A 54,618-nucleotide genomic window follows, 5' to 3' on the forward strand; every position below is an offset into this window, starting at 1 on the left:
CCGGTGCTGACGGTGCCTTCCCAGAGCACCTGGTCCCGCAGGTCGGTCAGGCGCACGCGCAGGGTGCCGGTCTCGTCGCGCAGGCGGTGGATGGCCAGGTAGGGGCCGAGCGCCTGTGGCGGCGGCACGTCGACCTTGAATTCCAGCGGCGCGTCGCGCAGGGCCAGCCAGTAGTAGACGCGCAGTTGCGCGGCGCCGGCCTCGCGGTAGCCGCGCTGCTCCAGGCCCTGGCGCAGCCAGGCGTTGATCAGCGGGTAGCGGCTGGCATAGGGCAGGGCGTCGACGGCGTTTTCCGGGGGCATCAGCCGGAAGGCCTGCAGCCCCGCCAGGCGGCCATCCGCCGCCTGGGTCACGCGGGCCTGGGGTATCTGCGTGGTGCAGGTCGCGAGAGCGAGGCAGAGCAGGAGGATGGCGAAAAGACGCATGGCGACCTCGGCTGGGCTTGGTGCCATGCTCGGTCCTGCCCCGGGGAGGGTCAACCGATCAAATGGGCGGGATGATCAGGTCCAGCCGCGGGTAGCCGTCCTCGTTCTCGCGTTCACCCTTTGGGGGCATGTGGTGGGTCTGCACGACCTGCTCGCCGTTGAGGGTTTCCAGGTGGATGTCGAAGCCCCACAGGCGGTGCAGGTGCTTCATCACGTCCTCGGTGGATTCGCCCAGCGGCTGGCGGTCGTGCTGCTGGTGGCGCAGGGTCAGGGAGCGGTCGCCGCGGCGGTCGACGTTCCAGATCTGCACGTTGGGCTCGCGGTTGCCCAGGTTGTACTGCGCGGCGAGGGTCTCGCGGATCTTGCGGTAGCCGTCGTCGTCGTGGATGGCGTCGACCAGCAGGTCGTCCTTCTGGTCGTCGTCGAGGATGCTGAACAGCTTGAACTCGCGGATCACCTTGGGCGAGAGGAACTGCAGCACGAAGCTCTCGTCCTTGAAGCTCTTCATGGCGAACTTGAGGGTGGCCAGCCAGTCGCTGCCGGCGTAGTCGGGGAACCAGCGGCGGTCTTCCTCGGTGGGCTCCTCGCAGATGCGGCGGATGTCGCGGTACATGGCGAAGCCCAGGGCGTAGGGGTTGATGCCGCTGTAGTAGGGGCTGTCGAAGCCGGGCTGGTAGACCACGCTGGTGTGGTACTGGAGGAACTCCATCATGAAGCCGTCGGTGACCAGGCCCTCGTCGTAGAGGTCGTTGATCAGGGTGTAGTGCCAGAAGGTCGCCCAGCCTTCGTTCATCACCTGGGTCTGGCGCTGCGGGTAGAAGTACTGCGCCACCTTGCGCACGATGCGCACCACTTCGCGCTGCCAGGGTTCCAGCAGCGGGGCGTTCTTCTCGATGAAGTAGAGGATGTTCTCCTGCGGCTCGCTGGGGTAGCGCGCCAGTTCCTGTTCCTTGTCCTTGCCGGCAGCGCGCGGGATGGTCCGCCACAGGTCGTTGACCTGGCGCTGGATGAGTTCCTCGCGTTCCTTCTGGCGCTGCCGTTCTTCCTCGGCGGAGATGGGGTAGGGCCGCTTGTAGCGGTCGACGCCGTAGTTCATCAGGGCGTGGCAGGAGTCCAGCAGGTCTTCCACCGCGTCGATGCCGTAGCGTTCCTCGCACTGCATGATGTACTGCTTGGCGAACACCAGGTAGTCGATGATCGAGCTGGCGTCGGTCCAGGTGCGGAACAGGTAGTTGCCCTTGAAGAAGCTGTTGTGCCCGTAGCAGGCGTGGGCGATCACCAGCGCCTGCATGCACTGGGTGTTTTCCTCCATCAGGTAGGCGATGCAGGGGTCGGAGTTGATGACGATCTCGTAGGCCAGGCCCATCTGCCCGCGCTTGTAGTTCTTTTCCGTGCTGAGGAAATGCTTGCCGTAGGACCAGTGGTTATAACCGATGGGCATGCCGACCGAGGCGTAGGCGTCCATCATCTGCTCGGCGGTGATGACCTCGATCTGGTTCGGGTAGGTGTCCAGCGCGTAGCGCTCGGCGATACGGCTGATCTCCCGGTCGTACTGGCGGATCAGCTCGAAGGTCCATTCCGACCCGGTGGCGATGGGCTGGCGCTTGCTCATGCGACTAGCCTCCTCTGGAACAGTTCGCGGAACACCGGGTAGATGTCCGCGGCGGAGACGATCTGCTGCTGGGCGAAGCTGTCTTCGAAGGCTTCGCGCACCCGTTCGTACTCGAACCACAGCGCCTGGTGCTCGCGCGGGGTGATCTCGACGTAGGTGTAGTACTGCACGAACGGCATGATCTGTTTCATCAGGATATCGCGGCAGACGGGCGAATCGTCATTCCAGTTGTCGCCGTCGGAGGCCTGGGCCGCGTAGATGTTCCACTCGTGGGTGGGGTAACGCTCGGCCATGATCTCCTGCATCATCTTCAGCGCGCTGGAGACGATGGTGCCGCCGGTTTCCCGGGAATAGAAGAACTCTTCCTCGTCCACCTCGCGGGCGCTGGTGTGGTGGCGGATGAACACCACTTCGATCTTCTCGTAGTTCCGCTTGAGGAACAGGTACAGGAGGATGAAGAAGCGCTTGGCGATGTCCTTGGTCGCCTGGGTCATGGAGCCGGAGACGTCCATCAGGCAGAACATCACCGCCTGGGAGGTGGGGTTGGGCTGCTTGATCAGCAGGTTGTACTTGAGGTCGAAGGTGTCCAGGAAGGGCACGCGGTCTATGCGCGCGCGCATGCGGGTGATTTCCTGCTCCAGCGCCTGGATGTCGCCGAGGTTGTCCGGCTCCTCGCGCTTGAGCCGTTCCAGTTCGGCCACGGCGGCGCGCAGCTTGCCGCGGGTGGAGCCGGTCAGGGCGATGCGCCGGGCGTGGGCCGAGCGCAGGGTGCGGACGATGTTGATGCGCGAGGGGTTGCCGTCGTTGCTGATGCCGGCGCGCACGGTCTTGAAGGTGTCGCTGCCGGTGATGTGGCGCTTGACCAGGTTGGGCAGTTCCAGGTCCTCGAACATGAAGTCGAGGAATTCCTCCTGGGTGATCTGGAAGACGAAGTCGTCCATCCCCTCGCCCTGGTTGCTGGCCTTGCCGCCGCCACGGCCACCGCCGCCGCCCTGGGGCCGGGCGATGTGCTCGCCGGTGGTGAATTCCTTGTTGCCCGGGTGGACGATGGTCTGCCGCCCGCCACGGCCGTGGTGAAGGATGGGTTCGTCGATGTCGCGGCCGGGGATGCTGATCTGCTCGCCGTGCTCCATGTCGGTGATCGAGCGCCGGCTGACGGCCTCCTCGACCGCCTTCTTGATGTGCTCACGGTAACGCCGCAGGAAGCGCTGGCGGTTCACCGTGCTTTTGTTCTTGCCGTTCAGACGGCGGTCGATCACGTAGCTCATACGAGCCCTCCGGGCTGAGGCTGGAGGCTGGAGGCTGGACGGGGTGCGGCTTTGCGTCCAGCTTTCAGCTTTCCACCTTGAGCGGCTTTGGGTTGCTGCGATTTACGTACCCGCCAGCACCACTTCTACGAGCCCTCCGCGCCGAGGCTGAAGGGGCGGCTTTTTCGTCCAGCCTTCAGCCTCCAGCCTTGAGCGGCTTTGAAGTTACTGCGACTTACGTACGCGCAGATACCATTCCGACAGCAGGCGCACCTGCTTCTCGGTGTAGCCGCGCTCGACCATGCGCCGGACGAAGTCGTTGTGTTTCTGCTGGTCCTCCTTGCTGGCCTTGGCGTTGAAGCTGATGACCGGCAGCAGGTCCTCGGTGTTGGAGAACATTTTCTTCTCGATCACCACGCGCAGTTTCTCGTAGGACAGCCAGCTGGGGTTCTTGCCGTTGTTGCCGGCGCGGGCGCGCAGCACGAAGTTGACGATTTCGTTGCGGAAATCCTTCGGGTTGCTGATGCCGGCCGGTTTCTCGATCTTCTCCAGCTCCTCGTTGAGGGCGGCGCGGTTGAGGATTTCGCCGGTTTCCGGGTCGCGGTATTCCTGGTCCTGGATCCAGAAGTCGGCGTAGAGCACGTAGCGGTCGAAGATGTTCTGGCCGTATTCGCTGTAGGACTCAAGGTAGGCGGTCTGGATTTCCTTGCCGATGAACTCCACGTAGCGCGGCGCCAGGTATTCCTTGATGAAGCGCAGGTAGCGCTCGCGGGTTTCCGGCGGGAACTGCTCCTGCTCGATCTGCTGCTCCAGCACGTAGAGCAGGTGCACCGGGTTGGCCGCCACTTCGTGCGGGTCGAAGTTGAACACCTTGGAGAGGATCTTGAAGGCGAAGCGGGTGGAAAGCCCGGCCATGCCCTCGTCGACCCCGGCGGCATCGCGGTATTCCTGGATCGACTTGGCCTTGGGATCGGTGTCCTTGAGGTTTTCGCCGTCGTAGACGCGCATCTTCGAGTAGATGTTGGAGTTGTCCGGCTCCTTCAGGCGCGACAGCACGGAGAACTGCGAGAGCATCTTCAGGGTGTCCGGGGCGCAGTGCGCGTGGGCCAGCGAGCTGTTGATCAAAAGCTTGTCGTAGATCTTGATCTCGTCGGTGACGCGCAGGCAGTACGGGACCTTGACGATGTAGATACGGTCGATGAAGGCCTCGTTGTTCTTGTTGTTGCGGAAGCTGTGCCACTCGGACTCGTTGGAGTGGGCGAGGATGATGCCGCTGTAGGGCAGCCCGCCCAGGCCCTCGGTGCTGTTGTAGTTGCCCTCCTGGGTGGCGGTCAGCAGCGGGTGCAGGACCTTGATCGGCGCCTTGAACATCTCGACGAATTCCATCAGGCCCTGGTTGGCCCGGCACAGCGCGCCCGAGTAGCTGTAGGCGTCGGCGTCGTTCTGCGGGAATTCCTCCAGTTTGCGGATATCCACCTTGCCGACCAGGGCGGAGATGTCCTGGTTGTTCTCGTCCCCCGGCTCGGTCTTGGCGATGGCGATCTGGTTGAGGATCGAGGGGTGCAGCTTGACCACGCGGAACTGGCTGATGTCGCCGCCGAACTCGTTGAGCCGCTTGGTCGCCCACGGCGACATGATCGAGCGCAGGTAGCGCCGCGGGATGCCGTAGTCTTCCTCGAGGATGGCGCCGTCCTCATCCGGGTTGAACAGCCCCAGGGGCGATTCGAACACCGGCGAGCCCTTGATGGCGTAGAAGGGCACCTTCTCCATCAGTTGCTTGAGCTTTTCCGCCAGGGACGACTTGCCGCCGCCCACCGGGCCGAGCAGGTAGATGATCTGTTTCTTTTCTTCCAGGCCCTGGGCCGCGTGGCGGAAGAAGGCGACGATCTGGTCGATGCATTCTTCCATGCCGTGGAAGTCGGCGAACGCCGGGTAGCGGCGGATCACCTTGTTGGAAAAGATTCGCGACAGCCGTGGGTCGGTGGAGGTATCCAGCAGTTCCGGCTCGCCGATGGCCATCAGCATGCGCTCGGCCGCGGTGGCGTAGGCGGTCTTGTCCTGCTTGCAGATATCCAGGTACTCCTGCAGGGAGTATTCCTCCTGGCGGGTCGCTTCGAAGCGTTCCTGGAAGTGACTGAAAATACTCATGACGTCTCCTCGCTCGATGCATGGAGCCGGCACGGGATCGGTGTGAGTGGGTGCGGACGGGCTGCCAGCGTGGCCGGCGAATTTCCCCCAGAACTCCAACGGTACCTGGCTTGCGCCCTGAACCGCCCCAAATGGTCACTGCCGATTCCCGGAAGCCGGTGGGCCGGCTCTCCCCTTTTGGATGGCCTGAGGAAAAGGATAGTTCGTTATCCGGCCTGTAAAGGGGAATCGGGTGAGAAGTTACAGATTTATTTGTGGAACCTCGGCCGGGCCCCTCAGTCCGCCTGGCCGCTGCTGGTATCCGCGGGATAGACGCTGCGCCACAGTTCGAAGCCGCCGTCGACGCTGTACACGTCGGTGAAGCCCTGCTGGACGAAGTAGGCGGCTGCGCTCTGGCTGGAATTGCCGTGGTAGCAGAACACCAGCAGCGGGGCGTCGAGGTCGGCCTGGCGGATGAAATCGGCCACCGAGTAGTTGTCGATGTGGCGGGAACCGGTGACGTGGCCCATCGCGTAGCTCTGCGGGTCGCGGATGTCCACCACCTGGGCGCCGGCCTGGCGCAGCTGGTGGGCCTGTTCGGGGGCGATGCGCTTGAATTCGCTCATGTTCTCTGCTCTGTGGGTGGGCTCAGCCGGCGTTGCCGGCGCAGCTGCAGGCGATGCGTTCGCCGCTGTCGACGTTCAGCAGGGTCATGCTACCGCCCCACACGCAGCCGGTGTCCAGTGCGTAGAGGCCAGGCACGTCGCACTGGCCTTCCAGCGCCGCCCAGTGGCCGAAAATGATCTTGCGCCCGGCGGCCTTGCGCTCGGGGTAGCTGAACCAGGGGGCATAGCCTTCCGGCGCTGTGTCCAGGCCTTCCTTGCTCTTGAGGTCGAGCTTGCCGTCGGGGGTGCAGAAGCGCATGCGGGTGAAGTAGTTGGTGATCACCCGCAGGCGGTCGATGCCGTGCAGCTTCTTGTCCCACTTGGCCGGCTCGTTGCCGTACATGCCTTCGAGGAACAGCGGCAGGCGCTGGTCGTCGCGCAGGGCTTCCTCCACCTCGGCGGCGCGCTGCAGGGACTTCTCGATGCTCCACTGCGGCGGGATGCCGGCATGCACCAGGGTGACGTCGCGCTGGGCGTCGTGGTGCACCAGGGGCATGTTGCGCAGCCAGTCGAGCAGGTCGTCGCGCTCCGGCGCCTCGAGGATTTCGCGCAGGGTGTCGGCCTTCTTCAGGCGCTCGGCGTTGTAGGCCACGGCCAGCAGGTGGAGGTCGTGGTTGCCCAGCACGCAGACCACCGAATCGCGCATGGCGTAGAGGTAGCGCAGGGTTTCCAGCGACTGCGGGCCGCGGTTGACCAGGTCGCCGACCAGCCACAGCTTGTCGCGGGCGGGGTCGAAGGCTACCCGCTGCAGCAGTTGCTTGAGCGGCTCCAGGCAACCCTGCAGGTCGCCCACGGCGTAGGTGGCCATCAGTGCAGCGCTCCGGGAACGGCGAGGCGGAACACCGGGATCTCGGCGTCGAAATGGTGGCCATCGGCGGCGACCATCTGGTAACTGCCGGACATGCTGCCGACCTTGGTGGCCAGCACGGTGCCGCTGGTGTAGGTATGGCTGGCGCCCGGCTCGATCAGCGGCTTCTCGCCCACCACGCCGGCGCCGCGCACTTCCTGCACGTGGCCGTCGCCGTCGGTGATGATCCAGTGGCGGCTGAGCAGCTTGGCCGCCTGCTCGCCCTGGTTGTGGATGGTCACCGTGTAGGCGAAGACGTAGCGCTGCTGCTCCGGCTGCGATTGCTCGGGCAGGTGGCGGGTGGTGACACTGACGGAAATCTGGTATCGGGGATCGCTCATGCTCGGCTCGGGCGTCTCGTCGAGGGTTTCACTGCTCGGGGGCCAGTTCCGCCAGGCGGTTGGCCAGGCGCACGAAGTCGGCCACGTCCAGCTGTTCCGGGCGCAGGCTGGGGTCGACGCCGGCGGCTTCGATGTCTTCGATGGACATCAGGCTGCGCAGGGTGTTGCGCAGGGTCTTGCGGCGCTGGTTGAAGGCTTCGCGGACGATGCGTTCGAGCAGGCGGTGGTCCTTGGCCGGGTGCGGCGGCTCGGCGTAGGGCGCCAGGCGGACGATGGCCGACTCCACCTTGGGCGGCGGGTTGAAGGCGCCGGGGCCGACGGTGAACAGGTAGTCCACCTTGCAGAAGTACTGGACCATGATCGACAGCCGGCCCCAGTCGCCGCCGCCGGGCTCGGCGGCCAGGCGCTCGACCACTTCCTTCTGCAGCATGAAGTGCATGTCCTGGATGATCCCGGCGTGCTCCAGCAGGTGGAAGATCAGCGGTGTGGAGATGTTGTAGGGCAGGTTGCCGACCACCCGCAGCTTCTCGCCGGCCTGGGGCAGGGTGGCGAAGTCGAACTTCAGGGCGTCGCCCTGGTGCAGGCGGAAGTTCGGCTTGAGGCCGAAGCGCCACTTCAGCTGCGGGATCAGGTCGAGGTCGAGCTCGATCACGTCCAGCTGCGCGTCGCTGTCCACCAGGCCTTCGGTCAGGGCGCCCTGGCCCGGGCCGATCTCCAGCAGGTGCTGGCCTTCCTTGGGGGCGATGGCGCGCAGGATGCGGTGGATCACCCCGGCGTCGTGCAGGAAGTTCTGGCCGAAGCGCTTGCGCGCGCGATGTTGGAAAAGCTCGGACATAAAGGCGGCTCCAGGCTGCAAGCGACAAGCAAGAGCCAAAGCGGTGTTCAAAAGGAGAAAAGTTTACCAGCTAGCTCCGCTTGCCGCTTGCCACTACTGGCTGCCGGCGCGAGCGGCCGCCATCTGGTAGGCCGTCTCCAGCGCCACCTGCAGGCTGCCGCCGTCGATGCGGCCAGTGCCGGCCAGGTCCAGGGCGGTGCCGTGGTCCACCGAGGTGCGGATGATCGGCAGGCCCAGGGTGACGTTCACCGCCGCGCCGAAGCCCTTGTACTTGAGTACCGGCAGGCCCTGGTCGTGGTACATGGCCAGCACCGCGTCGCAGTGCTCCAGGTGCTTGGGAGTGAAGAGGGTATCGGCCGGCAGCGGGCCGATCAGTTGCATGCCTTCGCCGCGCAGGCGCTCCAGGGTGGGCTCGATGACGTCGATTTCCTCGTGGCCCAGGTGGCCGCCCTCGCCGGCGTGGGGGTTGAGGCCGCAGACCAGGATGCGCGGCTCGGCCAGGCCGAACTTGTCGCGCAGGTCGGCATGCAGGATGCGGGTGACGCGCGCCAGGCGCTCGGGCGTGATGGCGTCGGCCACCTCGCGCAGCGGCAGGTGGGTGGTCACCAGCGCCACGCGCAGGCCGCGGGTGGCGAGCATCATCACCACCTGCGGGGTGCGGGTCAGCTCGGCGAGGAATTCGGTGTGCCCGGAGAAGGCCACGCCGCCTTCGTTGATCACGCCCTTGTGCACCGGCGCGGTGATCATCCCGGCGAAGCTGCCGTCCAGGCAGCCCTGGCCGGCGCGGGTCAGTGTCTGCAGCACGTAGCCGGCATTGGCCGGGTCGAGCTGGCCGGCTTTTACCGGCGCGCCCAGAGGGGTGTCCCAGACATAGAGCGAGCCTGCCGGGGCGGGCGCCTGCGGCCACTGGCCGGGGCCGGTTTCCAGCAACTGGATGTCCAGGCCTAGCAGGGCGGCGCGCTCGGCCAGCATCTGCCGGCTGGCGATGGCCACCAGCGGCTGGGGCTGGGCCTCGCGGGACAGCAGCAGGCACAGGTCCGGGCCGATGCCGGCCGGCTCTCCGGGGGTGAGGGCGAATGGCTTGGAGGCTTGCATGGCGGGTGTCTCTAAGGCATCGGCCGCGCCGGCGGCCGGGGTTGTTCGGGATGGGCCCACTCTACGCCCAAGTGGGGCGCGGATAAAAAGAAACCCGGCCGCGGGGCCGGGTTCCTGTGTCGCGCGGGGCGCTTACAGCTTGATCTCGACGTAGGCTTCGTCGCGGATCTGCCGCAGCCAGGCCTGCAGTTCCTCGTCGTACTTGCGGTTGCGCAGGACCTGGGCGGCCTGCTGCTCGCGGAACTTGTCGCTGCTGTCGGTGGCGCGGCGGCCGAGGACTTCCAGGATGTGCCAGCCGAACGGCGAGCGGAACGGCTTGGACAACTGGTTCTGCGGGATGCTGTTCATCACGTCGCGGAATTCCGGCACCAGGGATTCCGGATCGACCCAGTTGAGGTCGCCGCCGTGCAGCGCCGAGCCCGGGTCTTCGGAGAACTGCTTGGCCAGCTTGCCGAAGTCCTCGCCGCTCTGGATGCGCTCGTAGAGCTTCTGCGCCAGCTTCTGGGTTTCCTCGTCGCTGCGGATTTCGCTGGGCTTGAGCAGGATGTGGCGGACATGCACCTCGTCACGCACCATCTTGCTGCCGCCGCGCTTCTCTTCCAGCTTGAGGATGATGAAGCCGCCGGGAGTGCGCACCGGCTCGGTGACATCGCCCACGGCCAGGCTGCCGATCATGCCGTCGAACGGCGAAGGCAGCTGGGCGGCCTTGCGCCAGCCGATCTCGCCGCCTTCCAGGGCGTTGTCGCCGGCCGAGCGGGAAATCGCCAACTGGTTGAAGTCGGCGCCCTGCTTGAGCTGCTGGTAGATCTCCTGGGCCTGCCTGCCGGCGGCCTGGAGGGTTTCCGGCGAAGCGCCGTCCGGCACCGGGATGAGGATGTTGGCCAGGCGGTACTCTTCGGAGAGCTGGATCTTGCCCAGGTCCGAAGCCAGGAAGTTCTGCACTTCCTGGTCGCTGACCTGGATGCGCTCGGCCACGCGGCGCTGGCGCACGCGGCTGATGATCATCTCGCGGCGCACCTGCTCGCGGGCGTCGTCGTAGGACAGGCCGTCGCGGGAGAGGGCTGCGCGGAACTGGTCCAGGCTCAGGTTGTTGCGCTGGGCGATGGTGCCCATGGCCTGGTTCAGTTCCTCGTCGGTGATGCGGATGCCGGAGCGCTCGCCGATCTGCAGCTGGATGTCCTCGATGATGAGGCGCTCCAGTACCTGCTGGGTCAGCACGTGCTCGGGCGGCAGCGGCGCGCCGCGCTTCTCGATGGTCTGGCGGACTTCGCGCAGGCGTTGGTCGAGCTGGCTCTGCATGACCACGTCGTTGTCGACGATGGCCACCACACGGTCCAGCGGGGTGACTTCGGCGTGGGCTGCGGAACAGACCAGCAGGGCGCCCAGCATCAGCGGGCGCAGGGCATTACATAGAGCTGTCTTCACGTTGACGATAACCTTGGATGCCTTGGTCGAGGAAGCCTTCGACTTGGTTGCCTACAACGCCGCCAAGGCCCTTGAGGATGATTTGCAGGAAGATGCCGCGGTCGGCTTTCGAGTCGGACGTGTAGAAGTTGTCGTCGTCGTACTTCAGCCAGTAGCGGTTGACCAGTCGCAGTTTCCAGCAGCAGCTGTCGTATTCGAAGCCGCCGAGGGCCTCGAGGGTACGGTTCTGGTTGTAGTCGTACTGCCAGCGGGCGATCGCGCTCCACTGCGGGACGATCGGCCAGATGACAGAGAAGTCGTGCTGCTCGATCTTGTACTCGTCGCTGTTGTAGCTGAAGCGGCCGAGGTTCGGGTCGAACGACTTGCTGTCCGCGCGGTAGCGGTAGCCGGCGTTGAACACCTTCTGCGGCTCGGCTTCGGGCTGGTAGTGGAACATCACGCTGCCGCTGTCGGTGTGGTGCGTGTTGGGGTTCCAGTTGTAGTCCGAGCTCAGGCGCCAGTCGTGGTTGAAGCGATAGACGCCCTGCAGGGCGTAGGGCGAGCGCCAGGTGTCCGCGTCGGGGTTGTCGATCGGGTTGTTCGGGTTCGCCAGGTTGTAGTTGCGGATGTACTTCTCGGTCAGGCCCGGCAGCTGCACGCGGCGGTCGGAGAAGTAGTAGATCTGGCCGGCGCTGACGGAGGCGCGCTCGAAGCCGTTGTCCTCGATGAAGCGCGAGGTGGCGCCCAGGGATAGCTGGTTGGCGTCGCCGATGCGGTCCTTGCCGGTGAAGCGGTTCTCGCGCCACAGCGAGTCGTAGCTGAAGTTGAACTCGCCGGTGTCGAAGCTCGGCAGGTTGTCCTGGTTGCGGTACGGCACGTACAGGTACATGGCGCGCGGCTCCAGGGTCTGACGGAACTTGGTGCCGCCGAACGTGGTGTCGCGGTCGAAGTACAGGCCGCCATCGAGCTTGGCCAGCGGCAGCGAGCGGTCCGGGCTGCTGTCGTAGCTGACTTCGCCATAGTTGGTGGCGCTGTTCAGCTGTGCCTTGCCCTGGCCGTCCAGGTCCAGGTCGTACTTGGTGTACATCGCCTTCAGCGTCGGCGTCAGGAAGCCCCAACTGCTGGCCAGCGGCAGACTGATGCCGGGCTCGAAGTGCGCGCGGTCGCCGGTGGCGCGGGCCAGGCCGGAGATGTTCACGTCCGGGCGCTGGCCGAGCACGTTGCCGTCGGCGTCGAAGTAGACGTCCTCGTCCAGGTTGCGGTCGAAGCGCACCAGTTCGCTGCCGTAGGTGAACTCCAGGCCGCCCGGGTGATAGGGCAGGCGGCCGTCGAGGGTCAGCTGCGGCAGGCGGTCGTAGGGGGTCACGTCGGTCACGGTGGCCAGCTGGTAGGCCTGGGCGTTTAGGCGCGCGGTGAAGTCGTCGCCACGGTAGGTCAGGGCGCCCTGCTGGTTCACGTAGGTCGGCGAGCCCAGGCCCAGGGAGGTGTCCAGGTCCTGGAAGTAGTACGGGTCGCTGATGCGGGTGTAGTCGACCTGCGCCAGCCAGCGCGAATCCAGGCCGCTGGTGTTCTTCCAGCCGTACATCCAGCGCTGGTCGGTGAAGTGCGGCTGGCCCTCGCGGCCGTCGTCCCTGTCGTTCAGGTAGGCGGCGTTGACCTGGCCCTCGCTGCTGTGGGTCAGGTAGCGGAACTCGCCTTCCATCATCAGCCCGCGCTTGGCCATGTAGCGCGGGAACAGCGTGGCGTCGTAGTTCGGCGCCAGGTTGAAGTAGTACGGGGTGACCACGAACATGCCGGTGTCGCTGGTGCTGCCCAGGGTGGGGGGCAGGAAGCCGGACTGGCGGCGATCGTCGATCGGGAAATAGATGTAGGGGGTGTAGAACACCGGAATGTCCTTCACCCGCAGGGTCGCGTTGGTCGCGGTGCCGAAGCCGGTGGCCGGGTTCAGCTTGATGTTGTTGCCCTTGACGTACCAGGAATTGCTGCCCGGCTCGCAACGGGTATAGGTGCCGTCCTTGAGCTGGATGATCGCGTCTTCCTGGCGCTTGGCGTAGAGAGCGCTGCCGCGGACCTGGGCCTGGTGCATGACGTACTCGGCGTTGTCGATCTTCGCCTCGCCGTTGTCCAGCTGCAGGTCGGCGTGGTCGCCGACGATCAGCGCGCCGTTGTCGCGCAGGCGCACGTTGCCGGCCAGCTCGCCGCGGTTTTCCGCCTGGTGCAGGTTGGCCTCGTCGGCTTCCACCTGCATGCTGCCCTGGCGCAGGACCACGTTACCGGCCAGGGTCGCGACCTGCGACTCCTGCTCGTAGCGCGAGACCTTCGCCGAGACGTAGGTCGGTGCCTCGTCGCGCGGGGTCTTGTCGTTCATGCCCGGGCGGGTCGGTTCGATGTAGGCGCCGCTGCAGTACGGGCCGACTTCCGCCAACTGGGCGGCGGTGAGTTTCTCCCGCGGGACCCAGTCGAGGTGGCTGTAGTCGGCGCTGCGCGACTTGAGGCCTTTGCCGCCGCTCTCGGTGACCAGCTTCTGCCTGGGCTCTTCGGCTCCGGCTGCCGCACCGCCGGCGACGGTTTCGCCGCTGGCGCGGGTGCTGACCGAGCTTTCGGTATGCTCCGGACGCGGCGGCAGCGCGCTGGCCGGCTGCTGCGAGGAGCAGTCCCAGCTGCCGCCGGAGGGGGTGCAGTTGAACTGTTCGGCCGCCGTGGCGGTCGAGGAAGCGAGCGGCTGCATAGCCAGCAGGCCACCGGTCACCAGTAAGGGGAACTTTCTACGGAACACGGGGAGAATCACTGCCATCTTGTTAATCCGGGCTTCCTGCGAGCCATCGGCCAGATTCGGCCATAGCCACTCGATGGGCTCAAAAAGATGCTGGATAATAAAGCATGACCCGCGCAACGGCTAGGGCCGTGGAGAACCCCCAAAGATGTCTGAGGATGCCCGTTACCAGCTCCTGAATCGCTGGTTGGACTCTTGTTTACCCGTAGTGTTCAGTGCCGAGGGATGGGGGCCGGTGCCACCCGCCGAGCTCACCCCAGCCAGCAGCGACGCCAGCTTCCGCCGCTATTTCCGCTGGCAGGGCGAGGGCCGCACGCTGATCGTCATGGACGCGCCGCCGCCCCAGGAGGACTGCCGCCCCTTCGTCAAGGTGGCCGGCATGCTCGCCGAGGCCGGCGTGCACGTGCCGCGCATTCTCGCCCAGGACCTGGAGCAGGGCTTGCTGCTGCTCGACGACCTGGGCCGCCAGACCTACCTGGACGTGCTCAGCCCGCAGAACGCCGAGGAACTCTTCGAGGATGCCCTGGACGCCCTGGTGGCCTTCCAGCAGGTGCCGGCCGAAGGCCGCCTGCCGGCCTACGACGAGGCGCTGCTGCGCCGCGAGCTGGGCCTGTTCCCCGAGTGGTACCTGGGCCGTCACCTGGGCATCGAGCTGCAAGGCGAGCAACTGGCGCGCTGGCAGCGCACCTGCGACCGCCTGGTGGCCAGTGCGCTGGAGCAGCCGCGGGTGCTGGTGCATCGCGACTACATGCCGCGCAACCTGATGCTCAGTGAGCCGAACCCCGGCATCCTCGATTTTCAGGATGCGGTGTACGGCCCGGTGACCTACGACGTCACCTGCCTTTATAAGGACGCCTTCCTCAGCTGGCCCGAGCCGCGCGTGCACGACGGCCTCAGCCGTTACTGGCGCAAGGCCCAGGCCGCCGGCATCGCGTTGCCGCCGACCTTCGAGGAATTCTTCCGCGCCAGCGACCTGATGGGCGTGCAGCGCCACCTGAAGGTGATCGGCATCTTCGCGCGCATCTGCCACCGCGACGGCAAGCCGCGCTACCTGGGCGACGTGCCGCGCTTCTTCCGCTACCTCGACAGCGTCGTCGCCCGCCGCCCCGAGCTGGCCGACCTGGGCGCGCTGCTCGCCGAGCTGCCGCAGCCGGTGGCGCCATGAAGGCGATGCTCCTCGCCGCCGGCAAGGGCGAGCGCATGCGCCCGCTGACCCTGCACACGCCCAAGCCACTGGTGCCGGCCGGCGGCCGGCCGCTGATCGAGCACCAACTGCTGGCCCTGCGCCGCGCCGGTTTCCATGACCTGGTGATCAACCACGCCTGGCTGGGGCAGCAGATCGAGGACTACCTCGGTGATGGCTCGCGCTTTGGCGTCGGCATCCGCTATTCCGCCGAAGGCGAGCCGCTGGAGACCGGCGGCGGCATCTTCCGCGCCCTGCCGCTGCTCGGCGAAGCGCCCTTCGCCCTGGTCAACGGCGACATCTGGACCGACTTCGACTACGCGCGCCTGCAGGGCGCGCTGGCCGAGGGCGACCTAGCGCACCTGGTGCTGGTGGACAACCCCGGGCACAACACCCGCGGCGACTTCCGCCTGGAAGGTGAACGCGTCGGCGACTACCGGGAAGGCGAGCCCAGCTACACCTACAGCGGCATCGCCGTACTGCACCCGGAGCTGTTCACCGCTTGCACGGGGGGCGCCTTCAGGCTGGCGCCGCTGCTGCGCGAGGCCATGGCCGCCGGCCGCGTCAGCGGCGAGCTGCACCGCGGGCGCTGGGTGGACGTCGGCACCCACGAGCGCCTGGCCGAAGTCGAACGTCTGCTGGCGGCCGGCTGAATGTTCTGGCCGGGCACCCTGATAGGCATAGTCGCCGGCTGGGCGCTGGCGAGCATCCCCGGGGCCATGCTCGGCGGCCTGCTCGGCCAGGTGCTGGACCGTCGCCTGCGCCGGCGCAGCTGGCGCGAACTCCTCGATGAGCTGCGCGGCGGCGCGCGGGTGCCGGAGGAGGAGCTGCTGTTCCTCCTGCTCGGCCGGGTGGCCAAGAGCCGCGGTCGCGTGCAGGACGCGCACATCCAGCAGGCGCGGGCGGAAATGTTGCGCCTGGGCCTGGACGAGTCCGGGCGCCTGCGCGCCATCGATGCCTTCAACCGCGGCAAGCAGGGCGGCTCGCGCCTGGAGGAGGGCGTGCAGCAGTGCCGGGGCCAGCGGCCCAGCGTCGACGGCCTGCTGCAGGCTTGCTGGCGCATGGCCTGGGCGGCCGGCGCACCGAGCGCGGCGGAGAAGGCGCTGATCCTGCGCTGGGGCGAGGGCTTCGGCCTGCCGCGCGCCACCGTGCTGTCCCTGGCCGCTGGCGCCGAGGCCCTGCGCGCGCCGCCGAACCGGGCGGAAAGCTATCGCCAGGCCCTGCGTCTGCTGGGGGTGGAAGACGACAGCCCGGTGGAGGAGATCAAGCGCGCCTACCGCCGGCTGATCAGCCAGCACCACCCGGACAAGCTGGCCGGCGCCGGCGAGGCGCGCATCGCCGCTGCCACCGAGAAGACCCGCGAAATCCAGCAGGCCTATGCCCTGGTGCGCGAGCGTCGCGGTTTCCGCTAGGGTTGGTTGCCGGGGCCGGCCTACTCGGCCGGCGCCTGCTTGATGTGCAGCGACAGCCAGCCGCGGATGCGCCGGTAGAGCTGGTCCTGCTCGGTGGCGCGGTCGGCCGGCAGGGCGTTCATGCCGATCTGCACGTAGGTCTTGCCGGTCTCGCGCCGGCTCGCTTGCAGTCGGGCCTTGGCGGCTTCGCGGTCGACGCGCCTGTCCTTGTAATAGAAGTCGCCGGTGGCCAGCTGCAGGCGCGGCACCATGTCTTCCAGCGCCGGGCGGAAGTCCCGCGGCACTTCGGCGTCGACGATCAGCAGGTTGTGGATTTCGCCGGGCTCGCGCTCGGCCAGGTAGCGCGCCGCCCAGTAGGCGCCGGTGCCGTGGCCGAGAAGGACGATGCTCTTGGGCTTGCCTTGCAGGGCGAAGTCGAGGCCGGCCTGGATGCGCGCCATGACCCGCTCGGCATAGGCCTTGCGCCGCTCGATGGCCGCATCCGGCGCCGGCGGCGCCTCGCTGCTGGCCTGGGCCGGTTCACCGCTGCCAGCTTCGGCGGTGCTTTCCGGGGTGGGCGTGGCGGCGCCGGATTCGCCCTGGACGTCCTTGCTGCTGGCGCCGGCATCGCTGTCGGCGGCGGCCTTGTCCGCGCTTTCCTTGCGCGGCGCCGGCTGGCTGTCCTGCGGGTCGGGCAGGCCGAGGGCGAGGGTCTGCCAGCCGGCGTCGGGCAGCTTGCGCCGCAGCGGGCCCACCGCCACCGGCCAGTCGGGGTTCTCGCCATCGCCGGGGACGATGATCACCACGCCCTCGGCCTGCGGCGCGTTGGCCGGCAGCCACAGGGCGAGGAAGCTTTCCTCGCCGGCCTGCAGCGTCTGTTGCTGCTTCTGCGGCAGGCGCTGCTGCAGGGCGCTGGCTTCGTCCTGGCTGCGTTCCTCCAGGGCCGGGCGCGCGGGCGTTGCCGGCGCCACCGCCGGGCCGGGCGGGCTGGCCGGTGCGTCTTCGGCCCAGCCCGGCACCAGGGGCGCCAGGCTCAGGGCCAGGCAGAGGGCGAGGCGGGTAGGCTGTGCGGGACGGGGCATGGGGCGGGTTCCTTGCGTGGCTCGGGCTGGCCTGGCAAAACGGCCAGACTAATCCCTTGTTCCTGGTTTGTCAGGCGCCGGCCTTACCGGGTTCCCCCCGCCATGGGGTAATGTAGGCGCGCTTTTTTCTCGGGGAGCGGGCATGGGACGACTGTGGTGGAGCGCCGTGGCGGCGTTCCTGTTGTGCATTCCATTGTGGGGCGCGGCGCAGGACCTGCCGGCCGGCGTGCCCCTGGACGCCGCCCAGCGAGCCTGGTTGCAGGCGCACCCGCAGCTGCGCGTCGGCGTGGTCCTGGATGCGCCCTACGCCCAGCAGGACCGGCGCCTGCAGCAGCTTTCCGGCGCCCACGTCGAGCTGCTCGACTGGATCGCCGGCGCGCTGCAGGTGAGCCTGCAGTGGCGCGTCTATGCCGACCAGGACGAACTGGAGCGTGCCGCCCGCGCCGGCGAAATCGATCTGGCCCCGGGGCTTGCCCAGACTCCTTCCAGCCTGCGCGACTGGCTGTTCTCCGACCCCTACCTGCGGGTGCCGCGCCTGCTCATCGGCTTCCGCGACGGCCCCGGCTCCGTGGAGCTGGAGCGCCTGGGCGCGCTCGAACCCGTGGCGCTGCGTGGCCCGGGGGCAGTGTCCGACTACCTGCGCGGCACCTACCCGAGCCTGGAGCTGCAGCTCACCGACAGCGACCGCGAAGCCCTGCGCCGGGTGCTCGGCCAGGACGCCGGCTACGCGGTGGTCGACGAGGCGCACCTGGCCCGCCTCAGCCGCGAGGTCGAATTCTCCGGCTTCCGCGTGCTGGCCGACATCGGTTATCCGCAGCTGTTGCGCCTGGCCACCCGCCGCGACCTGCCGGAGCTGGCCGGCATCCTCGACGCCAGCCTGCGCGCCCTGCCGGCCAAGCAGCTGGACCAGCTGCACGAGCGCTGGCTGCAGCCGCAGTATCCGCGCCTGGGGCAATCCCCCGGCTTCTGGCAGAACCTCTGCATCCTCCTCGGCCTGTTGCTGCTCATGGCCCTGGCCACCGCGCTGTGGCTGCGCCACCAGCGCAACGTGCTGGAGCAGCGCCTGCTCGCCGCGCGCCGCGACATGGAGCTGCGCCAGGCGGCCGAGGAAGCCCTGCGCCTGACCCAGTTCGCCATCGACAGCAGCACCGTGGGCATCCTCTGGGTCAACTGGGACAGCCACGTGCGCTACGCCAACCGCGCCGCCGAGGACATGCTCGGCTACGCCCCCGGCGAGGTGATCGAGCGGCCCCTGGCGGACTTCGAGCCCAGCCTGGGCATGGACGCCTGGCTCGACCTCTGGCGCCGCGCGCGCAACAGCGAAGAGGGGCCGCTGAGCTTCGAAAGCCACCTGCGCCGCGCCGACGGCCAGTGGCTGCCGGCGGAAGTGTCGCTGAGCTTCCTGCGCTTCGGCGGCTCGGAATACCTGCTGGTGTTCCTCAACGACGCCACCGAGCGGCGCCGCGCCCGCGCCGCCCTGGAAGAGAGCGAGGCGCGCCTGCAGGGCATCGCCGCCAACGTCCCCGGCCTGGTGTTCCGCCTGGAGCCCAGCGCCCCCGGCGGCTCCGACTTCGCCCACCTCAGCTTCATCAGCGGTGGCAGCGAGGCCTCGCTGGGCTATTCCCCCGGCTACCTGCGCGAAAGCGGCCTGGGCATCCTCGGCCTGGTGCACCCGGGCGACCGCGACGGCTACCTGGCCAGCCAGCTGGAGGCAGTGGCCGGCGGCAAGAACTGGCACTGGCAGGGGCGCATCCTGACCCGCTCCGGCGAGCCGCGCTGGGTGGACATCAAGGCCACCGCGCGGCACCTGGAAGACGGCCGCCTGGCCTGGGACGGCGTGGTCTGGGACATCAGCGACAACAAGCAGATCGAGCTGGAGCTGGCGCAATCGCGGGCGCAGCTGCGCGAGCTGTCGGCGCACCTGGAAAGCGTGCGCGAGGAAGAGAAGGCGCGCATCGCCCGGGAAGTGCACGACGAGCTGGGCCAGGTGCTGACCGTGCTCAAACTGGAAACCTCCATGTGCGAGCTGGGCTACGGCGAGCTGGACCCCGGCCTGAGCGAGCGCCTGGGCAACATGAAGAAGCTCATCGCCCAGCTGTTCCAGCTGGTGCGCGACGTGGCCTCGGCGCTGCGCCCGCCGATCCTCGACGCCGGCATCGGCTCGGCGCTGGAGTGGCAGGCGCGGCGCTTCGAGACGCGCACCGGGATCCCCTGCCTGGTGGAGGTGCCGGAGAACCCGCCGCGCCTGGGTGACGCCAAGGCCATCGGGTTGTTCCGCATCCTCCAGGAGGCGCTGACCAATGTCATGCGCCACGCGCAGGCGCATACTGTGGAACTGGCCCTGCGGGTGGAGGGCGACGAACTCTGCCTGAGCATCAGCGACGATGGCCGCGGCTTCGATACCGCGGCGGCCTGGGGCGGCAGCTCCTTCGGCCTGGTCGGCATGCGCGAGCGCGTGTTGATGCTCGGCGGCGAGCTGGAGATCGACAGCCAGCCGGGGGAGGGCAGCAGCCTGCGGGTGCGCGTGCCGCTGGATGCGGGGGAATTGCCGGAGCCGGGGCCGTGAAGGGCCGGCGCGGTTTTGTCTGTTCGGGGAGGGCAGCGTGATTCGAGTACTGGTGGCCGAAGACCACACCATCGTCCGCGAGGGCATCAAGCAACTGATCGGCATGGCCAAGGACCTGCAGGTGGTGGGCGAGGCCACCAACGGCGAGCAGTTGCTCGAAACCCTGCGCCAGGTGCCCTGCGAGGTGGTCCTGCTGGACATCTCCATGCCCGGCGTCAACGGCCTGGAGGCCATCCCGCGGATCCGCGCGCTGAACGATCCGCCGGCGATCCTCATGCTGTCCATGCACGACGAGGTGCAGATGGCCGCCCGCGCGCTGAAGATCGGCGCCGCCGGCTACGCCACCAAGGACAGCGACCCGGCGCTGCTGCTCACCGCCATCCGCAAGGTCGCCAGCGGCGGCCGCTACATCGACCCGGAACTGGCCGACCGCATGGTCTTCGAGGTCGGCCTGACCGATTCGCGGCCGCCCCACGCGCTGCTTTCCGAGCGCGAGTTCTCGGTGTTCGAGCGCCTGGTCAAGGGCGAGGGCGTCAACGAGATCGCCCAGCACCTGGCGGTCAGCAGCAAGACCATCAGCACCCACAAGGCGCGGCTGATGCAGAAGCTCGGCGCGCATTCGGTGGCCGACCTGGTCAAGTATGCCGTGGAGCACAAGCTGGTCTGAGCCGGCGCGCGGCGGTGCGATTCGCCGTTGCTTATGTGAGTCCCTTCCGGTTTTTGCAACGCCCGGCTACCTCGCCGGCTGGCGAAAGGGAATCATTGCCCGCTCAGTGGGGTACTTCATCAGAACAAGGAGAAGAGGGATGTTGCTGCGAGCGGTACGGGGCGGGCTGCTGGCCGGCCTGCTGGGGACTGTCGCCACGCCGGCGCTGGCGGACTACGTGACGGTGATTTCCTTCGGTGGGGCCAACAAGGCGGCCCAGGAGAAGGCCTTCTACGAACCCTTCAAGACGGCCACCGGCACGGCGGTGGTGCACGGTTCCTACAATGGCGACCTGGACAAGCTCAGGCAGATGGTGGAGATCAGCCATGTGTCCTGGGACGTGGTCGAGGTGGAGGCCCCGGAACTGGCGCGTGGCTGCCAGGAGGGCCTGTTCCAGAAGCTCGACCAGCGCCTGATCGGCGACCCCGCCGACTACGTGCCCGGCGCGGTGCAGCCCTGCGGCGTCGGCATCTTCGTCTGGACCACCCTGCTGGCCTACAACCAGGACAAGCTGCAGGGCAAGCCCCAGGGCTGGGCCGATTTCTGGGACCTGAAGAAATTCCCCGGCAAGCGCGGCCTGCGCTGGGGCGCCAAGTACAGCCTGGAGTTCGCCCTGATGGCCGACGGCGTGGCGCCCAAGGACGTCTACCAGGTGCTGGGCACCCCCGGCGGCGTCGACCGCGCCTTCCGCAAGCTCGACGAGATCAAGCCGAGCATCCACTGGTGGAAGTCCGGCCAGGACCCGGTGCGCGACCTGTCCGACGGCACCGTGGTCATGAGCTCGGCCTACAACGGCCGCATCGCCGCGGCCCAGCCCGAGCAGAAGGGCCTGCGCATGGCCTGGGCCGGCGGCATCTACGACTTCGACTTCTGGGCGCTGCCCTCGGGCGTGTGGAAGAAGGACCTGGCAGAGAAGTTCATTGCCTTCGCCAGCCAGCCCGAGCAGCAGAAGGTCTATGCGCAGAACATCGCCTACGGCCCGACCAACCGCAAGGCGGTGGAGCAGCTCGACCCGCAGGTGGCCGCCAACCTGCCCACCGCGCCGCGCAACATGGCCGACGCGCTGGGCATGAACGTGGCCTTCTGGGCCGAGCATGGCGATGCTCTGGAGAAACGCTTCCAGGACTGGGCTAAACGCTGAGAACCTGCCTACGATCTGCTGCGCGTCGGCATGACTGCGTTGAGAACAGGCGAGCGATGCTCATTTAGCGGCCTGAACTCCGCTCACTCGCCTGTTCCCGCCTTGTCCTGCTCTAGCTCGCGAGATCGTAGACAGGCTCCAGGTCGCTTTCGGATATGCCGGTGTCGCACCCAATGCGACACCGGCTTTCTGCGACTGATAGCCACACTTTTCGTGTAGGGATCGCCCTACAGACGATCCTCTTCTACCCTTATAGCAAGTTCTCTCCCCGCCCGATTTGCGCGCATTGCAGGCTTCTCTAGTCTTGCTTCACGGCAATTACTTACAAATACAAAGGTGCGGTTATGGCCGAGACTCAGGCGAACGATGTGCTGGTCAGCTTCCGTGGCGTCCAGAAGAGCTACGACGGCGAGACGCTCATCGTCAAAGACCTCAACCTGGATATTCGCAAAGGCGAATTCCTCACCCTGCTGGGGCCGTCCGGTTCCGGCAAGACCACCAGCCTGATGATGCTGGCCGGTTTCGAAACCCCCACCTCCGGCGAGATCCAGCTGGCCGGCCGCTCCATCAACAACGTCCCCCCGCACAAGCGCGACATCGGCATGGTGTTCCAGAACTATGCCCTGTTCCCGCACATGACCGTGGCGGAGAACCTGGCCTTCCCGCTCTCCGTGCGCGGCATGAGCAAGACCGACGTGGCCGAGCGCGTCAAGCGCGCGCTGTCCATGGTCCAGCTCGACGCCTTCGGCGGGCGCTACCCGGCGCAGCTCTCCGGCGGCCAGCAGCAGCGCGTGGCCCTGGCCCGGGCGCTGGTCTTCGAACCGCAGCTGGTGCTGATGGACGAACCCCTGGGTGCGCTCGACAAGCAACTGCGCGAGCACATGCAGATGGAGATCAAGCACATCCACCAGCGCCTGGGCGTGACCGTGGTCTACGTGACCCACGACCAGGGCGAGGCGCTGACCATGTCCGACCGCGTGGCGGTGTTCCACCAGGGCGAGATCCAGCAGATCGCCCCGCCCCACGAACTCTACGAACACCCGCGCAACTCCTTCGTGGCCAACTTCATCGGCGAGAACAACCGCATCGCCGGGCAACTGGCGAGCCACGAGGGCGAGCGCTGCGTGGTGACCCTGGCGCGTGGCGAGAAGGTCGAGGCGCTGGCGGTGAACGTCGGCCAGCCCGGCGACCCCGTCAGCCTGTCGATCCGTCCCGAGCGGGTGCGCCTGAACGGGCACAGCGAAAGCTGCGTGAACCGCTTCTCCGGCCGTGTGGCCGAGTTCATCTATCTTGGCGACCACGTGCGCATCCGCCTGGAGGTTTGCGGCCGCACCGATTTCTTCGTCAAGCAGCCGATCGCCGAGCTCGACCCTGCGCTGAGCGTGGGTGATGTGGTACCGCTGGGCTGGGCCGTGGAGCACGTGCGTGCCCTCGACCCGCTGTCGGCGGCCTGATTCGAAGAAAAACAAACCAGCACACTGTGGAGAGAAGAATAATGTCGAAGTCCCCGTTCCACCCGTCGAAGGCCGGCCTCAAGCTCGCCGCGCTGACCCTCGGCCTGGCTTGCGCCGCGCAGTCCATGGCGGCCACCGATCTGACCGTGATCTCCTTCGGCGGCGCCAACAAGGACGCCCAGACCAAGGCCTTCTACCAGCCCTTCGAGAAGGCCACCGGCAACAAGATCGTCGCCGGCGAGTACAACGGCGAGATGGCCAAGGTGAAGGCCATGGTCGACACCAACAGCGTGACCTGGGACCTGGTCGAGGTGGAATCGCCGGAGCTGGCCCGCGGCTGTGACGAAGGCATGTTCGAGGAAATCGACCCGGCCATCCTCGGCAAGGCCGAGGACTACGTCCCGGGCGCCGTGAGCAACTGCGGCGTCGGCTTCTTCGTGTGGTCCACCGTGCTGGCCTACAACGCCGACAAGCTGAAGACCGCCCCCACCGGCTGGGCCGACTTCTGGGACCTGAAGAAGTACCCGGGCAAGCGCGGCCTGCGCAAGGGCGCCAAGTACACCCTGGAATTCGCCCTGATGGCCGACGGCGTCGCGCCCAAGGACGTGTACAAGGTGCTGGCCACCAAGGAAGGCCAGGACCGCGCCTTCAAGAAGCTCGACGAGATCAAGCCGAGCATCCAGTGGTGGGAAGCCGGCGCCCAGCCGCCGCAGTACCTCGCCTCCGGTGACGTGGTGATGAGCTCGGCCTACAACGGCCGCATCGCCTCGGTGCAGAAGGAAAGCAACCTGAAGGTCGTGTGGAACGGCGGCATCTACGACTTCGACGCCTGGGCCATCCCGAAAGGCGACAAGAAGAAAGAAGAAGCCCTGAAGTTCATCGCCTTCTCGGTCAAGCCCGAGCAGCAGAAGATCTACGCCGAGAATATCGCCTACGGCCCGGTGAACAAGAACACCGTGGGCCTGCTGGACAAGGGCGTGCAGGCCAACATGCCGACCACCCCGGAAAACATCGCCAACCAGGTGGGCATGGACGTGACCTTCTGGGCCGACTACGGCGAGCAGCTGGAACAGCGCTTCAACGCCTGGGCCGCCAAGTAAGGCTGGCCCCGCCGCCCGCCCGGGCGGCAACCGCGGCAGCGATGCCACGGCCCGCAGGCCCTGCGGGCCGTTCCCGCCGGGAAAAGCTCCCGGCGCGGCGGCGCTCGCCGTGACACACCTGATACACCACACCTTGGCCGCCCTCGCGGGCGGCCCGTTTTACCGGAGTTCGCTATGGCCACCGCTGTGTCCTTGAACGAGGTCGCCGGCCCCACCCTGAAGCAGCGCCTGGCGCGTGCGGAGCGGATGAATCGCCTGAAATCCCAGGCGTTGGTCCTGCCGCTGTTGCTGTTCCTCCTGCTGACCTTCCTGGTGCCGATCGCCGCGCTGCTCTACAAGAGCGTGTACAACCCCGAAGTGGTCGGCTCGCTGCCCAAGACGGTCAACGCCATCACCACCTGGGACGGCAAGTCGCTGCCGCCGGACGCGGTCTACCAGGCCCTGAGCGAAGACCTCTACGCTGCGCGCAAGAACCAGACCATCGGTGACCTCTCCAAGCGCCTGAACATGGAACTGGCCGGCTACCGCAGCCTGATGGCCAAGACCGCCCGCGCCCTGCCGTTCAAGGAGCAACCGGCTTCCTACAAGGACGCCATGGAGACCATCGACGAGCGCTGGGGCGACCCGGCCTACTGGCAGGTGATCCGCCGCAACGCCAGCAGCATCACCCCCTATTACCTGCTCGCTGCCCTCGACCACCGCATCGACGACCTCGGCGAACTGGCCCCGGCCACCCCGGACCAGTCCATCTACCTGGACATCTTCGCCCGCACCTTCTGGATGGGCGCGGTGATCACCGTCATCTGCCTGCTGCTGGCCTACCCGCTGGCGTACCTGCTGGCCAACCTGCCGACGCGCAAGAGCAACCTGCTGATGATCCTGGTGCTGCTGCCGTTCTGGACCTCCATCCTGGTGCGCGTCGCGGCCTGGATCGTGCTGCTGCAGTCCGGCGGGCTGATCAACGGCGCGCTGCTCAAGCTGGGCCTGATCGACCAGCCGCTGCAACTGGTGTTCAACCGCACCGGCGTATACATCGCCATGGTGCACATCATGCTGCCGTTCATGATCCTGCCGATCTTCAGCGTGATGAAGAGCATCTCGCCCAGCTATATGCGCGCGGCCATCTCCCTGGGCAGCCACCCGTTCGCCGCCTTCTGGAAGGTCTACTTCCCGCAGACCGTGGCCGGCGTCGGCGCCGGGTGCCTGCTGGTGTTCATCCTGTCGATCGGCTACTACATCACCCCGGCCCTGCTGGGCAGCCCGAACGACCAGATGGTCAGCTACTTCGTCGCCTTCTACACCAACACCACCATCAACTGGGGCATGGCCACGGCCCTGGGCGGCCTGCTGCTGTTCGCCACCCTGGTGCTGTACGTGATCTACGGCTGGCTGGTGGGCGCGAGCCGCCTGCGCCTGGGCTGAGGAGAGAAAGAAGATGCTGAGTCCCTACATGTCCCCGGTCGAGCGCGTGTGGTTCTACACCCTGCGCATCCTCTGCGGCCTGGTGCTGCTGTTCCTGGTGCTGCCGGTGCTGGTGATAGTGCCGCTGTCGTTCAACTCCGGCACCTTCCTGGTCTACCCGCTGCAGGGCTTCTCGCTGCGCTGGTACGCCGACTTCTTCCACAGCGCCGAATGGATGCGCTCGCTGACCAACAGCATGATCGTGGCCCCGGCGGCCACCTTCCTGGCGATGGTCTTCGGCACCCTGGCGTCGATCGGCCTGACCCGCGGCGAGTTCCGCGGCAAGGCCCTGGTGATGAGCCTGGTGATCTCGCCGATGGTGGTCCCGGTGGTGATCATCGGTGTGGCCGCCTACCTGTTCTTCGCCCCGCTGGGCCTGGGCAACAGCTACATCTCGCTGATCATCGTGCACGCGGTGCTGGGCGTGCCCTTCGTCATCATCACGGTGTCGGCGACCCTGCAGGGCTTCAACCAGAACCTGGTGCGCGCTGCCGCAAGCCTGGGCGCGCCGCCGGTGCTGACGTTCTTCAAGGTGACCCTGCCGCTGATCGCCCCCGGGGTGATCTCCGGCGCGCTGTTCGCCTTCGCCACCTCGTTCGACGAAGTGGTGGTGACGCTGTTCCTCGCCGGCCCCGAGCAGGCCACCCTGCCACGGCAGATGTTCAGCGGCATCCGCGAGAACCTCAGCCCGACCATCGCCGCCGCGGCGACCCTGCTGATCGGCTTCTCGGTCCTGCTGCTGCTGACCCTGGAATGGCTGCGCGGGCGCAGCGAGAAGATGCGTACCGCCCCCAGCGCCTGATCCGCCGCTCCTGCGCTGCAGGCAGGGGCGGCTTTTCGTAGGATGGCGTTGAGCGAAGCGATACCCATCAGCGCAACCACATGGGTATCGCAAGCTCAACCCATCCTACGAAAAGCGCCTCGGCGCAGTCTGCAAGACAGTTGCTCCTACAACCATCGCCTCGATCCCACCTCGCTGCCTCCAGCGGCTACAATGCGCGCCATCCGTGATTCCGCCCACAGAGGTGCGCCATGCAACCCTACGCCATCGCCCCGTCGATCCTCTCCGCCGACTTCGCCCGCCTGGGCGAGGACGTGGACAAGGTGCTCGCCGCCGGCGCCGACATCGTCCACTTCGACGTGATGGACAACCACTACGTGCCGAACCTGACCATCGGCCCGATGGTCTGCTCGGCGCTGCGCAAGTACGGTGTCACCGCGCCCATCGACGTGCACCTGATGGTCTCCCCGGTGGACCGCATCATCGGCGACTTCATCGAGGCCGGCGCCACCTACATCACCTTCCACCCCGAAGCCAGCCAGCACATCGACCGCTCCCTGCAACTGATCAAGGATGGCGGCTGCAAGGCCGGCCTGGTGTTCAACCCGGCCACCTCGCTGGACGCGCTCAAGTACGTGATGGACAAGATCGACATGGTCCTCCTGATGAGCGTGAACCCCGGCTTCGGCGGGCAGAAGTTCATCCCCGGCACCCTCGACAAGCTGCGCGAGGCGCGCGCGCTGATCGACGCTTCCGGCCGCGACATCCGCCTGGAGATCGACGGCGGGGTGAACGTGAAGAACATCCGCGAGATCGCCGCGGCGGGCGCCGACACCTTCGTCGCCGGCTCGGCCATCTTCAACGCCCCCGACTACGCCGAGGTTATCCGCGCCATGCACGCCGAACTGGCGCAGGCCGGCAAGTGATGAGCGCTGCCCAAGCGCTGTTCGCCGGGCGCCTGCCGCGCCTGGTGATGTTCGATCTGGACGGCACCCTGGTGGACTCGGTGCCGGACCTGGCCGCCGCGGTGGACAAGGCCCTGATCGGCATGGGCCGCGCTCCCGCCGGGCTTGAGCAGGTGCGCCACTGGGTCGGCAACGGCGCCCGGGTGCTGGTGCGCCGCGCCCTGGCCGGCGGCATCGAGCATGAAGGCGTCAGCGAGGAGGACACCGAGCGCGCCCTGGCGCTGTTCATGGACGCCTACGCCGACAGCCACGCTCTCACCGAGGTCTACCCCGGTGTGGTGGACACCCTGAAATGGCTGAAGAAACAGGACGTGGAGCTGGCGCTGATCACCAACAAGCCCGAGCGCTTCGTCGCCCCGCTGCTGGACGAGATGGGCCTGGGCAAGTTCTTCCGCTGGATCGTCGGCGGCGACACCCTGCCGCAGCAGAAGCCCGACCCGGCCGCGCTGCTGTTCGTGATGAAGGCCGCCGGCGTGGCGCCCGGCGAGGCGCTGTTCGTCGGCGACTCGCGCAACGACGTGCTGGCCGCCAAGGCCGCCGGGGTGCGCAGCGTCGGCCTGACCTACGGCTACAACCACGGCCGGCCGATCGCCGAGGAGCAGCCGAGCCTGGTGCTGGACGACCTGCGCCAACTGCTGCCTTGCTTCGACCCGGGCAAAGCGATAGTGTTGCCGGACGACGGTTCCAACCCCGCCCATCGAGACTCCAACGTGCTGGACACGGCTCCCCGCAAACTCTGGATGAAAGTCATCAAGGCCCTGGCCCGCTGGCGCTGGCGCGCCTGACATTCCTCCGGCCGGACCTCCCGGCGCCCGTTTGCCACTGCCCGTTCCACCTCCTCGCACGAGACCGCTCATGAACCGCGACGCATTCCAGCGGCTGGCCGCCGAAGGCTACAACCGCATCCCCCTGACCTGCGAAACCCTCGCCGACTTCGACACCCCGCTGTCGATCTACCTGAAGCTCGCCGACGGCGCCAACAGCTACCTGCTGGAATCGGTGCAGGGCGGCGAGAAGTGGGGCCGCTACTCCATCATCGGCCTGCCGTGCCGCACCGTGCTGCGCGTCTACGGCCACTGCGTGAGCATCAGCGTCGACGGCGTGGAAAGCGAGCGCTTCGACTGCGAGGACCCGCTGGCCTTCGTCGAGCAGTTCAAGGAGCGCTACCGCGTGCCGACCCTGCCGGGCCTGCCGCGCTTCAACGGCGGCCTGGTCGGCTACTTCGGCTACGACTGCGTGCGCTACGTCGAGCCGCGCCTGGCGCAGTGCCCGAACCCGGACCCGCTGGGCAACCCGGACATCCTGCTGATGGTCTCCGACGCCGTGGTCGTCTTCGACAACCTGGCCGGCAAGCTGCACGCCATCGTCCTCGCCGACCCGGCCGAGGCGGACGCCTACGACAAGGGCCAGGCGCGCCTGGAAGAGCTGCTGCAGCGCCTGCGCCAGCCGATCACCCCGCGCCGGGGCCTGGACTTCGCCGCGGTCAACGCGCCCGAGCCGCAGTTCCGCGCCAGCTTCACCCGCGAGGACTACGAGCGCGCGGTGGACACCGTCAAGGAATACATCCTGGCCGGCGACTGCATGCAGGTGGTGCCGTCGCAGCGCATGTCCATCGATTTCAAGGCCGCGCCCATCGACCTGTACCGCGCGCTGCGCTGCTTCAACCCGACGCCCTACATGTACTTCTTCAACTTCGGCGACTTCCACGTGGTGGGCAGCTCGCCGGAGGTGCTGGTGCGCGTGGAGGACGGCGAGGTCACGGTGCGCCCGATCGCCGGCACCCGCCCGCGCGGCGCCACCGAGGAAGCCGACCGCGCCCTGGAGCAGGACCTGCTGTCCGACGCCAAGGAAATCGCCGAGCACCTGATGCTCATCGACCTGGGCCGCAACGACGTCGGCCGCGTGTCGCAGACCGGTTCGGTGAAGGTCACCGAGCAGATGGTCATCGAGCGCTACTCCAACGTCATGCACATCGTTTCCAACGTCAACGGCCAGCTCAAGCCCGAGCTCAGCGCCATGGACGCCCTGCGCGCGATCCTCCCGGCCGGCACCCTGTCCGGCGCGCCGAAGATCCGCGCCATGGAAATCATCGACGAGCTGGAGCCGGTCAAGCGCGGCGTCTACGGCGGCGCCGTGGGCTACCTGGCGTGGAACGGCAACATGGACACCGCCATCGCCATCCGCACCGCGGTGATCAAGAACGGCGAACTGCACGTGCAGGCCGGCGGCGGCATCGTCGCCGACTCGGTGCCGGCGCTGGAATGGGAAGAAACCATCAACAAGCGCCGCGCCATGTTCCGCGCGGTGGCTCTGGCCGAACACACCGCGCGCCTCGAAGACTGAGCGCTGCTGCCGTAATGCAGAACGCCGTTTCCCCGGGAGGGGAAACGGCGTTTTCGTTGGTGCCCGCAGTTTTCCCGTAGGAGCGGACCTTGTCCGCGATAGCCGTAACCACCGGCGCGATTCGCGGGCAGGGCCCGCTCCTACAGTTCCAGGGAGGAACGGAACGTTTTTTCGTAGGAGCGAGCTTGCTCGCGAACCGCATGGCACCGCGTTTGTTCGCGAGCAAGCTCGCTCCTACGAAGAGCACCTCGGCACACCCGCCTCCCAGGAACTGTAGGAGCGGATCTCATCCGCGAATCGCGCGCAGGGCGCGCTCCTACATGGTGACGGCATGTTCGCCTAACCCATCCTGCCCCTGCTGCCCCGCCCGGCGCCGGGCGAGGGCGGCATCCGCCAGGCTGGCGCGCTGCTCGACATAGGCCGCCAGGTGATCCACCGCCACGTACTGCATGGCCTTGTGGCTGTCGTCCAGGGTGGTCACCGGCAGGGCGATGCGTCCGCAGGCCAGGGCCTTGCCGAAGTTCTCCCGGTTGAGGTTGCGGAACCAGCGCTCGCGCACCTGTTCCAGGGGCACCAGCACGTCGCCGAAGATCTGGTAGACCAGCGCCACGGTTTCCTGGCGTGGCGCCGGTTGGGTGTCGGAGTTCGACGGCAGCATGGCTTCCTCCTGCTTGCGGTTGTCGTTCGATGGAGGAAATATAGCTTTTGTTGTTTTTCCTGGCAATCGCCGTTCGCCCGGCTTTCCTTCGCACAGAAGAAACCCCGCGGCGGCGGGGTTGGGGAGGGCTCAGCGAACCAGCGTGGGCGCGCGGCGATGGCGCACCGTCGACCACCAGAACACCCAGCCGATGATGCTCAGCTGGCTGGCCTGGATGGCCTGGGCGTCGTATTCCTCGTCGCCGTACTCGTCGCGGTTGAAGCTGCGCAGGCGGATGCCGCCGCCCGGCAGGCGGTAGAGGAACTTCACCCGCAGCATGCCCTCGTGCTCCAGGGCGTAGATCTCGCCGTCGGTGATGTGCGTCGTCGCCGTATCGATGCCGATGGTGGAGCCATCCATGATCAGCGGCTCCATGCTGTTGCCGGTGAGCTGGGCGCAGATGGCCGCGTCCGGGTCGACCCCGGCGGCGCGCAGGGTGGCGTAGGAGAAGCGCAGCTTGCGCCCCTCGATCTGGCGCACCGCGGTGCGCCCGGCGCCGGCGGACATTTCCACTTCCTTGTACAAGGGCAGTTCCACCTCGTCTTCGTCCAGCGGCGTGCTGCTGTCCCAGGGATGCAGCGGCTCCAGGCGCAGCGGGCTGCCGTCGGCCGGTGGTGTGGCGGCCTGCGGCGAGCCTTCGCCGGTGCCCAGCCAGACCGGCGAGACGCCCAGGGCCGCGGCGATCTCGATCAGCTTGCGGGTGCTCTGCGCCTTGCCGGCGGTCAGCTTGTGGATGGTGTTCTGCGAGACCCCGGCCGCTTCGGCGAGGCTCTCCTGCTTGAGGTTGCGCGCGGCCATGGCCTGCTTGAGGCGCTCGGCGAGCGTGGAGGGGCGGGCTGTGCTGTTCATGGCGGCACTCTACCGCCCGTTCCGTGGAAGTGTAAATAGCTTTGGTGTTGACTGTAAATAGCTTTGGTTGTAGTTTTTCCTTCGCTGGCCTTCTGAAGGTTGTTTCCGAGCCGGCGGCGGACGCGATCCGACACGAGGGTGCCGGCGCCTCCGTCTTCCGCGGCAGGGAGGCCGTGGGTTGCCTGCGGCCCGTGCGTCACGGGGCAGGCTGACGGCGGAAGCGGGCGAGGAGCGCACCGCTTCCGCACGGCGAGTGGCGTCCACCTGAGCGCCACGCATCGACAAACAGCACGCGAATGACCTGGCAGCGCGGCCGCGGGATGGCACGTGCAGGGCGGGTCGTCGCCCGGAGAAAAGCATGAACGCACCAGCGCAACACCACGGGGAGGTCGCCCATGGCTGATCTCGCCGACTACGCCAACGACCTGGCCCTGGAACGCCTCGACGCCCTGCTGGCGGCACGGCGCGGCAACGAGCCGGAGCCAGCCGCCGCCGACTGCCAGGTCTGCGGCGAGCCCATCCCCGAGGCCCGCCGCCTGGCGGTGCCCGGCTGCAGCCGCTGCCTGGACTGCCAGGCCCTGGACGAACTGGAACGGCACCGCTGAAGGCGCGGGAGGCAAACGTGATCAAGCCGATCGATGAAATGCTCAGGCTCTGGGCCGAGGAAATGCACAGCCCGGGCGTGGCCGGTGGCGGCTATGCCGGCGGCAACCTGCTGGCGCTGATGATCGCCAACAAGGGCGAGATGATCCGCGGCACCCGTGGCAGCCGGGTACTGCTCGACCGCGTCGCCGAGCTGGACCTGATCGTCAACGGCCTGCCCGAGCAGCAGAAGCAGGTGGTCAGCGAACACTACCTGAACCGCGACAGCGAACCCGAGCAGAAGTACCGCCACTGCCGCTGCAGCCGCAACACCTTCTACTTGCGCCTGCACGTGGCGCACCAGAGCATCCAGGCCCGCCTGCTGCGCCGCGTGGCCTGACCCCGCCGAGCCCGGCCCCGCGCCGGGCTTTCTCCACCCATGCGCCGTTGCGCTATGCTCGCGGCCATGGACAGCACCTCCCTCACCCTGCGCCCCGCGAGCCCGGCCGATGCCGAGGCGATCCTGCGGATTCTCGGCGAAACCTACGAAACCACCTGGAAACCCCAACTGACCGCCGAGGCGCGAGCGCGCTTCGAAGCGGCAGGGCGCACCCGCGCCTACGTCCAGGCGCGCCTCGGGCATTTCCACCTGGCCTGCCTGGGCGGCGAGGTCATCGGCCTGGTCGCCTGGCGCGACGACTTCATCGATGCCCTGCACGTCTCGCCCCGCGCCCAACGCGCCGGCGCCGGCAGCGCCCTGCTGCGCTTCGCCGAACGCCAGATGGCCGCAGCCGGCCACGCGCAGGCGCGCCTGGAGACCGACACCTTCAACCGCCAGAGCCGCGCCTTCTACGCCAGGCACGGCTACGCGGAAGTCGACTTCTACCCCGACGAGGAATGGCACAGCGGCTTCACCACGGTGCTGCTGAGCAAGCCCCTGGGCTGAGTCGCAGTGTCTCGCCGGTGCGTTGCCGGTGCATTGCCCACCTATTGCGGTGCCAGGGCGGAAATGCCTTGTCCGGCCGGGAATCGGGGGGTACAAAGTCATCAATCTTGCAAAGGTGCGTCCCCAGGGAGCACCGCTGAAAACCTCGTCGAGCCCGGCCCCAGCGCCGGGCTTTTTCGTTTCCGCCGCCCGCTTTCGCGGCCTGCGGCCGTAATCCCCGGCTGGCTGATAGCCGCCGGTTCCGCCCGCCGGCGCGGGCGTTTGTCTTCAAGGTGAACCCATGGGCAATGAACCCGAGATGCCGCTGTGGGTATCGATCCTGCTGGCCGCCGTGGGCGGCGTCAGCGGCGAGATGTGGCGGGCCGACAAGGCCGGCCTGGGCGGCTGGGGGCTGCTGCGGCGCCTGGCGTTGCGCTCCGGCGCCTCGATCGTCTGCGGCGTGGCGGTGATGTTCCTGGCCTTGGCCTGCGGCGCCTCGCTGCTGCTCAGCGCCGCCGTCGGCAGCCTGACCGCGGCGGCCGGCGCCGAGATCGCCGTCGGCCTCTACGAACGCTGGGCGGCCCGCCGCCTGGGTGTCTGCCAATTGAGCGACAGCGACCACGAGCGTCGCTGAACGAATCCATCCGAAACAGGGAGGCGCCATGCCTGACCAGGAGTTGACCCTCGAAAGCCTGCTGGCCGCCGTCGAACAGCGGCTGCGCGCGGTACTGCCGGAGGCCGTGCAGATACTGCGCGGCCCACTGGGAACGGCCACCCCGCAGCTACCCGCGCTGCTGCTGGAATACGCCGCGCTGGCGCCGGGCCGCAACCCCGGCACCGGCGAGACGGCGCTGCTGTGCCGGCTGCAGGCACGCCTGCTGCTGCAGCGCGACGACGCCGAGGCGGAAGTGCTGGCGCTGCAGCTGGCTTCGCTGATCGCCGTCCTGCTGCGTGCGCAGACCTGGGACCTGCCGCTGGAGCCGGCCGGCTTCGTCCAGGCCCGGCCCGAGGCCAGCGAGGCCTACCGCGTCTGGCTGCTGGAGTGGGACCAGCCGCTGCTGCTGGGTACGCCGGAATGGCCCTGGGAGGACCTGCCGCCGGGCTCGCTGCTGCTGGGTATCGAGCCGCAGACCGGCCCCGGCCACGAGGCCGACTACTTCGCCCCGGAGGACCTGGCATGAACCCGACCTACGTGAGCGCCGAGCACGACCGCATGCTCGCCTCGCTGATCGTGCCCTGCGTGGTGGTCGCCGTGGACCTGGCCGCCGCCCGGGTGCGGGTGCGCAATGGCGACTGGACCAGCGCCTGGGTCCGCTGGCACGCCCAGGGCGCAGGCCCGGCGCGGCACTGGCGGGCGCCGGGCATCGGCGAACAGGGCGTATTGCTCAGCCCCTCCGGCGTGCTGTCCATGGGCACCTTCGTGCCCGGCCTGTACGGCGACGCCGGCGCCCCGGCGGACAGCCGCGACCACGTCGAGACCTGGCGATTCGCCGACGGCGGCAGCCTGAGCTACGACTGGGCGGCGCACAGCTACAGCATCGAGCTGCCCAGCGGCAGCGTCACGGTGAAGGTGGGTGGGGCGCAGGTACTGGTCAGCGATTCCAGCGTGACGGTCAAGGCCGGGCAGATCAGCCTGCAGGGCGAGGTGGCCATCCAGGGCAACCTGGCGGTGCAGGGCAACGTCACCAGCAGCGGCTCGATCATGGACACCACCGGCAACAGCAACCACCACACCCACTGAACCGTCACTTTCATCCACAGGCCCGCCATGCGCGGGCCTCTTCGTTTCTGGAGAACAGCATGGGCAAGCACAACCGCCCGCCACAGGGGAGGGCGCGGCCATGATCGGCATGGACAGGCGCAACGGCCAACCCCTGGGCGGCCTGGCGCACCTGAAACAATCCATCGAGGACATCCTCGGCACGCCCCTGGGCAGCCGGCGCATGCGCCCGGAGTACGGCAGCCAGCTGCGGCGCATGGTCGACCTGCCGCTCAGCGAAGGCTGGAAAAGCGCGGTGCAGGCCGAGGTCGCCCGTTCCCTCGGGCGCTGGGAGCCGCGCATCCGCCTGCAGTCGGTGAAGGTCAGCGCGGTGCTCGATGGCCGCGTCAGCCTGCTGTTGAGCGGGCTCTACCAGGGTGACGGTTTCCAGCTGGAGGTGCAGGCATGAGCATCATCGACCTGTCGCAGCTGCCGCCGCCGGACGTGGTGGAAAGCCTGGACTTCGAGAGCCTCTACCAGGAGCTGCTGGAAGCCTTCCGCGCGGCCATGGGCGAAGGCTGGGACGCCGCGCTGGAGTCCGATCCGGTGGTCAAGCTGCTGGAGCTGGCGGCCTACCGTGAGCTGCTGCTGCGCGCCCGCATCAACGACGCCGCGCGGGCAGTGATGCTCGCCTACGCCACGGGCAGCGACCTCGAGCAACTGGCCGCCGGCTACAACGTGGCGCGCCTGGTGATCCAGCCCGCCGATCCGTCGGCGGTGCCGCCGCTGGAGGCGGTGCTGGAGAGCGACGACTCGCTGCGCAACCGCACCCAGCTGGCCTTCGACCAACTGTCGGTGGCCGGGCCGCGCAATGCCTACGTGGCCTTCGCGCTGGGCGCCGACGGGCGCATCGCCGATGTCTCGGCGATCAGCCCCGCGCCCTGCGAGGCACTGATCAGCGTGCTGTCCCGCGAAGGCGATGGCAGTGCTGCCGAGGACATCCTCGAAGCAGTGCGCCTGGCGCTGTCCGACGAGGACGTACGACCGGTGGGCGATCGCGTCACCGTGCAGTCGGCGAGCATCGTCGACTACCGGGTGGAGGCGGTGCTCTACATCTACCCGGGGCCCGAGGCCGAGCTGATCCGCCAGGCGGCGGAAGCCTCGCTGCAAGGCTACATCGCCACCCAGCGCCGGCTCGGCCGCGACATCCGCCGCTCGGCGCTGTTCGCCGCGCTGCATGTGGAGGGCGTTCAGCGCGTAGAGCTGGCGCAGCCGGCCGCCGACGTGGTGCTGGACGCCACCCAGGCCGCCTATTGCACCGGCTACGCCATCAGCGTGGGAGGCTCCGATGAGTAGCCGCCTGCTGCCCAGCAACGCCACGCCGCTGGAACGGGCGCTGGCCGACGTGCAGGTGAGCGATCTACCGATCCCGCTGCGCGAGCTGATGGACCCGCAGCGCTGCCCGCTGGCGCTGCTGCCCTACCTGGCCTGGGCCTGGTCGGTGGACCGCTGGGACCCGGACTGGGCCGAGCCGGTGAAGCGCAAGGCGATAGCCGCGGCGTTCCGTATCCACCAGCACAAGGGCACCATCGCCGCGCTGCGCCGGGTGATCGAGCCGCTGGGCTACCTGATCGAGGTGATCGAGTGGTGGCAGAGCGCGCCCATGGGCGAGCCGGGCACCTTCGGCCTGCGCATCGGCGTGCTCGACAGCGGCATCAGCGAAGCCATGTACCAGGAGGTGGAGCGCCTGATCGACGACGCGAAGCCGCTGACCCGCCACCTCATCGGGCTGGACATCAGCCTGGAAACCCAGGGGCCGATCTACGTCGGCTCCGGCCAATACGACGGCGACATCACCACCGTCTACCCCTATCTCCCGGACGTCATCGAGACCCGCGGCGGCTACGGCCTGCCCGGCCGGGAACACACCATCGACCAACTGAGCGTCTACCCATGGCCGTGACCTACTACGCACTCCTGACCACCATCGGTGCCGGCAAGCTGGCGAATGCCACCGCGCTGGGCACCACCCTGAAAATCACCCAACTGGCCGTCGGCGACGGCGGCGGCAACGTCCCGACCCCGGACGCCAGCCGCACCGCGCTGGTCAACGAAGTCCGCCGCGCGCCGCTGAACCAACTGAGCGTCGACCCGGCCAACGCCGCGCAGATCATCGCCGAGCAGGTCATCCCCGAGGACGTCGGCGGCTGGTGGATCCGCGAGATGGGCCTGTACGACGAGGCCGGCGCACTGATCGCCTACGCCAACTGCGCGCCGTCCTACAAACCGCAACTGGCCGAAGGCAGCGGCCGCACCCAGACCGTGCGCATGGTGCTGATCGTCAGCAACACCGCTTCGGTGGAGCTGAAGATCGATCCGAGCGTGGTGCTGGCTACCCGCGAGTACGTCGACAGCGCCATCGTCAGCGCGATGAACAAGCTGGATCAGAAACAGTCGGCGCGTGTTGCGACCACCGCCAACATCACCCTGAGCGGCCTGCAGACGCTGGATGGCGTGGCGCTGGCTGCTGGCGACCGGGTGCTGGTGAAGAATCAGACCAACGCGCCGGACAACGGCATCTACCTGGTAGCCAGCGGTGCCTGGAAGCGCGCGGGGGATGCGGATGCAAGCGTCGAGGTGACGCCGAACCTGACTGTTGCAGTGGAGGAGGGCAGCACCCAGGCGGACAGTATCTGGCAGCTCACCACCAATGCCCCGATCGTGCTGGGGACCACTGCGCTGGTATTCCAGAACATCACCACTGGGTTGGCGCCGCTGGCTTCGCCGGTGTTTACCGGCATACCAATTGCTCCCACTGCTGCAGTTGGTACCAATACTACTCAGTTGGCAAGCACGGCGTTTGTTCAGGCAGCGTTTTCAAGATTTTCCAACTCATCCCAAGTGGCACTTCCATTAGTCAATGGTTTTTATAATAGAGGGGTAAGTGGCTACTGGACTGCCAATGGGAATCTTTACCTTGGTATTAATATAGGTAGAGCAACTTTGGCAGAAGGGAATAGTGTCGCTTTCACTCTTCCTCTTGGGGCAAGACCTAAGTATCAGGTTGGTGGAGTCGGAAGCTTTTCGGCCGATGATCCTCTCTTTTTGGGTGTCTTCACATGGAGTCTGAATACTGACGGTAAATTTGTGATTATATATTCAATTCTCGCTCCTGCCGGCAGCAAAGGATGTGGCTATGGCATGAACTTATGTACTCAACTGGCCTAATAGCTCTCAATTTCTATTGAGATGTTTGCAGTACAAGCTGATTTAAATATCAGTTCGTGTTAGCAGGATTCTATCTGACAGCAAGCTAGCGTCAGATCCACCAACCGCCTACCGGCGGTTTTTTTATGTCTGGAGAAAACCCTATGAGCTTCTTTCACGGCGTTACCGTGACCAACGTCGACGTCGGCGCGCGCACCATCGCGCTGCCGTCGTCCTCGATCATCGGCCTGGTGGATACCTTCACCCCGGGCGCTCCGGCCACCGCCGAGCCGGATGTGCCGGTGCTGCTAACCAGCCTGCGCGAGGCCGCTGCCGCCTTCGGCGTGGGCTCGGCGATCTACAAGGCCTGCACCGCCATCTTCACCCAGGCCTCCGCCGTGGTCGTCGCGGTGGGTGTGGCCGAGGTCGAGGACCCGGCGCAGCAGACCTCGGCGATCATCGGCAACGTCACCGAGTCCGGCCAGCGCACCGGTCTGCAGGCGCTGCTTGATGGCAAGTCGCGCTTCAACGCCCAGCCGCGCCTGCTGGTGGCGCCGAAGCATTCCGCCACCGAGGCCGTGGCTACCGCCATGGACGCCCTGGCGGGCAAGCTGCGCGCCATCGCCATCGTCGACGGGCCGAACAGCACCGACGAGGCGGCCATCGCCTATGCCGGCGAGTTCGGCAGCAAGCGCGTGTACATGGTCGACCCCGGCGTGCAGTACTGGGACACCGAGGCCAGCGCCACCGCCGACGCCCCGGCCTCGGCCTACGCCGCCGGGCTGTTCGCCTGGACCGACGCCGAGTACGGCTTCTGGTCCTCGCCGTCGAACAAGGTGTTCACCGGCATCACCGGCACCACCCGCCCGGTGGAGTTCCTCGACGGCGACGCGACCTGCCGCGCCAACCTGCTGAACAACGCCAACGTCACCACCATCATCCGCGACGACGGCTACCGCCTGTGGGGCAACCGCACCCTGTCCAGCGACCCGAAGTGGGCCTTCGTGACCCGCGTGCGCACCCTCGACATGGTGATGGACGCCATCCTCGCCGGGCACAAGTGGGCGGTCGACCGCGGCATCACCAAGACCTACGTCAAGGACGTCACCGAGGGCCTGCGCGCCTTCATGCGCGACCTGAAGAACCAGGGCGCGGTGATCGACTTCGAGGTCTACGCCGACGCGGAACTCAACACCGCCAGCCAACTGGCCCAGGGCAAGGTGTACTGGAACATCCGCTTCACCGACGTGCCGCCCGCCGAAAACCCCAACTTCCGCGTGGAAGTCACCGACCAGTGGCTCACCGAAGTCCTCGACGCCTAAGGAGCAACACCCATGATTCCGCAAACCCTGAGCAACACCAACCTGTTCGTCGACGGCGTCAGCTTCGCCGGTGACGTGCCGTCGCTGACCCTGCCCAAGCTGAGCATCAAGACCCAGGACTACCAGGCCGGCGGCATGGACGCGCCCATCGCCCTGGACATGGGCCTGGAGAAGATGGAGGCGAAGTTCTCCACCAACGGCGCGCGCCGCGAGGCGCTGAACTTCTTCGGCCTGGCCGACCAGAGCGGCTTCAACGGCGTGTTCCGCGGCTCCTTCAAGGGCCAGAAGGGCGACGCCGTGCCGGTGATCGCGACCCTGCGCGGCATGCTCCAGGAAGTCGACCCGGGCGACTGGAAGGTCGGCGAGCTGGCCGAGTTCAAGTTCAACGTGGTGGTCAGCTACTACAAGCTGGAGGTCGACGGCCGCGAGGTCTTCGAGATCGACCCGCTGAACTCGGTGCGCCGCGTCAACGGTGTCGACCAGTTGGCCGCCCTGCGCGGTCACCTCGGCCTGTGAGGTGCGCGCCATGACCCAAGCACAACCGGCCTGGCTCAGCCTGGGCGCCGACGCCGCCACCGTGCGCCTGTCGCGCCCTGCGCAATGCAACGGCGTCAGCGTCGACAGCCTGACCCTGCGCGCCCCCACGGTGCGCGACATCCGCCTGGCCACCCGCGTCGGCGGCGATGCGGAGGAGCGCGAGCTGCAACTGTTCGCCTCCCTCGCCCAGGTCAGCGCCCAGGACCTGGAGGGGCTCAAGCTCAGCGACTACCAACGGCTGCAGAACGCCTACTTTCGCTTGGTGCGCGAAGACGGCGACGAGCCCGGCGCGGATGCGTGAGCTGGCGCGGCGCCTGGCCCGCGAACTGGGTTTCGGCGCCGCCGACCTCGACGGCATGAGCCAGGGCGAGCTGCTCTGGTGGCTGGGCGAGGACGCTGCCTGAGGGCGCGGGAGCGGCGTGCATGCGCCGCTCCCGCCTTTGATGGATGGAATGAGCGATGAGCGAGAAACAGAAGATCAGCATCGTGCTCGGCGGGGTGTTCGACGCCAGTTTCGGGGCGGTCGTGGCGGACGCCAAGGCGCGTGTGGAAGCGCTCCGGCGCGGCAGCGAGCGTGCCTTCGACCTCCAGGGCCTGGTCGGTGAAACCCGCGACCTGCAGGCGGAATACCTGCGCCTGCAGCGCGTCGGCGACGCCCAGGCGGGCACGACCCTGCGGGCACTGGAAGGCAACCTGGCGCTGCTCAAGCGGCACGGCCTGGAGGTGGGCAACCTGTCGAAGCTGTATGAGCGCCTGGGCCGCAGTGTGCGTGGTAGCGAACTCAGGGCCCGGGGCTGGGAGCAACTGGAGAGCGCCGGCCGCCGCTTCGGCGAGCTGGGCAGGTTCGGCAGCGCCATGGGCGTGCCCATCGGTATCGCCGCGGATTATCAGGAACGCATCCGTGCCCTGGCGATCCGTGGCGGTATCGCCGGTACCGCGCAGGAACGGCAGCTGTCGCAACGGATACAGGAAAGCGCGCAAGGCAGCGGGATGAGCCGGGACGACAGCGCAAGCCTGCTCGCTGCGCTGATGGACAGTGGCATGCGGCAGCAGGATGCCCAGTCGCTCCTGCCGTTGGCGGCGAAATTCGCCCGTAGCCAGGGCGCCGGGCTCGCCGACACCGCGGCGCTGCTGCGCAGCCTGCAGGTGAAGGCCGGGCTCGATACTCCCTCCGAGTTGGCGAAGACGCTGGACTCCCTGGCCTTCCTCGGCCAGCAGGGCGAGTTCGAGACGGCGGACCTGGCGCGTCACCTGCCGGAACTGTTGTCCAGGGCGCGCCCGCGAAAGGGGCAGGGCAGCAAGGCTGTCGTCCGCCTGGGGGCCATGCTGGAACTGCAGATGCGCAAGAGCGGTTCGCCCGAAGAGGCGGCCGAAAGGGTGGGCAAAGGGCTCAAGGGCCTGCTGCCGGCCTCGGGCGGCGGGGAGGCGTTGCGGCGCCTGCAAGCGCAGGCCCTGAAGGCCAGTGGAGTGGTCGACAACCTTCTCCTCCAGCGCAATGACACGACCTCGGCCCGCATCGGTGCGGCGCGGGCATCCAGCGAGACGCTGCTGGGAGCCGTCGGCGATGCGCTCGTGCCCTATGTGGACCCCGCGCTGGAGGTGGGCTCCGAGGGGTTCCGCCGCGCGACGCAACTGGTCAACGAGAACCCCGGCGTGGTGGCTTCGGCGGTGGGGCTGTTCGGTGCCTACAAGGGTGGCCGGGCGCTGTTCGACGTGGGGCGCGGCGCCGTGAACCTGGCAAGGGGCGGCCTGCTCGGCGCGCCAGCCGGGAAGCTGCCGGAGATCGCGCTGCGCACAGGCAACACGGTGAGTGGAATGCCCGCCGTGCTCGACGCGGTCGGCAAGGGCGGCGCGCAACTGGCCCGCGGCGGTCGCTTGCTGCTGCGCGGTGCCGTACCGCTGAGTGCCGGGCTGGCCGTGCTGGGCGCCGTGGAGACCTATGCCAGTGACGGCTCCGCCCAACAGAAGGGCGAAGGCTATGGCGGTGCCGCCGGCGCCCTGGTGGGAACCGCGCTGGGCGCTGCCGTGGGCTCGATAGTCCCGGTGGTGGGCACGGCCATCGGCGGTGCGCTCGGCGGCTTGCTGGGCGAGAAGCTGGGCGGCTGGGGCGGCGGCAAGCTCGGCGCCTGGCTGGGCAAGGAAAGCGCCGCGGCGAAGGCCGAGGCCGCCAGTGCGCCCGAAGCGAAGCTGCCTCCCGCCCCACCAGCAATACCCCCGGTGCAGAACTGGCACTTCTCCCCGCAGATCACCCTGAACGTCGGCGGCGGTCTGTTCGAGCCGCGCCTGCTGGCCGAACAGCTGCTGCCGCAACTGCGCCGGCTGCTCGACGAATTCAACAGCCGCCAGCGCAACGACAGCCTGTTCGACCTGCCGAGGCTCTGAACGGCGACCTGACGAATGAGGAGCCAGCATGGCTTACATGGAGCAACTACAGGCCGGCCTACGGTCCATCGGCCAGGCCATCGAGGCCGGCCGCCGCGAGCTGAAGGGCACGATAGATCCACTGGACCAGGCCATCGGCGAGCTGCAGGACGCCAGCGGCCAACTGGAGAAACTGCTGGGCCTGCCGCCCGGCGTGTCGGCGCAACTGCAGCGCGTGATGCGCGGCATCGACCAGGCCAATGCGCGGCTGGACAAGGTGGTGGCCGTCTATTCGAAGGCCGAGCGCGCCGTGCAGCGGGTGGACGAGCGCCTCGACGCGCTGGGCCGGCAGGCGGCGCGGGCCGGTCAGGCGATCAACCGCATCGCCGGGGCGATCAGCCCGAAGCTGGCCAACATCATCCCCAGCGAGCTGCTGGCGCCGCTGACCACGCCGGCGGCGGAAGCGGTCAAGCCGCAGCCCCACCTGCTGGTGATGCGGCCGCTGGCGCCGAACGCCACGCCCTTCTACTTCAACCTGTCCACCGCGGCCTTCGACAAGCTGGTGCGCGACACCCAGTACAGCTGGGTGCCCCAGGCGCGCCTGGACCGGCGCCCGGCCCTGCAGTCGCCGGGGCAGGGCGCGGAGACGCTGAGCCTCAGCGGCACCATCGCCACCCTGTTGGGCGCCGGCGTCGGCCAGTTGCAGAAGCTGCGCGACATCGCCGCGCGCCGCGAGCCGCTGAGCCTGAGCAGTTGGTCCGGCCAACTGCTGGGCAACTGGTGCATCACCCGCATCGGCGAGAACCAATCCAGCCTGCTGAGCGACGGCGTGCCGCGCAGCCAGGCCTTCACCCTGGAGTTCACCCGCTATGGCGACGATCTGTAGAACCGCGGACGGCGACTGCCTGGACAGTCTCTGCCAGTATCACTACGGGCACCTGCTGGGCAGCGTGGAAGCCGTCCTCGAAGCCAACCCCGGCCTGGCCGACGAGCCCCAACCGCTGCGCGCCGGGCTGCTGATCCGCCTGCCCGAGCTGTCGCCCCCCAGTGATCCCCGGGTACGCCTGTGGGACTGACCCCCGACCCCGCTCCGGCGGGGTCTTTCCTTTCCGGAGGCCCGAAGTGCGCCCGACCTTCCGTCTGCTCGCCAACGGCAGCGACATCACCCACCTGCTCAGCGACCGTCTGCTCAGCCTGGTCCTGACCGACAAGCCGGGCCTGGAGTCCGACACCTTCGAACTGGTCCTGGATGACCGCGACGGCGCCATCGCGTTGCCCGCGCGCGGCGCCTGGCTGGACCTGTTCCTCGGCTACGCCGGGGAGGAACTGGCGCCCATGGGCCGCTACCGGGTGGATGCGCTCCGCTTCGACGGGCCGCCCCGCCGGCTGACCCTGAGCGGCCGCGCCGGCGACATGCACGGCGAGGGCAAAAGCACCCGCTGTGCCGCCTGGGAGAACGCCAGCCTGGCGCGGATCGTCTTCGACCTGGCCGCGCGCAACCACTGGAGCGCGCGCTGCCCGGTGCAGGTGAACGTCGCCCGCGCGGAGCAGTTGAACGAATCGGACTTCAACTTCATCACCCGCCTGGCCCGCCAGCACGACTGCACCGCCAAGCTGGCCGACGGCCTGTTGCTGGTGCTGCCGCGCCAGGCCGGGGAAAGCGCTTCCGGGCGCGCCATCGCGCCGCTGGAGCTGATGCCGGGCGATGTCGGTTCCTTCGACCTGCGCCTCGACGACCGTACCGTCTACCACCGGGTGAAGACCTGCTACCAGGACCCGGCCAGCGGCGCCATGCGCCAGGTGGCGCTGGAAAACCCGAAGGCGCCGGAGGACGTCAGCGCCGAGTTCATCGACCGCCATCCCTACCCGGACCGCGGCGCCGCCGAGCAGGCGGCCAGGGCGCGGCTGGCCGACTTCAACCGCGGCAGCGCCTTCGTGCGCCTGCAGATGCCCGGGCGCAGCGACCTGTTCGCCGAGCGCAGCGTGCGGCTGAGCGGCTTCAAGGACGGCCTGGACGGCGAGTTCCTCACCGACTCGGTGGAACAGCGCCTGGATGCCGGCGGCTGGAGCACCACCATCACCTGCAACGGCGGCGCCCAGGGCAAGGCCGATGCCGCGGGTGGCAAGGGGCGCAGCTGAAGGAGGGCAGCATGGAGATCACCGACCAACAACTGCTGCAGCTGTTTCCCTGGGCCGGCCAGGTCCTGCCCTGGCTGGCGCCGGCGATGCGTGCCCACGGGGTTGACCGAGCGCCGCGCGCCGCCGCTTTCCTCGCCCAGGTTGGCCACGAGAGCGCCGGGCTGACACGCCTGGTGGAAAACCTCGCCTACAGCGCCCAGGGCCTGGCGGACACCTGGCCGCGGCGCTTCCGCAACGCCGCCGGCAAGCCCACCGCGCTGGCTTGCCGACTGGCCTATCGGCCCCAGGCCATCGCCAACTGCGCCTACGCCGGGCGCAACGGCAATGGCGACGAGGCTTCCGGCGATGGCTGGCGCTACCGCGGCCGTGGCCTGCTGCAGATCACCGGCCGGGCCAACTATCGGCGCGTCGGCATGGCGCTCGGCCAGGCCTTCGAGGCTCACCCGGAAGCGCTCGCCGAACCGCACTGGGCCTGCGAATCGGCGGCCTGGTGGTGGGCGGACGCGGGCCTGAACGAACTGGCTGATGCCGGCCGTTTCGAGGACATCACCCGGCGCATCAACGGTGGCCTCAATGGCCTGGCCGAGCGCCGGAAACTGTGGCGACGGGCGCAGGAGGTGCTGGGATGAGCCTGTACCGGAAGCTCGCCGTCGTCCTGCTCCTGATCGGCCTCGGCATTGCCGTGGGCACCTGGCTCGCGGCCTGGCACCTGCGTCCGCAACTGGACGCCGCCCGCGTCGAGAGCGCGCTCTGTGCCCAGGGCAGTAGCGCGTTGCAGGCCCAGGTGGCCGAGCAGAACCGCCGCCTGGATGAACTGGCGCTCGCCACTCAGAGGCGTGAGATAGACGCCGCGCAGGCGCTGCGGGCGGCCCAGGTGCAGGCGGATGCCCATGAGGCGGCCGCCCAGCGCCTGCTGGCGGGGCACAGCGATGGTGAGGACTGCGCTGCTGCACGCCGGCTCATTGACCAGGAACTGGCGCCATGAAAATCCTCCTCCTCGCGGGCCTGCCACTGCTTGCGGCCTGCACCGCAGCGGCGCCAACCCAACGGGCCGCGCTCGAAGTGCGGGTGCCGGTCACCATTCCCTGCCGGGCGCCGGCTGTCCCCATTCCGGTGTTCGCCACTTCCCTCCTGCATCCTTCCGACTCGCTGCAGACCAAGGTCCGCGCACTGCTCGCCGAGCGCCAGCAGCACCTGGGCTACGAGGCCCGCCTGCGCGCTGCGCTGGAGGCCTGCCGCTAGCCGCCCGCCGGCTCCCGGCGCCGCGCGGGCCCGTGCGGCTTGCGTTGCCGGGCGGCCATCGGCTACTGTTCGGCAATCATCTGGCGAGATCGCTACCGTGATTCACCGCAACAGCATCCTCATCTCCCTCCTCAAGGCATTCGCCCGCTGGCGCTGGCGCGCCTGATTCCTTCTTTCCCGGCCCTCGCGCCGGTCCCTTCCCCGCGTTCGTCCCCCCATCCGCTGGCATAATGGCCAGGTCCTGCCCAGGCCGCCCCGGGTGCGCCGGCGACGCGAACCGAAAGCAGTGCAATCATTGAGGTCCGAGCAGACATGCTGCTGATGATCGATAACTACGACTCCTTCACCTACAACCTGGTGCAGTACTTCGCCGAGTTGAAGGCCGACATCCACGTCATTCGCAACGACGAGCTGAGCGTCGAGCAGATCGCCGCGCTGAACCCCGAGCGCATCGTGCTCTCCCCCGGGCCCTGCACCCCCAACGAGGCGGGTGTGTCCCTGGAGGTGATCCAGCGTTTCTCCGGCAAGCTGCCGCTGCTGGGCGTTTGCCTGGGGCACCAGTCCATCGGCCAGGCCTTCGGTGGCGACGTAGTGCGCGCGCGTCAGGTCATGCACGGCAAGACCAGCCCGGTGTTCCACACCGACCAGGGCGTGTTCGCCGGCCTGAACAACCCGCTGACGCAGACGCGCTACCACTCCCTGGTGGTCAAGCGCGAAACCCTGCCCGAGTGCCTGGAGATCACCGCCTGGACCGCCCACGATGACGGCTCCGTGGACGAGATCATGGGCCTGCGGCACAAGACGCTGAACGTCGAGGGCGTGCAGTTCCACCCCGAGTCCATACTTTCCGAGCAGGGCCACGAAATGCTGGCCAACTTCCTCAAGCAGCAGGGCGGAGTGCGCGCATGAACATCAGGGAAGCCCTCGACCGCGTGGTCAACCAGCTCGACCTTTCCACCGAGGAAATGCAGGCGGTCATGCGCGAGATCATGACCGGCCAATGCACCGATGCGCAGATCGGCGCCTTTCTCATGGGCATGCGCATGAAGAGCGAGACCATCGACGAGATCGTCGGCGCGGTCTCGGTCATGCGCGAGCTGGCCGACGGCGTGAAGCTGCAGAGCCTGGACCGCGTGGTCGACGTGGTCGGCACCGGCGGCGACGGCGCCAACATCTTCAACGTGTCCTCGGCCTCGGCCTTCGTGGTCGCCGCCGCCGGGGGCAAGGTGGCCAAGCACGGCAACCGCGCCGTGTCCGGCAAGAGCGGCAGCGCCGACCTGCTGGAAGCCGCCGGCATCTACCTGGACCTGAAGTCCGAGCAGGTGGCCCGCTGCATCGAGAGCGTCGGCGTGGGTTTCATGTTCGCCCAGGTCCACCACAAGGCCATGCGCTACGCCGCGGGCCCGCGGCGTGAGCTGGGCCTGCGCACGCTGTTCAACATGCTCGGCCCGCTGACCAATCCGGCGGGCGTGCGCCACCAGGTGGTCGGCGTGTTCAACCAGGCGCTGTGCCGGCCGCTGGCCGAGGTGCTCAAGCGCCTGGGCAGCGAGCACGTGCTGGTGGTGCATTCGCGCGATGGCCTGGACGAGTTCAGCCTGGCCGCCGCCACCCACGTCGCCGAACTCAAGGACGGCGAGGTGCGCGAGTACGAAGTGAAGCCGGAAGACTTCGGCATCCGCAGCCAGACGCTGATCGGCCTCACCGTCGACAGCCCGCAGCAGTCCCTGGAGCTGATCCGCGACGCCCTCGGCCGGCGCAGGACCGAGGCCGGGCAGAAGGCCGCCGAGCTGATCGTGCTCAACGCCGGCGCCGCGCTCTACGCCGCCGACCTCGCCAGCACGCTGCACGAGGGCATGCACCTGGCCCACGACGCCCTGCACACCGGCCTGGCCCGGGAAAAAATGGACGAATTGGCCGCCTTTACCGCCGTTTACCGAGAGGAGAATGCACAGTGACTGTGCCCACGGTTCTGCAGAAGATTCTGGCCCGCAAGGCCGAGGAAGTCGCCGAGCGCCGCGCGCATGTCTCCTTCGCCGAGTTGGAGCAGCGCGCCCGCGCCGCCGACGCGCCGCGCGGCTTCGCCGCGGCGCTGCTGGCGCAGGCCCAGCGCAAGCAGCCGGCGGTGATCGCCGAGGTGAAGAAGGCTTCGCCGAGCAAGGGCATCCTGCGCGAGAACTTCTCGCCCGCGGACATCGCCCGCAGCTACCAGGAAGGCGGGGCTACCTGCCTGTCGGTGCTGACCGACATCGACTACTTCATGGGCAGCGACGCCTACCTGCAGGAAGCCCGCGCCGCCTGCGCGCTGCCGGTGATCCGCAAGGACTTCATGATCGACCCCTACCAGGTGATCGAGGCCCGGGCCATCGGCGCCGACTGCATCCTGCTGATCGTCTCCGCGCTGGATGACGCGCGCATGGCCGAACTGGCCGCGGTGGCCAAGGAGCAGCAGCTCGACGTACTGGTCGAGGTGCACGACGGCGATGAGCTGGAGCGTGCGCTGAAGACACTGGACACCCCGCTGATCGGCATCAACAACCGCAACCTGCACACCTTCGAGGTGAGCCTGGACACCACCCTCGACCTGCTGCCGGAGATTCCGCGCGATCGCCTGGTGGTGACCGAGAGCGGCATTCTCAACCGTGCCGACATCGAGCTGATGGAGGTCAACGAGGTATATGCGTTCCTGGTTGGCGAGGCGTTCATGCGTGCGGACGATCCGGGGGTAGAGCTCAAGCGGCTGTTCTTCCCTGAGCGTCGTGCGGCGGTATTGGGGGCTGATCCGGACTGATTCTGGGGGGCGCAATCAGGAAGGCTGGCATTATTGTAATGCTGGTCTCTTGAGTCGTGCATGGGATCGGCAAAGGTGTTCGGCCTTGGCTTTCGATCTCTCTCCCTGAAGGGCGAGGGGGCTATGCGGAGCGAGCGGCGAAATTCCCGCGAACGCGGAACGTAGGGCGCATAACGCCTACGGCGTTATCCGCCGAATCGCGGACGGAGTCCGCTCCTACGGTTCCAGGGAAGCACGGGCGTAGGAGCGGACTTTGTCCGCGATTGGATGACCGGCCACGCCGGGCGTCCCAGGGGCATAGCCAACGGCGGATAACCGCGAACGGTTATCCGCCCTACGTTCCGCGTGAATGGGGGCGATTCACAAGCGAAGCTATTTCCCATCCCATAGGAATAGCTGGTGAGAACGCCGTTCCCCATGCAGGGAAACGGCGTTCTTTCTCAAGTGAATGGCATTACACCTTGAAGTCCGGGCTTCAGCGGGTGCCGAACACCACCATGGTCTTGCCCTTCACATGCACCAGACCCTGCTCCTCCAGGCTCTTCAGCACGCGCCCGACCATCTCCCGCGAGCAGCCGACGATACGGCCGATCTCCTGGCGGGTGATCTTGATCTGCATGCCGTCGGGGTGGGTCATGGCGTCCGGCTGCTGGCACAGGTCCAGCAGGGTGCGGGCGACGCGCCCGGTGACGTCGAGGAAGGCCAGGTCGCCGACCTTGCGCGTGGTCTTGCGCAGGCGCTCGGCCATCTGGCTGCCGAGGGTGAGGAGGATCTCCGGGTCCTGCAGGCAGAGTTCGCGGAATTTGGTGTAGCTGATTTCCGCCACCTCGCACTCGCCCTTGGCGCGAACCCAGGCGCTGCGTTCCTGGGCGGCGCTGCCGTCCTTCTCGAACAGCCCCATCTCTCCGAAGAAATCACCGCTGTTGAGGTAGCCGATGATCATTTCCCGGCCGTCGTCGTCCTCGATCAGGACGGTGACCGAGCCCTTGATGATGAAGAACAGGCTTTCGCAACGATCCCCGGCGTAGATGATGGTGCTCTTTGGGGTGTAGCGGCGGCGGTGACAGTGTGCGAGCAACTTGTCGAGGTTTTTGTGTTTGGGTGTAAGGGTAATAGCTACCATGCCCGAGTCCCGAAATTATAAGAATGGCCCTGTGCACGACAGGCGCTTTGTCGAGTTGTTATGTGTCGTCCCTGGCTGGCTTACCGTGACGTTACGACGCTCTCCCCCGAGCATCGGTGCCGCCGCTGCAATGGCCGACGGTCTTTATTAATGGCAAGAGCTTAAACAGACGCCCTGGCGCCGACAATCAAAAGCTGGTCGGGCCGTCAATTTAACCTCGTGAGTGTGCCAGTAAAATGACGCCAGCATAATAGAACGTTAGGGTGTCAGGGCTCGAATTGAGACCTGGTCAACATCGCCGGGCATTCCAGGCCTTGTGATAAGCTGTCGCCCCCTTTTTTCCGGCGGAAGCCTTTGCATGAAAGCGAGAATCCAGTGGGCCGGCGAGGCCATGTTCCTCGGTGAATCCGGCAGCGGTCATGTGGTGGTGATGGATGGTCCGCCCGATGCCGGTGGCCGCAACCTGGGCGTGCGCCCGATGGAGATGCTGCTGCTCGGCCTGGGCGGCTGCACCAACTTCGACGTGGTCAGCATCCTCAAGAAGGGCCGCCAGCCGGTGGAGAGCTGCGAGGCCTTCCTCGAGGCCGATCGCGCCGGCGAGGACCCGAAGGTGTTCACCAGGATTCACGTGCACTTCGTGGTCAAGGGCCGTGGACTGAAGGAAGCCCAGGTCAAGCGCGCCGTCGAGCTGTCGGCGGAGAAGTACTGCTCGGCCTCGATCATGCTCGGCCGCGCGGGCGTGGAGATCACCCACGACTACGAGATCGTCGAGCTCGGCTGACATCCTCTCGTCACGGGATCGTCATGGCGGTGGCGTAAATGCTGGCAGAGGTCGCCCGACCTCTGCATAATGCGCCACCTTTTTTCGGGGCCAGGCCCCAAACCAAGCAACCACAATCGCCAACGCGAAGAGGTGTAAACCGTCCTACGCAGGTGCGCCGTAAGCATCTGACGGGCATGCTCAACCACGCGGCAGAGCCGCATTGAAGAGAGTTCCCCCACGGTGAAAAGCAAACTCAAGCTCCACGGGTTCAACAACCTGACGAAGACCTTGAGCTTCAACATCTATGACATCTGCTACGCCGAGACGCCGGAAGACCAGCAGGCGTACGTGCAGTACATCGACGAAGAGTACGATGCCGAGCGCCTGACGCAGATCCTCACCGATGTTGTCGACATCATCGGCGCCAACATCCTGAACATCGCCCGTCAGGACTACGACCCCCAAGGCGCCAGCGTTACCATCCTGATCTCCGAGCAGCCGGTCACCCCGACCGACAGCCAGATTGAGGAATCCCCCGGGCCGCTACCGGAAACCATCCTGGCGCACCTGGACAAGAGCCACATCACCGTGCACACCTACCCGGAGATCCATCCGGTGGAAGGCATTGCGACCTTCCGGGTGGACATCGACGTCTCCACCTGCGGGGTGATCTCGCCGCTGAAGGCGCTCAACTACCTGATCCACCAGTTCGATTCGGACATCGTCACCGTGGACTACCGCGTGCGCGGCTTCACCCGCGACGTGGAAGGCAAGAAGCACTTCATCGACCACGAGATCAACTCGATCCAGAACTACCTCTCCGACGACACGTACGAGGCCTACCAGATGACCGACGTGAACGTGTACCAGGAGAACCTGTTCCATACCAAGATGCTGCTCAAGCAGTTCGACCTGGACAACTACCTGTTCGGCGACGCCACGAGCAACCTCTCGCCGGAGCAGCGCAAGCAGGTGGAAGAACGCGTCCGCCACGAGATGCTGGAGATCTTCTACGGCCGCAACATGCCGCACTGAGGCGGCAGGCAAGAGCGAAGCCGTGTATAGGCCTCACCTGTAGGAGCGAGCTTGCTCGCGAAGCGGCCCTGTCTCGGAGTCGTTCGCGAGCAAGAACTAGGCGTCCCCCTCGATCCTACGAAGAGCTCGTCGCGCTGTTCGCCTGAAGTCTAGATGCGGTAGGTGGTCTTGGTCATCACCTTGGACAGCAGCGTCATGCCGAACTTGACCGGCGCCGGGAAGCGCAGGCCGCCGGCCTCGATGGCGTTGCTGGCGTGCTGTTCCTCGTCGATGCGCATCTGTTCGAGGATGGCGCGGCTCTTCTGGTCTTCGGCCGGCAGTTGCTCCAGGTGTTCGTCGAGGTGCTTGCACACCTGGTCCTCGGTGGCGGCGACGAAGCCCAGGCTCATGCGGTCGCTGATCAGCCCCGCCGCCGCGCCGACGCCGAAGGACAAGCCATAGAACAGCGGGTTGAGCAGGCTCGGGCGGCTGCCCAGTTCGCGGATGCGCTGTTCGCACCAGGCCAGGTGGTCGACCTCCTCGTCGGCGGCTTCCTCCATGGCCTTGCGTACGTGCGGCAGCTTGGCCGTCAGCGCCTGGCCCTGGTACAGCGCCTGGGCGCAGACCTCGCCGGTGTGGTTGATGCGCATCAGCCCGGCGATGTGGCGGCTGTCGGCCTCGTCGAGTTCGGCGTCGGGCTGCACGATGGCCGGCGACGGGCGTGCCGGGTGACCGCTGAAGGGCAGCAGGGTGCGCAGCGCGGCATCGGCCTGCAGCAGGAAGCGGTCGGCGGGGGAGTAGTGACGGTCGGCGGACATGGCGCACCTCCGAAAGGGAAAACAGCGGCCAGTTTAACGGATTGCCGATGACAGGTCTTGCGGCGGGGCGGCTGCATGGCCGCCCTGCGCTTGGCGGCTCAGCCCGGCGGCCAGTGCATCTGGCGCTGGCCGAGGACGTGCATGTGGATGTGGTGCACGGTCTGGCCGCCCAGGTCGTTGCAGTTCATCACCACGCGGAAGCCTTCCGCGCAGCCCTGCTCGGCGGCCAGGCGCTGGGCGGTGAGGAGGATGTGCCCGGCCAGCGGCTTGTCGGCTTCCTCCAGGTCGTTGAGGGTGGCGATATGCCGTTTCGGCACCACCAGGAAATGCACCGGCGCCTGCGGGCCGATATCGTGGAAGGCGATGACCTGGTCGTCTTCGTAGAGCTTGCGCGCCGGGATTTCCCCCGCGGCGATCTTGCAGAACAGGCAGTCCATGGGATGTCCTCCGATAGGGGGCGATGGTCCGCAGTTTAGCCGGCCGCGGCCGGGGAACCCAGCCTGGCGCGCTGGGGCTACGGATTGGGCAACACCGAGCGGTTGGCCCGCCCGGCGATCCAGCGCACCAGCCAGCGTGGCGCCAGGCGCGGGCTCCAGGACATCAGGCGGTTGCGCCAGCCGGGAATGATGATGGCCTTGTTACGCCGCAGGGCCTTCACCGTGATCAGCGCCACTTCCTCGGGGCTCATCATCAGCTTGCTGCCGTCCAGGCGGGCGGCCTCCACGCTGGCATTGCGGAAGAAGGCCGTGCGCGTCGGCCCCGGGCACAGCACCGAGACCTTCACGCCGTGGCGCTTGAGCTCGGAGCGCAGCGCCTCGGACAGGTGCAGGACGTAGGCCTTGCTGGCGTAGTAGTTGCTCATCCAGGGGCCGGGCATGAAGCCGACCACCGAAGCTACGTTGAGGATCTGCCCGCCGCCGCTGCGCGCCATCTGCCCGCCGATGGCATGGCACAGGCGCGCCAGGGCGAGGACGTTGAGCTCGATCATCTCCTGCTCGCGGGACCAGTCCTGCTCGACGAAGGCGCCGCCGCTGCCGAAGCCGGCATTGTTCACCAGCAGCTCGATCTGCCGGCCGGACTGCTCCAGCTCATGCAGCAGCCCGGACAGCTGCAGCGGCTCGGACAGGTCGCAGATACGGAACAGCACGTCCACGCCGAAACGCTGGGCCAGCTCGTAGGCGATGCTTTCCAGGGCATCGCGCTGGCGCGCCACCAGGATCAGGGCCTGGCCGCGGCGCGCCAGGGCCTCGGCCAGGGCGAGGCCGATACCGCTGGAGGCGCCGGTGATCAGGGCATAGCGTGGCATCGATGGGTCTCCGGAATGGGGCGCGGATTCTAGCGCGCCCCATTGCCGTGGGCTATTGCTCCGAGGGCTCGTCGGTATCCACGGCGGTAGCGTCCTCGTCGCTCTCGTCGTAGGCCTGGGGCTCGGCGCTCGCGGCCGAGTCGTAGTCCTGGTCCTGGCTGTAGGCCGCTTCCTGGGCGCGGGTGAGATAGCCCTGGTAGGCCGGGATGGCGATTGCGGCGAGGATGCCGACGATGGGCACCAGGATCGACGCCCAGGCCAGGGCCACTACGCCACGGCTGTTCGGCGGCGGCGGCGGGCCGTAGCGGTTGGCGCCGACTGTGCCCGGCACCAGCAGCATCAGCAGCGCCATGACGCTGCCCACCACGGGAACGAAGTTGAGCAGCCACAGCCAGCCGGACCAGCCGATGTCGTGCAGGCGCTGCACGCCGAAGAAGATGCTGACCACGACCATGCCGACGCAGGCGGCGATCAGCACCAGGGCGCCCAGCGTCTGGGAGGCCGCAGTGAGGGCGGCGAAGAGGATGAACAGCGGGATCATGGCGAGGATCATGCCCATGCTCCAGCCCAGGTAGCGCACCCGGCCGATGCGGCCCTGGACGGTGAAGTACTGCAGCTCGCCGTATTCCGGCAGCGCCTCGCCGACCGGTGCCTGCGGGGTAGCGTAGGGCGATTGGACAGCGTTGCTGGAGCTGGAGTTGGCAGTGGCGGCCGGCGCCGCGGCGATGGGCTGGGTCGCGGACAGCTCGGCCTGGCGCGCCAGATACTTGTCGATGATGATGCCGCAGGCGCTGCACTCGCTGGCTTTGGCCTGCTCGTGCCCGCACTTCGGGCAGGTCATCCGCTCGGCGCTGGCCGCCTGTTCCGCGGCTTGGGTCTCGGCGCTGGGATGGTCCTCGGTCTCCACCAGCGACAGGCTGGATACCAGGTCGGACTCCTTGCGCGCCTGGGCGCCGGCGTTGTGCAGGGCCTGCAGGTACTTGTCGGCCTCGCCCTCGGAAAGGTCGCGCTTGAGCACGACCAGTTGCCCGCTGAACAACGCCTCGATGCGCGCCAAGTCGCTCTTGAACAGGCGGGCGAGGTTCTCCTTGGCGGTTTCCAGTGGCGTTTGCGGCATCAGCGTGCCGTCGAACACGATCTTGTAGCGCGGTTCATCCATCGAAGGGCGTCCTTGTCGGTTGATTGGGCTGCAGCTTTTGGCTACAGCCTAATCGCAGGCCCTGAGGGCAACAAGCCAGCATGCGTGGATTTGCGAGCCCCGTTCAGGGGCGCAGCAGGCCGGGCAGGGCGCCGCCGCGCTGGAGCGCGTCGCGGTATTCCTGGTCCAGGCGCGCCACCAGCTCGTCCACCGACGGCAGGTCGCTGATGTTGCCCACGCCTTGGCCTGCGGACCAGACGGTCTTCCAGGCCTTGGCCTCGTCGTTGACCGGCTTGAGTTTCTCGCCGTAGTTCAGCTCGCCCTTCTCGTTCAGGCGCGCCATGTCGAAGCCGGCGGCCTCCAGGCTCTGGCGCATGAAGCTGGCCGGCACGCCGGAGACCGCGGGGGTGTGGATGATGTCGGCGGCGCGGGCTTCCAGCAGCATCTTCTTGTAGGCGGTGGAGGCGTTGCTCTCGCGGGTGGCGATGAAGCGCGTGCCGAGGTAGGCGAGGTCGGCGCCGAGGATCTGCGCCGCCAGGATCTCGTGCCCGCGGTTGATGCAGC

The 54,618-nt window shown here is 67.5% G+C and carries 57 protein-coding genes and 1 pseudogene (2 of these 58 cut by a window edge); 38 read left to right on the plus strand and 20 right to left on the minus strand.

The features are described from left to right. The 11 genes from ACTWJ5_RS03235 to ACTWJ5_RS03285 form a co-directional block, all read right to left on the minus strand. Positions 1 to 425, minus strand: partial view of a DUF4136 domain-containing protein gene (locus ACTWJ5_RS03235; protein ID WP_444439521.1) — the 5' portion only. Its footprint begins 85 nt before the window's first position; the window shows 425 of its 510 coding nt (coding positions 1–425); its start codon is at positions 423 to 425; its stop codon lies off the left edge, out of view. 58 nt (positions 426 to 483) lie between these two features. Beyond that, positions 484 to 2,037 (minus strand): SpoVR family protein, encoded by a 1,554-nt coding sequence (locus ACTWJ5_RS03240; RefSeq protein ID WP_074984341.1) that lies wholly within the window; start codon positions 2,035 to 2,037, stop codon positions 484 to 486. Further along, positions 2,034 to 3,305: a YeaH/YhbH family protein gene (locus tag ACTWJ5_RS03245; protein WP_058487628.1), complete on the minus strand. Its 1,272-nt coding sequence runs from the start codon at positions 3,303 to 3,305 to the stop codon at positions 2,034 to 2,036. Before ACTWJ5_RS03245 ends, ACTWJ5_RS03240 begins: the two co-directional genes overlap by 4 nt. Positions 3,306 to 3,509: 204 nt before the next feature. Further along, positions 3,510 to 5,432, minus strand: coding sequence for a PrkA family serine protein kinase (locus tag ACTWJ5_RS03250; protein ID WP_444437460.1), 1,923 nt, complete (start codon positions 5,430 to 5,432; stop codon positions 3,510 to 3,512). A gap of 275 nt (positions 5,433 to 5,707) precedes the next feature. After that, entirely contained in the window at positions 5,708 to 6,037 is a 330-nt protein-coding gene (gene glpE / locus ACTWJ5_RS03255; RefSeq protein WP_043269294.1) for a thiosulfate sulfurtransferase GlpE, read from the minus strand. Positions 6,038 to 6,059: 22 nt separating this feature from the next. Then, positions 6,060 to 6,884 (minus strand): symmetrical bis(5'-nucleosyl)-tetraphosphatase, encoded by an 825-nt coding sequence (locus ACTWJ5_RS03260; protein WP_444437461.1) that lies wholly within the window; start codon positions 6,882 to 6,884, stop codon positions 6,060 to 6,062. Further along, the gene (gene apaG / locus ACTWJ5_RS03265; RefSeq protein ID WP_043319225.1) at positions 6,884 to 7,264 is read right to left on the minus strand and encodes a Co2+/Mg2+ efflux protein ApaG; all 381 of its coding nucleotides are present in this window, start codon (positions 7,262 to 7,264) and stop codon (positions 6,884 to 6,886) included. Before apaG ends, ACTWJ5_RS03260 begins: the two co-directional genes overlap by 1 nt. 28 nt (positions 7,265 to 7,292) lie before the next feature. After that, positions 7,293 to 8,099, minus strand: a complete 807-nt coding sequence (rsmA, locus tag ACTWJ5_RS03270) for a 16S rRNA (adenine(1518)-N(6)/adenine(1519)-N(6))-dimethyltransferase RsmA (protein ID WP_444437462.1) — start codon at positions 8,097 to 8,099, stop codon at positions 7,293 to 7,295. A gap of 93 nt (positions 8,100 to 8,192) precedes the next feature. After that, complete coding sequence (gene pdxA / locus ACTWJ5_RS03275) at positions 8,193 to 9,194, minus strand: 4-hydroxythreonine-4-phosphate dehydrogenase PdxA (protein ID WP_444437463.1); 1,002 nt, start codon at positions 9,192 to 9,194, stop codon at positions 8,193 to 8,195. A gap of 132 nt (positions 9,195 to 9,326) precedes the next feature. Next, entirely contained in the window at positions 9,327 to 10,619 is a 1,293-nt protein-coding gene (gene surA / locus ACTWJ5_RS03280; protein WP_261747052.1) for a peptidylprolyl isomerase SurA, read from the minus strand. After that, positions 10,600 to 13,392, minus strand: a complete 2,793-nt coding sequence (locus tag ACTWJ5_RS03285; RefSeq protein WP_253391652.1) for an LPS-assembly protein LptD — start codon at positions 13,390 to 13,392, stop codon at positions 10,600 to 10,602. Before ACTWJ5_RS03285 ends, surA begins: the two co-directional genes overlap by 20 nt. A 127-nt stretch (positions 13,393 to 13,519) precedes the next feature. On the opposite strand from ACTWJ5_RS03285, the gene ACTWJ5_RS03290 reads away from it, so the two are divergent. From ACTWJ5_RS03290 to ACTWJ5_RS03300, 3 genes are read left to right on the plus strand one after another with little or no spacing between them, the layout of a single operon-like run. Continuing rightward, the gene (locus ACTWJ5_RS03290; protein ID WP_444437464.1) at positions 13,520 to 14,536 is read left to right on the plus strand and encodes an aminoglycoside phosphotransferase family protein; all 1,017 of its coding nucleotides are present in this window, start codon (positions 13,520 to 13,522) and stop codon (positions 14,534 to 14,536) included. After that, a complete protein-coding gene (gene murU, locus ACTWJ5_RS03295; protein ID WP_444437465.1) occupies positions 14,533 to 15,207 on the plus strand; it encodes an N-acetylmuramate alpha-1-phosphate uridylyltransferase MurU in 675 nt (224 codons plus the stop codon). Before ACTWJ5_RS03290 ends, murU begins: the two co-directional genes overlap by 4 nt. Next, positions 15,208 to 15,966, plus strand: a complete 759-nt coding sequence (locus ACTWJ5_RS03300; protein ID WP_116425438.1) for a DnaJ domain-containing protein — start codon at positions 15,208 to 15,210, stop codon at positions 15,964 to 15,966. 20 nt (positions 15,967 to 15,986) lie between these two features. On the opposite strand, the gene ACTWJ5_RS03305 is transcribed toward ACTWJ5_RS03300, so the two are convergent. Beyond that, positions 15,987 to 17,027: an alpha/beta hydrolase family protein gene (locus tag ACTWJ5_RS03305; RefSeq protein ID WP_444437466.1), complete on the minus strand. Its 1,041-nt coding sequence runs from the start codon at positions 17,025 to 17,027 to the stop codon at positions 15,987 to 15,989. Between the two features lie 142 nt (positions 17,028 to 17,169). On the opposite strand from ACTWJ5_RS03305, the gene ACTWJ5_RS03310 reads away from it, so the two are divergent. The 10 genes from ACTWJ5_RS03310 to trpE all read left to right on the plus strand — a co-directional run bounded on the left by ACTWJ5_RS03310 (position 17,170) and on the right by trpE (position 29,544). Then, entirely contained in the window at positions 17,170 to 19,593 is a 2,424-nt protein-coding gene (locus ACTWJ5_RS03310; RefSeq protein ID WP_444437467.1) for a PAS domain-containing sensor histidine kinase, read from the plus strand. Positions 19,594 to 19,630: 37 nt separating this feature from the next. Continuing rightward, complete coding sequence (locus ACTWJ5_RS03315; protein WP_043269277.1) at positions 19,631 to 20,260, plus strand: response regulator; 630 nt, start codon at positions 19,631 to 19,633, stop codon at positions 20,258 to 20,260. 142 nt (positions 20,261 to 20,402) lie between these two features. Continuing rightward, positions 20,403 to 21,440, plus strand: a complete 1,038-nt coding sequence (locus tag ACTWJ5_RS03320; RefSeq protein WP_116425535.1) for an ABC transporter substrate-binding protein — start codon at positions 20,403 to 20,405, stop codon at positions 21,438 to 21,440. Between the two features lie 344 nt (positions 21,441 to 21,784). Beyond that, entirely contained in the window at positions 21,785 to 22,894 is a 1,110-nt protein-coding gene (locus ACTWJ5_RS03325) for an ABC transporter ATP-binding protein (protein ID WP_009615598.1), read from the plus strand. A gap of 41 nt (positions 22,895 to 22,935) precedes the next feature. After that, a complete protein-coding gene (locus ACTWJ5_RS03330) occupies positions 22,936 to 23,994 on the plus strand; it encodes an ABC transporter substrate-binding protein (protein WP_074984326.1) in 1,059 nt (352 codons plus the stop codon). 174 nt (positions 23,995 to 24,168) lie between these two features. Next, positions 24,169 to 25,416, plus strand: coding sequence for an ABC transporter permease (locus ACTWJ5_RS03335; RefSeq protein WP_074984324.1), 1,248 nt, complete (start codon positions 24,169 to 24,171; stop codon positions 25,414 to 25,416). A gap of 13 nt (positions 25,417 to 25,429) precedes the next feature. Next, positions 25,430 to 26,257, plus strand: a complete 828-nt coding sequence (locus ACTWJ5_RS03340) for an ABC transporter permease (protein WP_261747046.1) — start codon at positions 25,430 to 25,432, stop codon at positions 26,255 to 26,257. A gap of 230 nt (positions 26,258 to 26,487) precedes the next feature. Beyond that, the gene (gene rpe, locus ACTWJ5_RS03345) at positions 26,488 to 27,162 is read left to right on the plus strand and encodes a ribulose-phosphate 3-epimerase (RefSeq protein WP_074984318.1); all 675 of its coding nucleotides are present in this window, start codon (positions 26,488 to 26,490) and stop codon (positions 27,160 to 27,162) included. Further along, the gene (locus ACTWJ5_RS03350; RefSeq protein ID WP_116425433.1) at positions 27,162 to 27,986 is read left to right on the plus strand and encodes a phosphoglycolate phosphatase; all 825 of its coding nucleotides are present in this window, start codon (positions 27,162 to 27,164) and stop codon (positions 27,984 to 27,986) included. Before rpe ends, ACTWJ5_RS03350 begins: the two co-directional genes overlap by 1 nt. A gap of 70 nt (positions 27,987 to 28,056) precedes the next feature. Then, positions 28,057 to 29,544 (plus strand): anthranilate synthase component I, encoded by a 1,488-nt coding sequence (trpE, locus tag ACTWJ5_RS03355; protein ID WP_444437468.1) that lies wholly within the window; start codon positions 28,057 to 28,059, stop codon positions 29,542 to 29,544. Positions 29,545 to 29,860: 316 nt separating this feature from the next. Here trpE and ACTWJ5_RS03360 read toward each other — a convergent pair whose 3' ends face one another. Together ACTWJ5_RS03360 and ACTWJ5_RS03365 are read right to left on the minus strand one after the other, a co-directional pair. Continuing rightward, positions 29,861 to 30,202, minus strand: coding sequence for a pyocin activator PrtN family protein (locus ACTWJ5_RS03360; protein ID WP_444437469.1), 342 nt, complete (start codon positions 30,200 to 30,202; stop codon positions 29,861 to 29,863). Between the two features lie 129 nt (positions 30,203 to 30,331). Beyond that, positions 30,332 to 31,090 (minus strand): XRE family transcriptional regulator, encoded by a 759-nt coding sequence (locus ACTWJ5_RS03365; RefSeq protein WP_043269263.1) that lies wholly within the window; start codon positions 31,088 to 31,090, stop codon positions 30,332 to 30,334. A 395-nt stretch (positions 31,091 to 31,485) separates the two neighbouring features. Between ACTWJ5_RS03365 and ACTWJ5_RS03370 the strand changes: the two genes are divergently transcribed. The 23 genes and pseudogenes from ACTWJ5_RS03370 (at position 31,486) to trpC (ending at position 47,892) form a co-directional block, all read left to right on the plus strand. Next, on the plus strand, positions 31,486 to 31,695 hold the full coding sequence (locus tag ACTWJ5_RS03370) for a TraR/DksA C4-type zinc finger protein (protein ID WP_444437470.1): 210 nt from the start codon (positions 31,486 to 31,488) through the stop codon (positions 31,693 to 31,695). A gap of 17 nt (positions 31,696 to 31,712) precedes the next feature. Beyond that, positions 31,713 to 32,072, plus strand: a complete 360-nt coding sequence (locus ACTWJ5_RS03375; RefSeq protein WP_009615611.1) for a PA0613 family protein — start codon at positions 31,713 to 31,715, stop codon at positions 32,070 to 32,072. Between the two features lie 66 nt (positions 32,073 to 32,138). Next, positions 32,139 to 32,618 carry a GNAT family N-acetyltransferase gene (locus ACTWJ5_RS03380; RefSeq protein ID WP_444437471.1) on the plus strand — a complete coding sequence of 160 codons (480 nt, stop codon included), beginning with the start codon at positions 32,139 to 32,141 and terminating at the stop codon, positions 32,616 to 32,618. Positions 32,619 to 32,898: 280 nt separating this feature from the next. Then, on the plus strand, positions 32,899 to 33,231 hold the full coding sequence (locus tag ACTWJ5_RS03385) for a phage holin family protein (RefSeq protein ID WP_009615613.1): 333 nt from the start codon (positions 32,899 to 32,901) through the stop codon (positions 33,229 to 33,231). A gap of 28 nt (positions 33,232 to 33,259) precedes the next feature. Further along, positions 33,260 to 33,778, plus strand: a complete 519-nt coding sequence (locus ACTWJ5_RS03390; RefSeq protein WP_444437472.1) for a hypothetical protein — start codon at positions 33,260 to 33,262, stop codon at positions 33,776 to 33,778. Next, entirely contained in the window at positions 33,775 to 34,338 is a 564-nt protein-coding gene (locus ACTWJ5_RS03395) for a phage baseplate assembly protein V (RefSeq protein WP_249917972.1), read from the plus strand. Before ACTWJ5_RS03390 ends, ACTWJ5_RS03395 begins: the two co-directional genes overlap by 4 nt. 100 nt (positions 34,339 to 34,438) lie before the next feature. Then, positions 34,439 to 34,765, plus strand: coding sequence for a GPW/gp25 family protein (locus ACTWJ5_RS03400; protein WP_043269256.1), 327 nt, complete (start codon positions 34,439 to 34,441; stop codon positions 34,763 to 34,765). Then, on the plus strand, positions 34,762 to 35,652 hold the full coding sequence (locus tag ACTWJ5_RS03405; protein WP_069862271.1) for a baseplate assembly protein: 891 nt from the start codon (positions 34,762 to 34,764) through the stop codon (positions 35,650 to 35,652). Before ACTWJ5_RS03400 ends, ACTWJ5_RS03405 begins: the two co-directional genes overlap by 4 nt. Next, on the plus strand, positions 35,645 to 36,259 hold the full coding sequence (locus tag ACTWJ5_RS03410) for a phage tail protein I (RefSeq protein ID WP_249917971.1): 615 nt from the start codon (positions 35,645 to 35,647) through the stop codon (positions 36,257 to 36,259). Before ACTWJ5_RS03405 ends, ACTWJ5_RS03410 begins: the two co-directional genes overlap by 8 nt. Beyond that, positions 36,250 to 37,176 (plus strand): annotated as a pseudogene (locus tag ACTWJ5_RS03415) (phage tail protein); the annotation flags it as partial. The gene ACTWJ5_RS03410 and the pseudogene ACTWJ5_RS03415, both read left to right, overlap by 10 nt. A gap of 491 nt (positions 37,177 to 37,667) precedes the next feature. Next, a complete protein-coding gene (locus tag ACTWJ5_RS03420) occupies positions 37,668 to 38,825 on the plus strand; it encodes a phage tail sheath family protein (protein ID WP_301501927.1) in 1,158 nt (385 codons plus the stop codon). Positions 38,826 to 38,837: 12 nt separating this feature from the next. Further along, a complete protein-coding gene (locus tag ACTWJ5_RS03425; RefSeq protein WP_043269248.1) occupies positions 38,838 to 39,341 on the plus strand; it encodes a phage major tail tube protein in 504 nt (167 codons plus the stop codon). Between the two features lie 10 nt (positions 39,342 to 39,351). Next, on the plus strand, positions 39,352 to 39,663 hold the full coding sequence (locus ACTWJ5_RS03430) for a phage tail assembly protein (protein WP_009615639.1): 312 nt from the start codon (positions 39,352 to 39,354) through the stop codon (positions 39,661 to 39,663). A gap of 158 nt (positions 39,664 to 39,821) precedes the next feature. Continuing rightward, positions 39,822 to 41,744 carry a phage tail tape measure protein gene (locus ACTWJ5_RS03435; RefSeq protein ID WP_444437473.1) on the plus strand — a complete coding sequence of 641 codons (1,923 nt, stop codon included), beginning with the start codon at positions 39,822 to 39,824 and terminating at the stop codon, positions 41,742 to 41,744. Positions 41,745 to 41,772: 28 nt separating this feature from the next. Then, positions 41,773 to 42,609 (plus strand): phage tail protein, encoded by an 837-nt coding sequence (locus ACTWJ5_RS03440; RefSeq protein WP_069862259.1) that lies wholly within the window; start codon positions 41,773 to 41,775, stop codon positions 42,607 to 42,609. Continuing rightward, the gene (locus tag ACTWJ5_RS03445) at positions 42,593 to 42,799 is read left to right on the plus strand and encodes a tail protein X (RefSeq protein WP_301501923.1); all 207 of its coding nucleotides are present in this window, start codon (positions 42,593 to 42,595) and stop codon (positions 42,797 to 42,799) included. The genes ACTWJ5_RS03440 and ACTWJ5_RS03445 overlap by 17 nt, the downstream gene beginning before the upstream one ends. A 46-nt stretch (positions 42,800 to 42,845) precedes the next feature. Further along, positions 42,846 to 43,862, plus strand: a complete 1,017-nt coding sequence (locus ACTWJ5_RS03450) for a phage late control D family protein (RefSeq protein ID WP_301501921.1) — start codon at positions 42,846 to 42,848, stop codon at positions 43,860 to 43,862. 11 nt (positions 43,863 to 43,873) lie between these two features. Beyond that, positions 43,874 to 44,491 (plus strand): glycoside hydrolase family 19 protein, encoded by a 618-nt coding sequence (locus tag ACTWJ5_RS03455; RefSeq protein ID WP_444437474.1) that lies wholly within the window; start codon positions 43,874 to 43,876, stop codon positions 44,489 to 44,491. Continuing rightward, a complete protein-coding gene (locus ACTWJ5_RS03460) occupies positions 44,488 to 44,847 on the plus strand; it encodes a hypothetical protein (RefSeq protein ID WP_444437475.1) in 360 nt (119 codons plus the stop codon). The genes ACTWJ5_RS03455 and ACTWJ5_RS03460 overlap by 4 nt, the downstream gene beginning before the upstream one ends. Then, positions 44,844 to 45,104 carry a hypothetical protein gene (locus tag ACTWJ5_RS03465; protein ID WP_444437476.1) on the plus strand — a complete coding sequence of 87 codons (261 nt, stop codon included), beginning with the start codon at positions 44,844 to 44,846 and terminating at the stop codon, positions 45,102 to 45,104. Before ACTWJ5_RS03460 ends, ACTWJ5_RS03465 begins: the two co-directional genes overlap by 4 nt. A gap of 312 nt (positions 45,105 to 45,416) precedes the next feature. After that, positions 45,417 to 46,013 carry an aminodeoxychorismate/anthranilate synthase component II gene (locus ACTWJ5_RS03470; RefSeq protein ID WP_074984283.1) on the plus strand — a complete coding sequence of 199 codons (597 nt, stop codon included), beginning with the start codon at positions 45,417 to 45,419 and terminating at the stop codon, positions 46,011 to 46,013. Then, positions 46,010 to 47,059, plus strand: coding sequence for an anthranilate phosphoribosyltransferase (gene trpD, locus ACTWJ5_RS03475; RefSeq protein ID WP_043269234.1), 1,050 nt, complete (start codon positions 46,010 to 46,012; stop codon positions 47,057 to 47,059). Before ACTWJ5_RS03470 ends, trpD begins: the two co-directional genes overlap by 4 nt. Beyond that, entirely contained in the window at positions 47,056 to 47,892 is an 837-nt protein-coding gene (gene trpC, locus ACTWJ5_RS03480; protein WP_074984278.1) for an indole-3-glycerol phosphate synthase TrpC, read from the plus strand. Before trpD ends, trpC begins: the two co-directional genes overlap by 4 nt. Before the next feature lie 475 nt (positions 47,893 to 48,367). Here trpC and crp read toward each other — a convergent pair whose 3' ends face one another. Beyond that, on the minus strand, positions 48,368 to 49,015 hold the full coding sequence (crp, locus tag ACTWJ5_RS03485) for a cAMP-activated global transcriptional regulator CRP (RefSeq protein WP_043269230.1): 648 nt from the start codon (positions 49,013 to 49,015) through the stop codon (positions 48,368 to 48,370). 358 nt (positions 49,016 to 49,373) lie between these two features. On the opposite strand from crp, the gene ACTWJ5_RS03490 reads away from it, so the two are divergent. Together ACTWJ5_RS03490 and speD are read left to right on the plus strand one after the other, a co-directional pair. Next, positions 49,374 to 49,796, plus strand: coding sequence for an OsmC family protein (locus ACTWJ5_RS03490; RefSeq protein ID WP_009615662.1), 423 nt, complete (start codon positions 49,374 to 49,376; stop codon positions 49,794 to 49,796). A 222-nt stretch (positions 49,797 to 50,018) separates the two neighbouring features. After that, positions 50,019 to 50,813: an adenosylmethionine decarboxylase gene (gene speD / locus ACTWJ5_RS03495; protein ID WP_009615665.1), complete on the plus strand. Its 795-nt coding sequence runs from the start codon at positions 50,019 to 50,021 to the stop codon at positions 50,811 to 50,813. 149 nt (positions 50,814 to 50,962) lie between these two features. Here speD and coq7 read toward each other — a convergent pair whose 3' ends face one another. The 5 genes from coq7 to ACTWJ5_RS03520 all read right to left on the minus strand — a co-directional run. Next, positions 50,963 to 51,610: a 2-polyprenyl-3-methyl-6-methoxy-1,4-benzoquinone monooxygenase gene (coq7, locus tag ACTWJ5_RS03500; RefSeq protein WP_058073245.1), complete on the minus strand. Its 648-nt coding sequence runs from the start codon at positions 51,608 to 51,610 to the stop codon at positions 50,963 to 50,965. A 98-nt stretch (positions 51,611 to 51,708) separates the two neighbouring features. Then, complete coding sequence (locus ACTWJ5_RS03505; protein ID WP_009615667.1) at positions 51,709 to 52,047, minus strand: histidine triad nucleotide-binding protein; 339 nt, start codon at positions 52,045 to 52,047, stop codon at positions 51,709 to 51,711. Positions 52,048 to 52,124: 77 nt separating this feature from the next. Further along, a complete protein-coding gene (locus ACTWJ5_RS03510; RefSeq protein WP_444437477.1) occupies positions 52,125 to 52,916 on the minus strand; it encodes an SDR family NAD(P)-dependent oxidoreductase in 792 nt (263 codons plus the stop codon). 52 nt (positions 52,917 to 52,968) lie between these two features. Further along, the gene (locus tag ACTWJ5_RS03515) at positions 52,969 to 54,075 is read right to left on the minus strand and encodes a DUF805 domain-containing protein (protein WP_444437478.1); all 1,107 of its coding nucleotides are present in this window, start codon (positions 54,073 to 54,075) and stop codon (positions 52,969 to 52,971) included. Positions 54,076 to 54,178: 103 nt separating this feature from the next. Continuing rightward, a protein-coding gene (locus ACTWJ5_RS03520) for an NAD(P)H-dependent flavin oxidoreductase (RefSeq protein ID WP_043269222.1) crosses the window boundary here: on the minus strand, positions 54,179 to 54,618 show its 3' end. 529 nt of this gene lie beyond the right edge of the window; 440 of the gene's 969 nt are visible here — the last part of the coding sequence; its start codon lies beyond the right edge, outside the window; it ends in the stop codon at positions 54,179 to 54,181.

The sequence above is a fragment of the Pseudomonas sp. A6 genome (assembly GCF_052367875.1).
Taxonomy (GTDB): domain Bacteria; phylum Pseudomonadota; class Gammaproteobacteria; order Pseudomonadales; family Pseudomonadaceae; genus Pseudomonas; species Pseudomonas citronellolis.

Coding starts and splice junctions, on each gene's coding strand:
- ACTWJ5_RS03240 (WP_074984341.1), bottom strand. CDS start 2,037: ATGAGCAAGCGCCAGCCCATCGCCACCGGGTCGGAATGGACCTTCGAG.
- ACTWJ5_RS03245 (WP_058487628.1), bottom strand. CDS start 3,305: ATGAGCTACGTGATCGACCGCCGTCTGAACGGCAAGAACAAAAGCACG.
- ACTWJ5_RS03250 (WP_444437460.1), bottom strand. CDS start 5,432: ATGAGTATTTTCAGTCACTTCCAGGAACGCTTCGAAGCGACCCGCCAG.
- glpE (WP_043269294.1), bottom strand. CDS start 6,037: ATGAGCGAATTCAAGCGCATCGCCCCCGAACAGGCCCACCAGCTGCGC.
- ACTWJ5_RS03260 (WP_444437461.1), bottom strand. CDS start 6,884: ATGGCCACCTACGCCGTGGGCGACCTGCAGGGTTGCCTGGAGCCGCTC.
- apaG (WP_043319225.1), bottom strand. CDS start 7,264: ATGAGCGATCCCCGATACCAGATTTCCGTCAGTGTCACCACCCGCCAC.
- rsmA (WP_444437462.1), bottom strand. CDS start 8,099: ATGTCCGAGCTTTTCCAACATCGCGCGCGCAAGCGCTTCGGCCAGAAC.
- pdxA (WP_444437463.1), bottom strand. CDS start 9,194: ATGCAAGCCTCCAAGCCATTCGCCCTCACCCCCGGAGAGCCGGCCGGC.
- ACTWJ5_RS03285 (WP_253391652.1), bottom strand. CDS start 13,392: ATGGCAGTGATTCTCCCCGTGTTCCGTAGAAAGTTCCCCTTACTGGTG.
- ACTWJ5_RS03290 (WP_444437464.1), top strand. CDS start 13,520: ATGTCTGAGGATGCCCGTTACCAGCTCCTGAATCGCTGGTTGGACTCT.
- murU (WP_444437465.1), top strand. CDS start 14,533: ATGAAGGCGATGCTCCTCGCCGCCGGCAAGGGCGAGCGCATGCGCCCG.
- ACTWJ5_RS03300 (WP_116425438.1), top strand. CDS start 15,208: ATGTTCTGGCCGGGCACCCTGATAGGCATAGTCGCCGGCTGGGCGCTG.
- ACTWJ5_RS03305 (WP_444437466.1), bottom strand. CDS start 17,027: ATGCCCCGTCCCGCACAGCCTACCCGCCTCGCCCTCTGCCTGGCCCTG.
- ACTWJ5_RS03310 (WP_444437467.1), top strand. CDS start 17,170: ATGGGACGACTGTGGTGGAGCGCCGTGGCGGCGTTCCTGTTGTGCATT.
- ACTWJ5_RS03325 (WP_009615598.1), top strand. CDS start 21,785: ATGGCCGAGACTCAGGCGAACGATGTGCTGGTCAGCTTCCGTGGCGTC.
- ACTWJ5_RS03330 (WP_074984326.1), top strand. CDS start 22,936: ATGTCGAAGTCCCCGTTCCACCCGTCGAAGGCCGGCCTCAAGCTCGCC.
- ACTWJ5_RS03335 (WP_074984324.1), top strand. CDS start 24,169: ATGGCCACCGCTGTGTCCTTGAACGAGGTCGCCGGCCCCACCCTGAAG.
- ACTWJ5_RS03340 (WP_261747046.1), top strand. CDS start 25,430: ATGCTGAGTCCCTACATGTCCCCGGTCGAGCGCGTGTGGTTCTACACC.
- rpe (WP_074984318.1), top strand. CDS start 26,488: ATGCAACCCTACGCCATCGCCCCGTCGATCCTCTCCGCCGACTTCGCC.
- ACTWJ5_RS03350 (WP_116425433.1), top strand. CDS start 27,162: ATGAGCGCTGCCCAAGCGCTGTTCGCCGGGCGCCTGCCGCGCCTGGTG.
- trpE (WP_444437468.1), top strand. CDS start 28,057: ATGAACCGCGACGCATTCCAGCGGCTGGCCGCCGAAGGCTACAACCGC.
- ACTWJ5_RS03360 (WP_444437469.1), bottom strand. CDS start 30,202: ATGCTGCCGTCGAACTCCGACACCCAACCGGCGCCACGCCAGGAAACC.
- ACTWJ5_RS03365 (WP_043269263.1), bottom strand. CDS start 31,090: ATGAACAGCACAGCCCGCCCCTCCACGCTCGCCGAGCGCCTCAAGCAG.
- ACTWJ5_RS03370 (WP_444437470.1), top strand. CDS start 31,486: ATGGCTGATCTCGCCGACTACGCCAACGACCTGGCCCTGGAACGCCTC.
- ACTWJ5_RS03380 (WP_444437471.1), top strand. CDS start 32,139: ATGGACAGCACCTCCCTCACCCTGCGCCCCGCGAGCCCGGCCGATGCC.
- ACTWJ5_RS03385 (WP_009615613.1), top strand. CDS start 32,899: ATGGGCAATGAACCCGAGATGCCGCTGTGGGTATCGATCCTGCTGGCC.
- ACTWJ5_RS03390 (WP_444437472.1), top strand. CDS start 33,260: ATGCCTGACCAGGAGTTGACCCTCGAAAGCCTGCTGGCCGCCGTCGAA.
- ACTWJ5_RS03395 (WP_249917972.1), top strand. CDS start 33,775: ATGAACCCGACCTACGTGAGCGCCGAGCACGACCGCATGCTCGCCTCG.
- ACTWJ5_RS03400 (WP_043269256.1), top strand. CDS start 34,439: ATGATCGGCATGGACAGGCGCAACGGCCAACCCCTGGGCGGCCTGGCG.
- ACTWJ5_RS03405 (WP_069862271.1), top strand. CDS start 34,762: ATGAGCATCATCGACCTGTCGCAGCTGCCGCCGCCGGACGTGGTGGAA.
- ACTWJ5_RS03410 (WP_249917971.1), top strand. CDS start 35,645: ATGAGTAGCCGCCTGCTGCCCAGCAACGCCACGCCGCTGGAACGGGCG.
- ACTWJ5_RS03420 (WP_301501927.1), top strand. CDS start 37,668: ATGAGCTTCTTTCACGGCGTTACCGTGACCAACGTCGACGTCGGCGCG.
- ACTWJ5_RS03425 (WP_043269248.1), top strand. CDS start 38,838: ATGATTCCGCAAACCCTGAGCAACACCAACCTGTTCGTCGACGGCGTC.
- ACTWJ5_RS03430 (WP_009615639.1), top strand. CDS start 39,352: ATGACCCAAGCACAACCGGCCTGGCTCAGCCTGGGCGCCGACGCCGCC.
- ACTWJ5_RS03435 (WP_444437473.1), top strand. CDS start 39,822: ATGAGCGAGAAACAGAAGATCAGCATCGTGCTCGGCGGGGTGTTCGAC.
- ACTWJ5_RS03440 (WP_069862259.1), top strand. CDS start 41,773: ATGGCTTACATGGAGCAACTACAGGCCGGCCTACGGTCCATCGGCCAG.
- ACTWJ5_RS03445 (WP_301501923.1), top strand. CDS start 42,593: ATGGCGACGATCTGTAGAACCGCGGACGGCGACTGCCTGGACAGTCTC.
- ACTWJ5_RS03455 (WP_444437474.1), top strand. CDS start 43,874: ATGGAGATCACCGACCAACAACTGCTGCAGCTGTTTCCCTGGGCCGGC.
- ACTWJ5_RS03460 (WP_444437475.1), top strand. CDS start 44,488: ATGAGCCTGTACCGGAAGCTCGCCGTCGTCCTGCTCCTGATCGGCCTC.
- ACTWJ5_RS03465 (WP_444437476.1), top strand. CDS start 44,844: ATGAAAATCCTCCTCCTCGCGGGCCTGCCACTGCTTGCGGCCTGCACC.
- ACTWJ5_RS03470 (WP_074984283.1), top strand. CDS start 45,417: ATGCTGCTGATGATCGATAACTACGACTCCTTCACCTACAACCTGGTG.
- trpD (WP_043269234.1), top strand. CDS start 46,010: ATGAACATCAGGGAAGCCCTCGACCGCGTGGTCAACCAGCTCGACCTT.
- crp (WP_043269230.1), bottom strand. CDS start 49,015: ATGGTAGCTATTACCCTTACACCCAAACACAAAAACCTCGACAAGTTG.
- ACTWJ5_RS03490 (WP_009615662.1), top strand. CDS start 49,374: ATGAAAGCGAGAATCCAGTGGGCCGGCGAGGCCATGTTCCTCGGTGAA.
- coq7 (WP_058073245.1), bottom strand. CDS start 51,610: ATGTCCGCCGACCGTCACTACTCCCCCGCCGACCGCTTCCTGCTGCAG.
- ACTWJ5_RS03505 (WP_009615667.1), bottom strand. CDS start 52,047: ATGGACTGCCTGTTCTGCAAGATCGCCGCGGGGGAAATCCCGGCGCGC.
- ACTWJ5_RS03510 (WP_444437477.1), bottom strand. CDS start 52,916: ATGCCACGCTATGCCCTGATCACCGGCGCCTCCAGCGGTATCGGCCTC.
- ACTWJ5_RS03515 (WP_444437478.1), bottom strand. CDS start 54,075: ATGGATGAACCGCGCTACAAGATCGTGTTCGACGGCACGCTGATGCCG.